Genomic DNA, 55736 nt, shown 5'->3' on the forward strand with positions numbered 1-55736 from the left:
CAGTCTGTGATGTTTTTTGAAGACGGGGGCCGGTGACGGATGCAGCCCGGAGCAGGCCCTCCTGTCCTTTATGAATAGCTTAGTGTGTGCGGGCATCAAAATAGCATCAAAGATGCATCATTTTTGCATCATGTTACGGGAAAGGCGGCAAGAGGAAAAAGAAGGGTGTCCCCCAGAGTCTAAAATGCGTGTATTCCTCACTGAATTGCGGGAAAACCCTATTTCTTGCAGCAATGGATGGCGGTAAAATGTAACTGTTCAGTAAATGGCATACCAGTGATCCATCCAGCCGGGGAAAACCATGGCGGCACCAACTTTTTTTATCTACACCCCTGCCAGGATGGATGGGGATGAGAGAAAAGGAGAGATTATGAAAGTAGACAGAGTGGCAAGCGTACCAATCGTACTGCACGATCCTTATTTCAGTATCTGGTCGGGAACGGATAAGCTCTATGAATCCGATACCGTGCATTGGTGCGGAAAGAGGCAGAGGATCCGAGGTTACCTGACGGTTGACGGGGAAACCTTCTGTTTTATGGGGGACAGGGAATTCCATCAGGTCATTTTGCAGACAGGGCTTGAGATTACGGCGACGGGCACGGCTTATACCTTTGAAAATGACAAAATAAAGCTGAGGGCTGTCTTTACATCCCCGCTTTTATTGGAGGATCCGGTTCTGGTATCCAGGCCGTGTACCTATGTGGACTTTGATGTGGTAAGGAAGGCGGAGACGGCCGATGTGACCATCGATTTACAGCTTTCTGCGGATCTGGTGCGTTATACGCCGGGCGCGGTAGTGGGAGGGGCTTATCGGACGGACAGCTTTTCCTATGCGGTTATGGGAAAGGCGGATCAGAAGCCGCTGGGAAACAGCGGCGATAACATTACCATTGACTGGGGATATGCGTATCTGGCGGTTCAGGATGCCTATTCCCGGGTAGGTTTTGACCGGGGAGGGGAACAGTTGACGGCTTCCGTTAAGCTGGGGACGCAGTACGGACACGGGGAACTGGTGGTGGCATATGACGATCTGCTGTCTGTTAATTATTTCGGGGAATGGAAAAAAGCCTACTGGACCGAAACCTATGACACGATTCTGGATGCCATCGGGGCCAGCTTCGCGGATAAGGAACGGGTGCAGCAGCAATGCGCGGGGCAGGATGCCCGGCTGGAAGAACAGGCGTCTGCCATCGGAGGGCAGGATTATGCGCTGCTTTGCTGCCTGAGCTACCGGCATTCCCTTGCGGCCCATAAGCTGATCACAGATAAGGAGGGAAATCTGATATTCCTTTCCAAGGAAAACGATTCCAACGGCTGTCTGGGCACCGTTGATATCACCTATCCGTCAGCGCCGCTGTATCTGCTTTACAATACGGAATATGTAAAGGGAATGCTGCGTCCGGTATTTACGTTTGCCGCCTGCGATGTGTGGGAGTTTGACTTCGCCCCTCATGATGTCGGGCGTTATCCGTATGCCACGGGCCAGGTATACGGGCTGGACGGGGAAAAGAGCGGTACCGCGTATGACGGAAGCAACGGCTGTGTGTTCCCGTTCTTTTATCAGTATCCTGCAGGCAGCGGAATTTATGATCTCAGATACCAGATGCCGGTGGAGGAATGCGGCAATATGCTGATACTTACTGCGGCGGTATGCAAACAGGATGGTACGCCGGACTTCGCGGCGCCTTATTTTGAGGTGCTGAAGAAATGGTGTGAATATCTGCTGGCTTATGGGGCGGATCCGGGAGAACAGCTGTGTACCGATGACTTTGCGGGGCATCTGGCCCACAATGTGAATCTGTCCGCCAAGGCCATTATGGGGATTGAGGCGTTTGCCCTGCTGGCAGGCTGGCTGGGACAGGAAGAAATGGCGGAAGAATACCACAGGAAGGCTGTAAGAATGGCGCAGGACTGGGAAGAACGCGGGAATGCCGGGGATCATATGGCATTGTCGTTCGGTGCCGGGGATACCTGGAGCCTGAAGTATAATATGGTATGGGATAAATTCTTCGGAAGCGGCCTGTTCCGGGAGGAAGTTTTTCAAAAGGAAATCGACTATTATCGTAAGAAACAAAATACGTACGGGGTACCGCTGGATTCCAGAAAGAATTATACCAAAAGCGACTGGATTCTCTGGTGTGCCGCAATGGCGGAGGACAGGGAAAAGGCGGATGCGCTAATCGCCCCTGTGGCGGCCTATGTGAAAGAAACGCCGTCCCGGGTGCCTTTTTCCGACTGGTATGACACCGTTTCCGGGGAATACTGTCATTTTATTGCACGGAGTGTGCAAGGCGGTATCTTTATGCCTATGCTGATGCATAAATGACGGCCGCCCCGCCCCCGCTTACAGGAGATTGATTTTAAAATACGTGTGGTACGGTGTGTTGTGTGCCGCATACATAGGAACGAATGGGAGGTCGTCATACCAGAGTACGGGTATGCCGGCCTTTTTTTTCATGACAAAGGCATCCTCCGTGACAGGAGGCAGGTTCAGGGTAATCCAGTCTGTCCCGGGATGCAGGGCCGCCATTACAAGAGGGCCGTACATCAGGCTGGCTGCCGGCAGCCCTTCCAGGGGATCGGGCGTATAGCACAGGTGGAGACGGCAGGGCATATGTACCGTAATACGGTCGCCTCCGGCAAAATCACCCTCCAGAAGGGCATAGCCGCCGGATTGTCCGGTCAGGGAGTCCGCGCCGCAGAAGGTATCGTACAGGGGAGTTGCTTCTGCCGTACGAACAAAGGGCTGCGGGATATCATTGACACAGATGCAAAAGTCCTCCCGGCACCAGAAGGGAATGCGGAAGAAAAGCTTCAGACGGGCATTCCTGTCGGGTATGAACACACTGAAGGAGGAGGGAAAATCTGTTTTCTGGGTCAGTGTGATCCCTTTTTCCTCCCAGTACAGGGAGGAAGACAGGTAAAGCTGGATATACAGGCTGCCGTCGGCCCCCGCATGGTATATGTGCTCGGTATAACGGACATGGTTCTCCATGCCGGTGCCGTGGCAGCAGGTAAAATCATCATAGTCATTGCTGTATTCCCTTACGGCACCGGGGCCTATGGGCAGCATATACGTAACGCCGTGGTGGGCGTCCGGCCGGACGATCGGGTTCTGGCTGGCCGCGATCTGGTTATAAAGGGTCCTTTCGTAATAATCCATAAGCCGGCTGTCCTGCGGATCATAAAAGGAAAGCATACCGGTGAGCTTGAGCATGTTGTAGGCGGCGCAGGTTTCACAGTTTCGGCTGCCCTCAATGTTGCCTGCCAGGATATCCGGCTCTTTGAAATTCTCCCCTCTGCCCACGCCGCCGGTGGAATAGGCATAATGGGAGGTCACAAGCTCCCAGAAATTCCTGGCGGTTTGGTAATAATGGGGTTCTCTGGTGGTGATGAATTCCTGCAGGGCGCCGATCATCTGGGGGATATGCTGATTGGCATGCAGCCCGGAGATGGTGTCAAGCCCCCGGGCAAGTCCGTCAAAGACCGGGGTATTGTCAAACATGGCCGCAGCCTCCCGGAATTCTGTCTTCCCGGTTATCTGGTACAGGCGGGCCAGGGATTCGTTCATGCCGCCGTATTCTCCGGCGATATACATACTCCACATCTTATCCCGCTGCTGCGGGGCGGTGGCAGAAAGCCGCCTGTAAACCCAGAGGCCGATCCCTTCCGCACAATCCAGGGCGGTCCGGCTGTCCAGCTGCAGATAGCAGTCCAGCAGACCGGCCAGCAGCTTGTGCAGGGTATAATAGGGCGCCCAGATAGTGGCATAGGGGGTGAACTGCTCCAGCAGCGCAAACGGATCCGGGGGATAGGCCCCCAGATAGCCTTCGCCCCATTCGGCCGGGTTACGGCTCCAAAGGGACTGGGCGGCGTCGGCAGGCGTGCAGGCGGTGGCAAACGCCGCGGGATCGCCGGCGGACAACAGCTGCAGCCTGCGTAATTCCGTTATCATATATTCCGCCTTCTGTTTCCAGTAATCCTCATGCGTGGAGGCGCAGGCATAAGCCAGGGCGGAGAGAAAATGGCCGGTGGAATGGCCGCGCAGCAGTCCGGAAGGCTCTTCCCAGCCTCCCGGAGGCCGGGCGGACAGGGTGTCCTGCCCGAAGGTCCGGCGGAAATGGTAAAGCATGCGGTCGCAGTCCAACAGCTGCAGGTAATCCAGGCAGCGCTTCTGGTTGCCGCCAAAAAGAGACGAATCCAGCAGGGTGATTTCCCGGAGACGGACAGCTTTGGCGCGCGGAAGGGGAATTCCGGCAGCCGGACGGCCGCCTTTTTGGGGAAAACGGATGCGCAGCGGCTTTTCCTGGCCGTAAACCGGATACAGGGTGAGCGTAAATCCCCGTTCCCCTTTTGCCATGCCCAGCCCGGCTTCCAGAAAGAGCGTAACGGACAGCGGTTCTTTTTCCGGCCGGATAACCTTTCCAGCGGAGGATATATGGGCCGGATCGCCGCTTCTCCAGGTAAAACGGGAGCCGTTTGCCCCGCCTGTTGGCAGGGAAAGGTCTCCGGCAACGTGGCCCGGGAAAGGGAGGGTAACCGCATCCAGATCCTCCCGGAGCCGTTCCGCATCCGACGGCAGGGCAGGGACAAGAAAGGAAATGGTTTTTTCCAGCCTGCTGTCCCGGTAGGAAGCGGTAACCTGTAAACGGCCCGTCTGATCCGGACTGCCGGCCGCGGGCCGGATCAGACGCAGATCGCCGGTAATGCTATCCGGGGTCAGGCTTCTAAAACGGAAACCGGCTCCCAGGGATCCGGCAGTGGGCAGGACGGGAAGTTCTGTCATCCGGTCGGAAAAAAGACGGCAGAGCGCTTCCATTTCCAGTTCGAGGCGGGTCGGATCCGAAATGCGGAACAGGGAAAAAAGCTCTTTGCTGTCCAGAACACGGGAAAACACACGGATATCGGTAACGGACATGGATACCGCATTCTGCGACAGCGATCCGAAACCAAAAAAGCAGTCCGTACAGCCCGCCAGAGCCTCCGCATTCATACGCCGGTGGCTGGCTTCGGCGGCAGGGCTGCCGTCCACATAGAAGGAAAGGGCGGACGGCAGCCGGGTATCAAAGGTAACAGCCGCATGAAACCAGGTGTTTTTACGCATGGGAACCCATTCGGCAAGAGCCGCCTCCTGGCTTCGCCCGCCGGTGGTGGCTCCCGGGGACAGGAGGATGGAATCCGGATCATCGGGGCAGGGCTGTGCGGACAGGTAAAAGCAGCTGTCTTTCCCGAAAGAAAAGAGGGCGCCGTACCCGGCAAGCTCCTTCACCTTTATATAAAAGCTGACGGTAATGCCGCCGCCCTGCCGGATACAGCCGTCGGGCAGCTGCAGATAACCGCCCCGGGAGCCGCCGGTAAGCGTTAGGATCGGCAGGGAATGGCCGAAAACCGTTTCCTGTTCCAGAAAAGCGCCTCCTCTGTCCTGCCCCCGTATGACCCCTGCAAAACCGCTGCCGGAAACATCCGGCACGATGGTTCCGGATATATCCTTCATATCGTAATGCAGGGACGGCGGGGCGTGAAGTGTCTGATGCACGGTCATAATCTTTCTCCTCCTTATAATTGCCGGAAAATTACATCTTGATTATAAAAGCGGGGAAGAAGGAAAAGCAATGTACTTGTTGCACAAAAATTAATCGATTAACTTATATAAAATCACATATTGACTAATTGATTAAAAGTTAGTTATAATCAAAAATAATTAAAACATACGAATAAAAGTAATTAATCAGCAATAATATAGGAATAAATTTAATGTTGAAAAATCAAGCTCTGTTATGCCATACGATAATATGGCATTTCTTTAAAACTTTTAGTTATTCGATTAACTAACCACGAATAGCAGGATACGGCGGAGGATAATATGGCTACATTAAAGGATGTTGCAAAGAGGGCAGGGGTATCGACAGCTACGGTTTCCTACGTGCTCAATGATAAGCTGGATAAGGTCAGCCCTGAGGTGGCGGAGCGGATCCGGGAAGTCATGAAGGAGCTGGATTATCAGCCGAACATGATGGCGAGGGCGCTGCGTTCCAGGAAAACCAATATAATAGGGGTTCTCTCCGAGGATGTCACGACATTTCAGGTGAGCAGTGTCCTGAAGGGGATCAACCAGGCGGCGGATGAAATGAAATACCAGATTATTCTGGGAGATCTGGCGCTCAGCGATAAGATCTGGAACGGGCGCATCCAGGATTATACCCAGGTGGTCAACTACCGGGAGGAAATCCGGGAAAAGCTGAATATCTTCCGGGCGGCGGGCGTCAGCGGCGTCATCTATGTGGGTATGCATAACCGGGATGTGAGCAATCTGCTGAACACCGATATGCCTTTGGTATATGCGTATTGTTATACAAAGGAAGAGGGGGATATTACCGTAGACTGTGACAACCAGGTGATCTCCAGGGAATTGACGGAAAAAATGGCGCAGAAAGGGCACCGGCGGATTGGCCTGATCAGCGGGCCGGTGGATTCCGTTCCCACCTACCGCCGTATGATGGGGTATCAGGAAGCGCTGATGCAGCAGGGAATCCCGTTCGATCCCGCCCTGATCACGTATGGCAACTGGAGCGACGGAAGCGGCTACACGGCATGTATGCAGCTGCTGGCGCTGGAAAATCCCCCCACCGCCATCTACTGCATGAATGACTGGATGGCCCTCGGTGCCATGCAGGCGCTGAAGGAACGAAGCCTGGCAATACCGGGGCAAATAGAAATCGCCGGCTTTGATGACATTGATTTGTGCCGGTTTGTGGAGCCGCAGCTGACAAGCGTGGAGTTACCTATGACGGAAATCGGCAGGGAGGCGGCCCAGATTGTGGTGGATCTCATTGGCGGCAGGGAAATAACCAACAAGCACAGGGAGCTGTCCTGCTGTCTGAAGGAGAGAGAAAGCTTCCGGAGCCGTTCGGAGGCAGACAAGGGTTAACCGGCCCGTCTGCGGTTCTTAAGACAATAGGAAAATGGAGGAAGAGAAAATGCATGGAAAGAAATGGATGGCGCTGACACTTTGTACGGTCCTGACGGCCGGCCTGCTCACGGGCTGCGGCGGAGGCAAAGGGCAGCCTTCCGCATCTGCGGATCTGTCGAACGCACAGCTGGAGGGCGAAGAAAACGAATGGGGCTGGGTGGTGCCTGAAGAAACGCTGGTCCTGGATGTATACGGCGGCGAAGGGGACCAGGAAAAGCTGATGAAGGACGAATACGGCGGAAAAGCCAAGCTTGACACCTGGATGAAGGATAACCTGAATGTACAGGTCAACTGGCAGTTCTACAGCACGGCCATGGATGAAAAACTGAATCTGATGCTGGCAAACGGTGATTATCCGGCTGTTATCACCAACATGACGGATGAAATGGCGGATAAATTCATCGCCCAGGGGAAGGCGCTGGATTTGACCGAGGCGCTTGAAATGTATGGGGACAACATCACACGCCGGTACGGGAATTACCTGAATATGTTAAAGAGCGAGGACGGCCGTATCTATAAGCTTGCCAATCTCTATGGCTACAATCCCAACGTGGCAGGTTATGATTTCGGTATCCGTTATGATTATTGGAAGGAGCTTGGCGAAGACAAGATGTATTCCACGCCGGAGGGGTACTATGAGGCGCTGCAAAAAGTCCTTGCCAACCATCCTGTGAATGCCAACGGTCAGACTACCTATGCAGCCTCCAGTACGGATAAAGGGCAGAATTTCCTGAAAAGCATGCTGGCAGCCTACGGGTTTGTCAATGAATATAAGCACGACGAGGCGTCAGGTACCTTCACACATTGGCTGAATACGGAGGAAGGGCTTGCAATCGCCAAGTTCGTGAACAAGATGTATACGGAAGGTATGATTGACCCGGATTTCCTGAGCACGGATTATGAAACCCTGATGACGAAAATGCAGTCGGAGCAGATCCTTGGGAACTTCGGAACCTGGTGGTACGGATGGACCGGCGGCCATCAGTATTGGGCAACCCAGGATCCCGACAATTTTACCGTGGAAAAAAGGTTTGCCAATGTATCCGTCCATGCGGAGGATGTGGCAATGGAAGATACCACCCTGCTGACCGCCAATTTCCTGGGAAGCTACCGCTGTATCATTACCGATAAATGTAAGGATTTGGGTATGGTAATGCGTTACCTGAACTGGGAAAACAGCGAAATAGGCAACTTTATCATGGGCTGGGGTGCCCCGGATGAAGACAATGTCTGGAAAATAGACGAGGACGGAACCTGGCTGATGGATGATGCTATCCTTAACGTGGACACCAAGGAAACCACGTTCCATACCGTAAGGGAAAGCCAGAACGGCGGCGGTACCTATATGATCGCTTTGAACGGACAGTGGCTGCGCACCGACGATACCCAGAATTTTGACAATATCGATCCCCGGGTGGACCGAGTATCGGTATATGATTACTGGCCCGTGAATGAGGACGGAACCTTTTCCGATGAAGGAATCCGTTTAAGCTGGGGGTATTACAATGCCCAGGCGAAGGATATTTCCATGTATAATGTGACCTATGATCCCAATGCGGAAATCACCATTACGAAACAGACCATAAAAGATATGCTGGAAACGGAGTGGGCCCGTATGATTACCGCGGCTTCGGCGGAGGAATGCGAGCAGATCTTTATGGAAGCAAGAGAAAAATGCAACGGCCTGGGGCTGGAAGAACTGACCGAATATGTGAAGTCCCAGTACGAAGCCAATGTCACCAGGTTTGAAGGACAGGAAGGCTGACGGGCTGCGGTTCCGGCCGGACCGTTATGCTGACGGAATAACGCACATGGGAGGCGGCATGGTACGCTGCCTCCCATCTTTGTCCTTAAAATAAGGAAATTGCTGCCAAATAACACGTATTTTTGAATATACGGGGAGGGAAGCCCGATGAAAAATAAGAAGAATAAAAGTCCCAATAAGAACCGGATCCCGGCAAAAGAAGTGATAAAATCCTTCCGTACACAAAAACAGATGTGGATTATCTGTGCAGGCGCTCTTCTGTGGGTGCTTATTTTCTGCTATATTCCCATGATGGGAAATATCATTGCCTTTTTTGATTATATACCGGGCAGAAGCCTTTTCGAATGTGATTTCATAGGCTTCAAAAACTGGATAGATTTTTTCAGCCTTCCCGACATGTGGAGGGTTTTCCGCAATACGCTGGTGATCAGCGGGCTGTCCATGACAATCGGGTTTGTGATGCCTATTATTTTTGCCCTTTTGCTGAACGAAATCCATCATACCTTGTTTAAGAAAGTCATCCAGACGATTTCCTATCTGCCGTATTTTATCTCCTGGGTGGTAGTGGCAAGTATTTTGTTCACCCTGCTGGGAACGGAGGGAAATATCAATTCCCTTTTGATGCATTTCGGATGGATTCAAAAACCGATTTCTTTCCTGAACGAAAAGAACTATTTCTGGGGGATCCTCACCAGTGCGAATATCTGGAAGGATCTGGGCTGGTCGGCTATCATTTATATATCGGCCATAGCGGGCGTGGATCAGGAGCTGTATCAGGCGGGGGCTGTGGACGGCCTGGGACGGTTCGGCAAGGTATGGCATATCACGCTGCCGGGGATCGCACCCACCATTATTCTGCTTTTCATCATGAATATCGGGAATATCCTGAATGCGGGCTTTGAACAGCAGCTGCTCATCGGAAATCCGCTGACCAAAGAGGTGTATGAAAACATCGATACCTATGTATACCGCTACGGGGTGCAGATCGGAAGATATTCCTTTGCCACCGCGGTGGGCCTTATGAAATCGGTGATTGGTTTTGCGCTGGTAATGATAGCAAATAAGATTTCCGCCAAAGTGACGGATATGAGACTGTTTTAGGGAAGGGGCGACAGGATTATGAAAACGAACCGAATCAAAACGAGTACGGCGTCCAAAATCTTTGATGTATGCAATGTGCTGTTTATGCTGCTGTTTGCTTTTGTTATGATATATCCGTTCTGGAACCAACTGGTTATCTCCTTCAACGAAGGATCGGATACGGTTAAGGGAGGGTTATCATTCTGGCCCCGGGCGTTTACGCTGGATAATTATACCTACATATTCAAACGCAGCAGCATCGGAAAAGGCGCTGTGGTATCCGTGCTGAGGGCCGGCGCAGGTACGGCGCTTACCATTTTCTTTACGGGGCTTTTAGCCTATGTGACAACGATCCGTCATTTCGTGGGACGGAATTTTATGCGGCTTGTATTTGTCATCACTATGTATTTCGGCGGCGGCCTGATCCCCACCTATCTGCTGTACACCCAGCTGGGGCTGACGGAAACCTTCACCGTATACTGGCTGCCCACACTGTTCAGCGCTTATTATATGATCCTTATCGCTTCCTTCATCCAGGGCCTTCCGGATTCCCTTGCGGAAAGCGCCCGTCTGGACGGGGCCAGCGAGCTGATGATTTATTTTAAGGTTATCCTGCCTCTGTGCAAGCCGGTAATCGCAGCGATTGCCGTCATGCTTGCGGTCGGCCACTGGAATTCCTGGTTTGATGTCATGCTTTATAATTCCAGCGGCAAATGGGATACCCTGCAGGTATATCTGCGTAAGATACTGCTGGAATCGGAACAGGCGTCAAGGCTTCTGAGCGAACAAAAGCAGTACGCTTTCATGAAGAATCTGACAACGTCCTCCATCAGGGCGGCAACGACTATGATTGTGACGATTCCAATCGTCTGTATTTACCCTTTTTTACAAAAATATTTTGTCGGCGGCATCACAATCGGTGCGGTGAAAGGATGACAGTATGGGAAAACAATATGATCTGGCAAACGGTATCTGCCGTTTTCAGGTAAAGGACGGAATCCTTTATTCCGCCGGTGCGGTCAGGGATGGAAGGCGGACCGAATACATCAATGAAAAACAGGGCTTTGGGAAGCTGGGCCTGACTTATGTGGCGGACGGGAAAAGAACCGCCTGGAAACCGCTGTCTTCCGGGACGCTTAAGGAGGAAGGGGTGAAAAGAAGAGGCAGGGATTTGTATTACCGCTGCTGTACGGAAAACGAATGTCTGTCGGTTTCCGTGGATTATTGCCTCCGGGGAAATACCCTGCACCAGGAGCTGACTGTGGAGAATCGGACGGAATTCCCCATAGAGCTGGAGGATTTCGGAATCACCTTTGCCTGTCATACGGATTTCGGATGGGGGAAGGACGCGTCAGGGGAAGTGATCGGCCATTATTTTATTGCGGAGCATGGTTCCCATGCCACTTATTACCGCTGTGACGGAAACGGGCCTGTGCTGACGGTGCTTCCTGCCGGGGACAGCCGGTGGATTTACTACGACTGTCCGGAGCATGCACACAGGCAGGTCCAGGAAAAGGATACGGTTACCGTGTATCCGCTCAATGGCTTTGCGGGCAGGACGGCGGAAGAAAAAGGAGCCAGGCTTCGGATCCCCTGCAGCGGCTATACGCTGATGGGGAAAGAACGCTGGAAAACGGCCTGTGATTTCTTTTTTGCCCGGGATTATGCGGACTGTGGCAGACAACTTGCGGAGAGAGGGCAGGTGCAGGCGGAAAGCATTCCCGGTTACACGGTGCCCCGGGACCTTTCGGTATCCCTGTGCCTGTCCTGCATGCAGGAGCCTGAGGTAACGGCGGACTGCGGCGATGTGAATATCCGGCTGCTGCGCCGGGAGGAGGGGCGGTATTTTTATACCCTGGATTTTTCCGGTCTGGGAGAACGGGATATCTGCATTTCCTGCAAGGGGCGCAGGACGCATCTGTATTATTTCATCACGGAGCCGATCCGTACCCTGCTGGAAAAAAGGGCCTCTTTTCTGACCAGACATCAGGTACGGGAGGCGGACAAATGGTACCGGGGGCTGTTTGCGGAATGGAACAATGAAACGGGGGTGGAGCTGACCCCGGATAATTATGACCGGATCCGGGGCTGGCGCATTTATGAGGTGAGCTGTGACGATCCGGGCCTTTCCAAACCGGCCTTCCTGTCCTCCAAGCAGACGGTGGCCCCGGTCCAGGAGCAGGTGGATGCGCTGGAGGACTATATCCGTTATTTTGTCTGGGGCGGGCTGCAGCAGACGGAGGAGGAGCCGTATCCCTATGGCATCTACGGAATACCGGACTGGCATACCCTGCGCAATTCCCCGGATCCGGGAAATAAGGGCAGGACGCACCTGTGGCGGATTTATGATTATCCCCATATCGCGCTCCTGTATTATAATATGTATGAAACAGCCAGGCTGTATCCTCATATTACGACCAGGCTTCCGGGAAAAACCTATCTGCTCAGGGCCTACAGGACGGCGCTGGCTATGTTTCAGGTGCCGGAGGAGCTGGACGGCTGGTCCGCTTATAAGACCGGACTCTATAATGAGCTGGTCATTCCCCGCATTGCAAAAGCGCTGGACAGGGAAGGCTGTACGTTTGAGGCGGGCCGCCTCGCCGGCCATTGGGAGCGCAAGGCGGCCTGGTTTGCCCAGGAATGCAGGGATATCTTCGGATCGGAATATCCCTTTGATACCACCGGCTTTGAATCCACCCACATCCTGGCGAAGGAAGCGCTCCGCCTGGCCTCCTTTGAACGAAGCGGCGATCCCTTCCGGAAAGAGATATCTTATGAAAAAGCGGCGGCTTTCATGGAAAACCAGATCGCCTGCAACGTGGCCTGCCGCGGGCTGCTGGAGCCGGCCTATTTCTGGTACGGAAGCGATTACCGGGGCAACAACATGCATTACACCCTCAGCTATATGTCCCAGATGGGCGGCTGGGCGCTGCTGGATTACGCCTGCTACCACGCACAGGATCCCTTTGGGATTCTGCGGTTAGCCTATGGTTCTTTGCTAAGTTCCTGGGCGCTTTTAAACAGCGGGGATGAAGAAAGCAATTACGGCTGGTGGTTCCCGGGAAAAGAGAACGACGGCTGTGCCTGCGGGGGCTTTGAGCCGCTGTACGGCCATAAAACCTGGCTGGAGCAGCCCTGTATGGGAGGTGCCTGGTATTATTCCTGTGAGATCGATCTGGGTTTTTGCGGCGGCATCCGCGGCGCGGCTGCGGTGCTTGCGGAGGATCCCCTTTTCGGCATGACAGCCTACGGCGCGGCGCTGACAAAGCAGGAGGACGGGTATCTGCTGGACTGCAGGGATGGTGTGGGCAGGCGTTTCCATTTCCTGGGAAAGGACGGAAAAGTCCATGTGGAGCTGGAGGGACTGCGGCTGGCGGATACCGGCAGCATTCTGTTCGCAGGGAACGGAGAACGGATCACACTGCGGTTTTGTGAGGAAAACGCCGGAGGAAACATAACGATACGGACGGAAGCTATGGGGGATTACCGGACGGAAGAAAGCGGTGAGACGATCCGGGAATATGAACCGTGGACAGGGCGTCCCGGGAACGGACAGCTCACATTGATACGGGTTGGGGGAAACGGGTAAAAAGAGTGACGTTCAGACTTGTCTGAACTGTAGTAAAAAGCGCGCCTTCAGGCGCGCGGACGGGAGAGGATATGGACAGGACATTTCACAGCGGAAACCGGAAAAGGCTTTATGAAAAGATGAAGGAAAATTCCCTTCTCGTTCTTTTTTCAGGGACGCAGGTCAGAAAGACAAACGATGAAGATTACCCGTTTTATACGGATCGCAATTTTCTGTATCTGACCGGTCTGGACAGCAGGGAGTTTGTGCTGGCGGCCAGGAAGGATGCGGGGGGAAAGGTGGAGGAATGTGTGTTTATCCTGCCTCCGGATCCCCTGCAGGAGCGGTGGACGGGAGAACGCCTGAAGCCGGAACAGGTGGCGGAGCTGTCGGGGATCACGGATATCCGGGAGAACGGACAGTTTGCGCAGCAGATGCATGCCTGGGCGGTGAGCGGGGATTATGCGTATCTGTACCTGGATTTATTCAGGGTATCCCCCACGGACAGGGATAGCCCGGCACAGCGGCTTGCGGCAGCCGTGAGGGAGGAATACCCATATTTAAGGATGGAAAATGCGAACATCCTCATCCGCAGCCTGCGCACGATCAAGCAGCCCTGTGAAATAGCGGCCATGCGGGAAGCGGAAAAAATCACAAGAGACGGGATTGTAGCCATGATGAAGGCATCCCGGCCGGGGATGTATGAATACCAGTATAAAGCGGAATTCGATTACGCGCTGGGACAGCACGGCCCCCAGGGACCGGCTTTCCCCTCCATTATTTCCGCAGGCAGGAATAATTTCTGCATCCATTATTACCAGTACAAAGGGCAGGCACTGGATGGGGACATGATGCTCAACGACGTGGGAGCCTGGTATGACAACCTGATGAACGATGTTTCCAGAGGCTGGCCCTGCAACGGAAAATTCGGGGAAAAGCAGCGGCTTCTGTACGAGTGCGCGTTACGGACTTCGGACTATATGTTTGCTGTCATCGGGCCTGGCATGAAGATGGCGGATGTGGACAAAACGATCCGGGCTTATAATGCAAAGATGCTCAAGGAAGCGGGTGTCCTTTCCCGTACGGAGGATATCGGTACATATATGTGGCACGGGGGAGCGCATCATGTGGGCTATGATGTACATGATACCGTGGATTTTGCCGTGGAGGAAACGGCGCCCGGGATGGTTTTCTGCGTGGATATTGGCATTTACCATGAGGAATGGGGCATAGGCTTCCGGCTGGAGGACAACTGCCTGGTGACGGAAAACGGCTGTGAGAACCTTTCCGCCGTCACCCCCCGTACGGTGGAGGCTATCGAGGAAACCATGAAAAAGGGGCTGGTGAGCGTGGCCGGAGTCTTGTAAAGACGGGGCGCATTTTGCTTCGCAAAACAAGTCGGCAGCGTTTTTGGCTGGATGGAGTACTGGGAGGAATGATATGAATCGGATAATCCTGGGGATTATGGCGGCAGGTGTCGTGCTGGGCGGTGTTGACAGGATGTTCGGAAGCCCGAAGGGGTATGGAAAGAAATTTGAGGAGGGCTTTTTTTTCCTGGGCCCGACTGCGCTTTCCATGGCAGGGATGATCTGCCTGACGCCGGTGCTGGCACAGACGCTGGGAAAAGGGATCATCCCTGTTTTTGGTCTGCTCGGAGTGGATCCGGCCGTGTTCGGAGGAATGCTGGCTATCGATATGGGCGGCTATCAGCTGGCCTGCAGCCTGGCCCGTGACCCTCTTATGGGGCAGTATGCAGGGATCGTTATCTCGGCAGTATTCGGCTGTACGGTGGTGTTCACCGTTCCGGTGGGGATGGAGCTGGTGACGGCGGAGGATAAGCCGCTTTTTGCGGAAGGGATTATGATTGGTCTTATGGTGATGCCGGTTTCGCTTCTGACGGGAGGCCTGGCCTGCGGCCTGCCGGTTCTGCGCATTCTGCATCAGAATCTTCCGATTCTGCTGTTTTCCCTCCTGCTGCTCATCGGTCTGAAAAAGGCTCCGGCGATTATGATAAAGGGCTTCACCCTTTTTGCCTCCGGGATCCAGATCCTCATTACTGCCGGGCTGGTGCTTGCCGCGGTGGCTTCCCTGACCGGGTCCACTCTCCTTCCCGGCATGACGCCTCTGGAGGATGCGCTGTCTGTGGTGGCATCCATCGGCATTGTCATGCTGGGCAGCCTCCCGATGGCGGAGCTTCTGACCCGCATCCTGCACAGGCCCCTTTTGTGGCTGGGAAAAAAATGCGGCATGAACAGCATGAGCATAGCCGGCTTCCTGATAGGAATTGTCAGCGCCATACCGGCAATCACTATGCTGAAGCATATGGACAGAAGAGGGAAGGTGGTCAATGCGGCATTCCTTGTCAGCGCCGCTTCCATGCTTGCGGCACACCTGGGATTTACGGTGAGCGAAGCGCCCGATATGCTTCCCGCCCTGTTTCTTGCCAAGCTGTCGGGCGCATTTGTATCGATTCCGGCGGCCCTGTTTTTTACGGGGAAGAAAAAAGGGACGGCAAACAAGACGGAAGTGTGATACGATACAGGTAAGGAAAAAAGTAAGAAGGACGGGAGGACGGAATGGAACGGATAGAGACAGAACGGCTGCTTATAAGAGAGTGGCAGAAATCGGACGCGCCCGGGCTGTTTGCAATCTGCCAGGACCCGCAGCTGCGGCGGAGCGGTATCGGTTTCTATACCTCCGTTGAGGAGTGCGGGGAGATACTGGATATATGGATAAAGAATAAGGAAATGAAGGCTGTCTGCAGAAAAGAGGATTCTTTACTGATCGGCATAATCGGATTAAACGATATGGGCCGGTATGAAGGATATAAAGAACTGGAATATGCCATAGCGGCAGAATACAGGAACCGGGGGTATGCATCGGAAGCGGTCAGAGGTATGCTGGACTGCGGCTTTCGTATACTTGGTTTATCGGTAATCTCGGCATGGGTCCATTCCTCCAATCCTATAAGTGCCCATGTGCTGGAAACATGCGGCTTTACTTTGGAGGGCAGGCTGCGCAGACATGCCCGTGACAAAGGGGATACTCTGTGCTATTCCATACTAAGAGAGGAATATGGGAACCTGTGACAAGAAAGGGTGAAAATACCGGAAGGGAAAAGGCCCGGGTTGGTGTATGATAGGGAAGGAGGTGAGCCGTGCTATGGACAGGAAAAAACTCGTGAATGAAAGCATTGACTATATTATGGAACATTTAGAGGAGGATTTATCGCTTGATGCGGTTGCGGATCACTTTTATATATCAAAATACCATTTCAGCCGGATATTCAAGGAAGAAACCGGCGAATCCGTTTATGCGTTCCTAAAACGCTGTAAGATTGACCAAAGTGCAGTAGACATGAAAATAAATCCGGACAAAGCGATTACGGATATTGGTTTGGATTACGGCTATAGTTCTTCCAATTACAGCTCCGTATTCAAAAAACACCACGCTGCGTCCCCCACGGCGTTCCGGCAGTCCATACCCACTCAATGCACGTCTGTTCCCTTTGCCCCGGAGCGGATTGTTTCTTTTAAAACGGCTGAGGAATATGCTTCCCGAATCGAAATCCGGGAATTTGATGATCTTTTTGTGCTATATGAGCGCTATATCGGAACATATGCAGATTTGGAAAAAAACTGGTACCGGTTTCTGGATAAATACAAAGCGTACATAAATGAGAAAACAATCCTGGCAGAGCGCTTTTTCCACGATCCGGCTGTCACCGGTCCGACACAATGTATCTGTGATATTTGTATGACGGTCGAACAGGGCTGCGGTTTGGAGCCTGTTATGCGGATAAAAGGCGGCAGATGGATTGTGTACCGTTTCGACGGGGAAATCAAAGATATCTATGAAACCTTACAGGGGATTTTTACTGTCTGGCTGCCTCACAGCGGATATCGCATGTCACGGCGGTATGGAATAAACAGGTATCGCCGTATTGACCGGGATAACCATACGGTTACAATGGATTTATGTATCCCCATCCAATAACAGCAAGAATTCAGAAGCCGGCGGGATGGCTTTCTTTCTATAATAGAGAAGGGTTAATACAGAAGGTTCCGGCAAAACCTGTGCGTTCCTTATATTTATTGCCCGCAGGAAGAACGGCCGACGTAGTACCAGAAGGATAAAAGGATGGGAGAAAAACGATGTTTGATATTAGAAAAATCCAGGAAAATGTAATTTATAAATCCGTGGAAGCGGAAAGCAGCGCAGATATAGCAAGAGAGGTTGTATACGGTAAGGATCAGTCTGCTGCAAAGGAAAGCGATCCGGCGTGGGTGGCATCTGCAATGCACCGCCTGGAAAACCGGTTTGACTGCGATACGGTAAAGAAGATACGCATGAACTGCCAATGCGGGTACGGAATGGAAGAAAAACTGGCTCTTGTTAAGGAACTTAAGGCAGCAGCATCAAATATCGAAGAATTTGCGGATACAGAGAAAGCAAAGTCGGCCGGGCTATTCTGCAAAGACGGGGAGCTTTTTTTACAGTTTTCTTTTTGTCCCTGCCCCATGCTGGCGGATGTGGAACAATTGGAGACAAATACATGGTGCCAGTGTACGGCCGGCTACAGCAAAGTCCTTTTCGAAAAGGCGTTTGCCTGCAAAGCCGATGTAAAGCTGCTGAAAAGTATAAAGATGGGGAATGACCGATGCCTGATGAAAATTAGCCTTCATGACCCGTTATGGAAGTAAATAAGAGGACGGTAAAGAGTCAGACAGGTAACGGTTCAGACCTGTCTGAAGGTTACACAGATGCCCGCTTGTGATGTGTAAAAGACTATCTGCCGCAGCCCGACGATATCAACTTTGTAATTGCTTTGTATTTTCACATTTTCATAATTTCAATCAAATATCTAACTCAATATTTCTGTCCGGATCGGACAACAATTTCAAAGAAACAGATTCATAGGAATAGATGAAAACTTAATATGCCATATACGGGATTTTTATAATACTACATAGGAAGAATAGAAAATACCAATGGAGAGAATGATTGCCCGATTGGCCGTATATAATTATTATTTAATGCAGATAGCACATAATGCGAAGAAAGTTACAGACTATATCTTAGGAAATAATTAATAAAATTGTTATCAAAAAATAATACATTGCTAATATAGACCCAATATAATTTAAGAGGAAAAGGTAAAGGAAAAGGAGAGCCATGCTGTGAACGAAAAAATACTGGTTGTTGATGATGAGAAAGAGATTGCGGATTTGATTGAACTATACCTTCAAAATGAAGATATGGATGTATATAAATTTTATTCTGGTGAAGATGCTCTTGTTTGTATCAATAGTATGGAATTCGACCTGGCTATTTTGGATATTATGCTTCCGGATATAAGCGGCCTTTCTTTATGTCAGACTATACGAAATAAGGAATACACATATCCGGTACTCTTTCTTACCGCAAAGGATGGAGAGATAGACAAGCTTACCGGATTTACACTCGGGGCAGATGATTATATTACCAAGCCTTTTCTTCCGCTTGAGTTGATGGCGAGAGTAAAAGCCCAGCTGCGCAGATATAAGAAATATAATGTGAATTCCGTTATTTCGGGATCAGAGAAAATTTTTAAATATGCCGGGCTGGTCATGAATCTGAAAACCTATGAATGCCAGCTTGATGGAAAAAGTCTGTCACTTACTCCTACGGAATTTTCGATCTTAAGGATTCTTTTAGAGAATATGGGCAGCGTAATTCGGTCGGAGGATTTATTTCATGAAGTTTGGCAGGAAGAATATTATACCAAGAGCAATAATACGATTACCGTGCATATTCGCCATCTCCGTGAAAAAATGAAAGATACTGGTGAAAACCCTAGATATATAAAAACCGTATGGGGGATTGGGTATAAAATTGAAAAGATTTAGAAAATATTCAAAGCTTAGCCTTGTTACGTTTATAAGAGGTGGATGGATTACAGTGGGAGCAGTCGCGGCCGTATTTTTCCTGCGTCTGCTGACCAGGGGACATTTGGCGGATGCTATTGTCAGATGGATTGCGCGGAGTTTTTCTATAAGTGAAAAGGAAGCGGATCTCGTATATTTCAGAGCAGTAACAAATAATATGCAGTATCTTCTTACAATTGTAATTATTATTTTTGTGTTTTTGCTGTTCCGTATGCTTTTATATTCCTATAAAAAATATTTTGATGAAGTAGTATCGGGGATTGATAAGCTCATGGAGGATGGAGGGGTGATTTCCTTGTCTCCGGAATTAGAAACGGTAGAACATAAATTAATTTATGTTAAACAGACGCTTGAAGCAAGAGAAGTTGAAATCAGAAGAGCAGAGCAGCAAAAGAACGATCTTGTCGTATATCTGGCTCACGACATAAAGACCCCTTTGACCTCTGTAATCGGATATTTGAGTCTTTTGGATGAAAACCCTGATATGCCCGACGGGAAAAAATCGAAATATATACACACCGCATGGGAAAAAGCTAACCGTCTTAAAACACTGGTTAATGAATTTTTTGAGATTATCCGCAGTCATTCGGATCAGGCTCCACTTCAAAAGACCAAAATTGACCTTTATTATATGCTTGTACAGATCGCAGAGGAATTGTATCCACAGCTGAAGGCCTGTAACAAACATATTGAAAATCATGTGGAGGAGGAGATATCTGTTTATGGTGATTCTGAAAAGTTAGCCAGAGTATTTAATAATATTCTGAAAAACGCCATATCATACAGTGCTGAAAATAGTATTATATCGGTATCGGCAAGGGAATTTCCAGATAAGACGGTCATTGCATTTGAGAACAGCGGGGAGATACCGGAGGATAAGCTGTGCCTGATTTTTGATAAATTTTATCGTTTAAATCGTGCAAGACAAAGTGAAACCGGAGGATCCGGCCTGGGACTTGCTATTGCAAAAGATATTGTATCCTTACATGGCGGTCAGATAAGGGCTGAGAGCAGCAACGGGCATACATCTTTTATCATTGAGATTCCATCAAAAAGCTCCTGAAGAATGATAACCTTCTAAATTTTCAATCAGCGGTACAAAAGGGCATTGTGGGAAAAGCCAGTTAAAAAATAACGTGGTATGATGTGAGCATCATAGGGATGAGCCAAGCATTGGTTTGCTCATAGCTGTGAACATCAAATATAGGAGGTGCCGCAATGCACGCATGGGAAGCAATCGAACAATCCTTGACTTATATCGAGGAACACCTGACAGGAGAAATCTCGACGGAGGAGCTGGCAAACACCGTCGGTTTGTCTCCATTCTATTTTCAGCGCTTGTTCAAGCGGCTGGTAAATAAACCGGTTCAGGAATATGTAAAACTCCGTCGTCTGGCAACAGTGATCGAGAATCTGAAAAGTACGGAACAGAAGATTCTTGACATTGCCCTGGACTATGGATTTTCAAGTCACGCGAATTTTACGCGGGCTTTCAAGGAAACGTATGGGATCACACCCGAAGACTACAGGGGAAATTTACCAATGCTCAACACATTCGAAAAACCGGAAGTTGCTATGAATTACGTTTTGATAGACGAAGGGGTTCCGCTGGTGACAGGAAATATCGTCTTGGAAATCCAGAGAACGATGTTGGAAAAACCGGAAATTTACCTTGGTCTGGAAACGGAAGTCCGCATTTCTGAACAAATTCCGGTTGGTGAAAGCACAGGTGCGGATGTGCCGGGACAGCTTTGGAAACGCTATCACATGGAGAAGGCTTCAATCGCCGCCAATTTAAATACTACTGTAGAAATGGGAATGTCCCATACGGAAGATACGGCACAAAATCTTTTCACTTATTTTGCAGGTGGCCTTGTTCAAACTATTCCGGATCGGCTTCAGAATGGTTTTGTTAAGAAAGAACTCTCGGCGGGAGAATACCTTGTTTGCAGAGTCGAAGCAGAAAATTTTGAGGATTTGGTAACGGTTGCTTTGGATCAGGCCGGCAAATATTTATTTGGTATATGGCTGCCCCGCCACAATTTAACCACGGAGCCTTTCTCCGCAGAAAAGTATTATCGTGACTCAGAGGGTATGGCTTGTATGGAAATTTGGGTCAAGCCCCTGCCGCTGAAAAAGAAAAGCTAAGAATGACAAAAATGGTTGCCTTTTATGTGGCAGACGGATTGTGCTGATTTTATAAGAAAATCCAATAACTATGTCTTAATGATTTCTTAGGAAAATATTTGCCGTTTATTAGAAAAACTCTTATACGAAATTAAAACATTGCCCTTTCCTCAGTGGTATTCTGAAAATGCCTGAAGGAACGGGCAATTTTTATGAAAGGGGAATGGAAAAATGGGAAACTGTGATTGCCCGTTGCGCTGTATGCAAAGACGCAGACTGCGTAGGAAAGTGTTTGCTCTTTTTGTCTGGCAGCTAACGCCGGAGGGGCTTATCAGGAATAGCAGGAGGTAAAATATTGAAAAAAAACATAATACGACATAGCTTTACAGCCCTGGGTTTGGCAATCCTGCTTATGGGTGCAACAGCCTGCGGAAAGCAGGCCGATACCGAAGAGAACGATACATCCTACGTTGCCGCTTACTTTGCTGTCCCTGATGCAGTAACAGGTATTTCAAGGCTTCTGATAAAAGATGATACAGCTTATATATGCTGTATAGAGGAAAACGGTGCCTCTTATCTGGCATCTATGGCAGCAGACGGCGGGGATTTTCAAAAGCAGCCGATAGAAGTGGATGACTCCGTCTCGCTTCTTGACTTTGCATTTGATTCAACAGGCAATATATGGACGATTTGCACAGATCATGCAGGCAGTTATCGTCTTAACAAATTTGATGAAAGCGGGAAGGCCGTACAATCCGTTGCTTTGACGGAGATACTGGAGCCTTCTGCCATTTCCGGGGCCGTCCGAAATTTGTTTCTGAGTATAGATGCAGAGGGAAATATCTGCATAGCAGAAAAAAGCGGAAGTACATCAGCATATCTGTTTGACAGCAGCGGACAGTTTTTGTTTTCTCTTCATAACGAGGGAAATCTTTTGACTACAATAACGACAGCAGAAGGACAGATTGGCGTTTGCGTAGGACGGATGGATTATAATCTGCTCACTGTGGATATGAAAAGCAGGGACTGGAATAAGGACACGATTAATCTGGGAACAACAGCGGGGCTGTACGGAGGGACCGACAGTAATTTTTATCGTTTTGATTCCTCCAGTCTGTATCGCTATTCTGCAGGGGTACAGGAAGGCAAGCATGTTTTCAACTGGTCAGATATGGGACTTGGCACATCGGATATTCATTTGGGTGAGCTTTCCGATGGACGCTTGATGGTCTTAGCGGCTTCCCCCGATCAGACGGGGACATTTTCGTATGAGATGGCAGTCCTCTCTCAGGGGGAGGATGAACGCACCGTCCTCAGTATGGTGAGTTTATCGGCAGGTCCGGGGGTCGTTCAGGCCGTTTCTGACTTTAATAAAACAAACAGTAAGTATAAAGTTGAACTGACGGAATATTTTCCGTATGAGCAAAACGTGTCCGATGAAGAATGGAACAACGCTGTTATAAACCTTAACACACGGATTATTTCAGGCGATATGCCGGACATTTTGGATATGAGTGATTTATCGGTTCCGGTTTATCACAAGAAAGGGCTGCTGGAAGATCTTTATCCGTATATGGAGAAGGATCCGGACATCCATATGGACGATTATTTTGAAAATGTTTTTCAAGCGATAAGCATTGACGGGAAATTGCCTTATATTACGGACGGGGCGGGGATATCGACAATGTTGGCTGATGCAGACATCATAAGCGGCAGTACCGGATGGACGCTTCCGAATCTGGAGGAGGTCCTGAACACTTACGGGGCAGATTCCATAAGCAATCTGTCAGGTGCATTTTTTCTCAAAGTCATGCTTCGGGCGGACGACAGCTTTGTGGACTGGACTTCAGGAAAATGTTCTTTTGATTCCCCTGCGTTCATAAAATTGCTGGAATTAGCCGGAGAAATCCAGAATAAAAGCCAAAACAGCGCCGGCGAAGAGTTAAGTGACACCTATGCGGCGGCTTATCAGGCGGTACTCAGTATTTACCATATTACCCAATATAGAGACTATTATCATGGGAATTTGGAAGTGCTCGGTCTTCCAGGCGGCAGCGGCGGGTACCAAGCGCTCATACCCGAAGTAAGGATAGGAATATCTTCGGCCAGTCAGAAGAAAGAGGGGGCATGGGAATTTGTCAGGACATTACTGTCAGAGGAACACCAGAAGTCATGCACTATGCTTCCTATCCATAAGGGGGCCTTTGAAACGGTAATGCAGGCTGCAATTGACGGAAAATCCACATGGAAATGGCTTTATGAAAAGGGAAAGGCAACAAAAGAGGATGCAGAGCTTACAAAAATGCTTTTAAGCAGCGCAGATTATGTGGCGAATGGCAACCAGATTCTGGAAAATCTGGTATTAACCGAAGCGCAGGAATATTTTTCAGGAGCAAGCAGCGCGCAGGAAGCGGCCGAAAAAATGCAAAACCGCGTCACTCTTTATATCAATGAACAAATGTGAAAATAGGAAAGATAGAAAGGACTTAGAACGATGAAGAAATTTGTTATGAAAAAAAATGTGATTGGACTTTGTGCAATTATTTGTGCCGGAGGGCTTTTATTTACCGGATGTGCAGGTACAGAAGTAAAAACAGGTACAGAGGTAAAAACAGGTACAGAGGTGAAAACAGATGCAGAGGTGAAAACAGATGCAGAAAAAAGGGAAGTATCCAATACTCAAGACAGTAATGCTGCAAATCATCCAGCTGCGGCGGATGAGAAGAAGGAAGATACATTTGTTGATGGGAATGATTTGATGAATTCTGCCGACTTGTATGGTCCGGCCAGCGGGTGTACGGATACAGGCTGCACGATTAATCCCGATTCTTTTGCATCTGTAGATGATGATGGTTCTGTTTCTTCCAGGGGAGAGGGCAGCACAAATGTTGTTTATACAGAAGAAACCGTATTTCAAAAGGGAACGATAAAATCGGATGGGAGCAGCTATTCTCTTGAGGACAGCGATAAAGATAAGCCGAAGGATAATGATTATATATTATGCTTCGGGAAACAGCAGGAAGATGGTACTTATCTGGCAGACAGAATCATTGTAATTACATTTAATTATAATTAACCTGATAGGAGACAGTACAGTTATGCGCTTATCTATCAAAGAAAAAATGAATAGGATTATTGCACAGCAAAAAGCCATGCTCGCTTCCGGTGAGAAATACAGACCTCTCATAGAAAATCGAGTGCAGCGCATAGCTGTACGTCTTATGGTTATTTTTTTTACAGTGGTTTTTATCTGTACAATGATATCACATGTTTCCCATTCCATTACGACTGCCAGTGTATCTGTTACTGCCATGACAAGCGGAGCACTGACGAAGAGAGCCGAAGCGGAGGGAACGATTCAGGCGGCAGCGGACAAAAGGATTCCTCTGCCGGAGGGGCTGAAAGTGGTGGAAGTCAATGCAGAAAAGGGGAGCCGTGTAAATGAGGGGGAGGCGCTGCTTGCATTTGATATTCCTTCCCTGGAAGAGCAGCTGAAAAAATTGGAATATGAAATCCATATCCTTACTCTAAAAATTCAACTTTCTGAAAGCGGGAGCGGAAATGATGTGATTACGGCACAGCATGCTCTTGAGGATGCCCAAAAGGCGTATGAGCGTTTAGCTGCTAAATATAATCGGACGGACGCAAGATGGAAGGAAGATTATACAAAACGGGAAGAGGAGCTTACAGATGCTGAGAACAAAGAGGACAGAACAATTGCTGTAACAAGGCAGGAGCTGATTGAGAGAGCGGAAGCAGTTGTTAAGGAAGCAGAAGAAAATCTGGAAAATGTGAAAGAAGCAGCAGAGAGTGCAATCTATGCAGCAGAGAAGGAGCTTGACGATGCCTCGGAAACTCTGGATGCCTCAAAGAACGCTTATCAGCAGGCATTGGAGAGATACAAGCAGGCGGAGAGTGATCTTAATGATGCACAGCAGACAGTCAGTGACATTGAGAATGAGATTGCAGGACAGGACCCTGATGACAGCAACGATTATACAGAAGCGTTAAATGAAGCAAAAAAAGTTCTTTCCATGGCCCAGGAGGCATTTGAAAGGGCCAAAAAAGATCTTTCTGAAGCAGAATATAAAACGTCATCCTATGATAGTGCCTCTGAAAACCTGAATGCCGTTAAGGAACGCTGGAAAAATAAAACGGACAGAGCAGCAGCCGCTCTTAATGATGCAAAAGCTGTGCTTACAGAAGCGGAACAACGTACTGATTTTTCAAACGAAGCTGCAGTCATCGAAGCGCAGGAAGCTATTGAGGCTGCGAAGGGGGCATTGAACAATTCCCAACGCGAATTTGAGGATAATCAATATCTGGGAGAGGAAGAACTTTATACGGCACAAAGAGCGATTGAAGCAGCACAAATCGCACTGGAAAATGCACAGAGGCAGGCGGCAGTGTCACAGAAAGAGGGCGAAATCACAAGACTTACCTGCGAGTTTGAATTGGCGGAAAAAGAAAAATTACGGAATATGCTGCAGGATATTTTAGACAACAAAGGGTATTTTCCTTCCCCGGCCTCCGGAACGGTATTAAGTACTATGGAAAAAGGCTCTAAAACGGAAGCAGATGAGGGGATGGTCATACTTTCCTGTGATGACAGAGGTTTTATTTTTGAAGGAGTCCTTGATATAGAGTCTGCACAGCACTTTTCAGCAGGAGACAAGGGAGAACTTCATTACATACTGGATGGAAGTACACAAAAGGCGGAGGCGGAAATTCAATCGATCCGTACATCTGATGAAGAAAATACAGTTATCGTAACTGCAATTCTGCCCGAGGGGAGTTATCCTGCCGGCGTACCTGCGCAAATTTCCCTGAACAAAAAAAGCGGGAATTATGACAGCTGTCTGCCCATTACAGCGCTTAGAAGCGATTCCGGCGGTGATCATGTTTTTGTGCTGCGCAAACAAAATTCAGTGATGGGAACGGAGTGGGTCACTTCAAGGATCGATATTACAATTAAGGACAGAGACAGCCAGATGATGAGCATTGAGAGTATGCTTACCTATTCGGATCAGGTAATAACAGGATCGGATAAGACGATATCGGAAGGGGACAGGGTTCGCATTGAAAACTAACAAGATTGTTCATAACCGGGCACTGGTGACATCCGCATTGCTGGCAGTTTTCTTTTGGTGTACCGCATGCTCTTACTATAATACGGCTGTAAGCCTTTGTTCAAGTGTGGGCATTAAGTGGGAAAACGGCGGTGTCAGTCCAATCGCCCTCAGCAGGCAGCAGGCCTGCGCAAAGCAGGATGGTGCATCGGAACAACCGGAAGTTACCTTGTGGCAGACACATTCGGATCAGGAGGTTAGGAACGAACATAAGAAAAGCATGACTGCGGATACCGTTGTTGTTTTTGGAGATTGCAGAGATATTACTTCAGCAATCATGCTTCAGGGTGCTTTTCCGGCCAGAACAGACTGGTCAGGGTGTGCGGTTAGTTCAGGTCTGGCATTCTCTCTTTGGGGAAGCGTTGATGTTTGCGGACTGCCGATAGAGATGGAAGGCGGAATGTTTTATGTCCGCGGCGTATTTGAGGAGGAAGAACCACGATTATATCATCAGGCACGGAATGAGTCGAAAGAACTCCTTTCTAATATGCAGCTGACATTTTCCGGGACGGGAACCCGGGAAAAGGCAGAGAGATATCTTGTGACTGCAGATTTCCCGGGTGGGATGATTCTGGAGCAGCCGCTGCTGGAATGGGCACTTACCATGCTGTTCAGGCTTCCGGCCGTTGTCCTTTTCGTTGGTATCGTTGTCCGTATCCTAAGGCGCGGAAAGAAGCTTTGGCATTATCCGGTATTGTTTCTTTTATATCTGCCCTCTGTTCTCGTTTTGTCTGCAGGATTATTTATTTGTATGGATCTGCCGGAAATTCCTGCCGGATTCATTCCCACGAGGTGGTCCGACTTTGCTTTTTGGAGTAATCTTGCTGCGGGGTATCGGAAGAATCTGTTCGCATGGATGTCGGTATCCTCCAACTTTCGGGATGCAAAGCTTGTGTTTGCCGCGTTTCTGACAGTGCTGCTTTCCATAGGCGCTTCTGTTTTTATCGCAATAGCGGCACATTTGGGATCGATACATACGTTCAGACGTATGATTCTGGGATGTGGGGGGTATACGCTGCTGCTTTGCCTTTTGTCCCTCCTTATGGCACCGAACCGCAATATGACATTTTGTAAAGCCATGTATCTGATGCCCTGCTTGTGGCTTTGTGCAGATTTTATGTTTTACCGGCAGGAGAAGAGGCTTACCTTTGTTCCTGATGAAAGGAAGGATTCAGATGATAAGAAAATTGCAGCACAGATGGAAAGCCAGGAAAAAACGGGATGATTTTGTGCCCCTGAGAGAACGTATCGTGCCATGGTTGTTTTTGGCACCTAGCCTGCTTTTTGTAAACATCATGGTATGGATTCCCCTTCTGGATGTCCTGCGGCGGTCATTTTTTGAGGCTGCCAGTGACCGGTTTGTGGGTTTTCAAAATTACCTGGCGGTATTTGGCAATAAGGCGTTTCAGCTTGCAGCAGGAAATACGGTAAAATTTGTTATGATATGTATCCCGCTTTTGCTGTTTATCTCTCTGGCAGTTTCCCTGCTGCTGACCGCTTTTAGGGAAAGGCTCGGTATTTTTAAAACATCGTTTCTTGTACCTATGGCAATCCCTGTGGCCTCAATCGTCCTTTTGTGGCGTGTGGTCTTTCATAAAAACGGGCTTCTCAATGCCTTTTGTGAGCTTATGGGTATGGCACCGGTTGATTGGATGGAAAGTAAAGCCGCTTTTGGGGTACTGGTTTTTGCTTATCTGTGGAAAAACTTCGGGTATGATATGGTACTGTGGCTTTCAGGACTCGGTGCCATCAATCCGGCGTTATATGAGGCGGCACAGATGGATGGCGCAGGAAGCGTCCGGCGATTTGTTAAGATTACATTTCCCAATCTTGTGCCTGTGTTATTTACGATTACCGTGCTGTCAATGCTGAATTCCTTTAAGGTGTTCAGGGAGGCTTATTTAATTGCCGGAAGCTATCCGGATGACAGTATTTATATGCTCCAGCATCTGTTCAATAACTGGTACAGCAATCTGGATGTGGATAAAATGTGTGCGGGAGCCGTAATGATGGCGCTTTTTGTGTTCCTTTTAATTTTAATGCTTGAGAAAATGATGAACCGGGGTAATAATACATGAAAAAATGGCTGATTGGGTTTGTTCTTATTTTTATCGCCCTCTTTGTCTGGATGCCTCTTTGGATGCTCTTATCCGGCACTTTTATGGGAAGTGCGGAACTTTCTGAAAATCTTGCTCCGGTCCTGGAAGGAGGCGAAGGGAATGCTGTATGGCCTGTGATTGCGCAGTATCCGACTTTACAGGCCTATGTGGAGCTGCTGCTGGACACGCCGCAGTTTTTTACGGTATTCTGGAATTCCTGCAGGCAGGTTATACCTATTGTACTTGGGCATGTCTTTTTAGGTGCTCCTGCAGCATGGGCTTTTGCGAAATTTCAATTCCGGGGGAAAAAGATACTCTATACCTTATATATTGTCCTGATGTTGATGCCTTTTCAGGTAACCATGGTTTCCAGTTATCTGGTACTGAATAAATTGAAACTAATCGACACGGTCTGGGCCGTCATTCTGCCGGGCGCAGCATCTACCTTTCCCGTTTTCATCATGACCCGTTTTTTTATGGCGATACCGGAGGAGGTTATGGAGGCGGCAGCTGTGGACGGCGCTTCCCCTCTTCAGATATTTTTGCGGTTTGGCATTCCGTTAGGTGCATCGGGGATTCTTTCGGCAGTGGTATTGGGTTTTTTGGAATACTGGAATGCAATGGAAGCGCCGCAGGCATTTTTAAAAAACCAGGAGCTTTGGCCGCTTTCTCTGTATATGGCAAATATCACTGCCGACAATGCAGGAGTATCGCTGATTGCATCACTGCTTACTCTGATGCCTCCTCTTTTGATTTTTCTGTTCGGACAAACGTATCTCGAACAGGGAATTATATCTTCCGGAATGAAGGATTGAGGGAACGGTTAACGCAGAACGGAACGGTTACGGATTGAAATGGAAAAGGAACAATTATGGTAAAAGAAGTTTTGGCAGGAGAACTGCAAATGCAAAAAGTAAATAAATGGTATCCGGGCAATGTTCACGCTGTTATCGATATGAATATGGAGATAAAGCAGGGGGAATTTATTGTTTTTGTCGGCCCTTCCGGATGCGGAAAAACAACATTGCTGCGCATGATCGCAGGTCTTGAGAGTATTACGGATGGAGAGATGATTATGGGTGGCAGAGTCATGAACAAGATCCCTCCAAAGAACCGGGATATTGCCATGGTATTCCAGAACTATGCTCTTTATCCCAATATGAAAGTAAAAGATAACATTGCGTTTCCCCTTAAAATGCGGCATACCGGAAAACAGGAAACCAAAAGCATGGTGGCGGAGGTCGCGCAAAAGCTGGAGTTGGATACTTTACTGGAAAGGAAACCGGGTGCTCTTTCCGGAGGGCAGCGTCAGCGAGTGGCCCTGGCACGTTCTATGGTAAGAAAACCGAAGCTTTTTCTTATGGATGAACCGTTGGCAAATCTGGATGCCAGGCTTCGGACAGAAATGCGCAGAGAAATCATAACCCTGCAGCGGGAACTGGGTGTTACAACGATTTATGTTACCCATGACCAGACAGAGGCGATGACGATGGGAACACGTATCGCTGTCATAAATGAAGGGGTCCTTCAGCAGTTTGGCACGCCGCAGGAGGTATACAGGAATCCCTCCAATTTATTCGTTGCAGGATTTATTGGCTCTCCCAATATGAACCTGTGGAATACGGAGCTTGTTACAGAACAGGGGCATTGCTTTCTTACCCTGGGAGCGGCAAGGATTCCTGTGGATAAAAGGAAGCTGCCTTCAGATTCTGAACAAGGCGGAATAACGGCGGGCATCCGTCCGGAGCACATAAAGCCTGCCGCCCCGGAGGATCCTGGTGCAATACGGATGGAAATCCATATTGTGGAAAATACCGGACGGGAAGTGGCGGTTTTTCTAACTGCTCCCGGAATGGCAAGACTTACCATGGTAACGGGGGCTGATTTTCCCGGCCGGCCTGGCCAGCCGATATATGTCCGTCTGCTGTCTGAAAAAATTCATCTGTTCCATAGGGAAACAGGACGGGCATTCTGAAGAGGGGAAGAGGCCTTCCTTTCTCCATTTCATCCCCCTCTTCTCAATCCTCGTCAGGAAGCACATTCTGTTTCAGGCTGTGATAAGCCATTGCGATATAAAGCAGGTAAATAGATAAAAACAGGCCAAGAGTGATTCCCAGAATACCCAGAAGCTGCCCCGGCCCGGTAACGACACCCGGATCAAAGGCACTTCCGAGAGCCAGGATAAAAGGGATGCCGATTAGCAGCGGCGGTAAAGCTGGCATGGTATAAAAAAGGATAAACTGCCTGCGCAGGGTCTGTTTCATCTCCTCCCGATCCATTCCCAGCTTGTGCAGCAGTGCAAACTGCCGCCGGTAACGTGCCGTCTCACTGAGCTGCTGGATGGTCAGGATGGTGGCGGACACCATGGTGAGCACCAACGCCAGATAAAAGAGCGGAAAGACCGTGATAGCGTAGGATGAGGCGTTTTCATTTTCCACCGCTGTTTTACAGAAAATCGTATCGTAGCCATCGATACCTTCGTCTTTTACATCCCGTAAGTCACTTATCCGGGTATAGTCCTCCATACGCATGGGTTCCGCCGTCATTGCGGCATATACGCTGTGGCTGACCGGAAGGGATGCGGCGGCGTCATCGGGAATAACAAGAATAAAACCCCGGCCGTTGCCGTCCCACAAAGACTGGGTGAAATTTTCCGTGCGGATGCCTCCCGGGAGCAGAGTCCGGCCGCCGATGGTAAGCGGTTCCGTGTAGCTTTCCATGCTTTTTTCCAGATAGGCCATGCAGTGAATCAGATATCGGCCCGGCTCCAGGGTTACCGGGGAATAGCCCAGCATAGCCCGCAGCGCGCGGTAATCGCTTTCTTTCATCAGCGTGTCGTAACCGAAGGACTCCCAATAACGTTCGTTTGCTATGACATAATTGGTTACCTGCATGGTTTCACCCCGGTAAATATTATATTGCCGGGATTCCCGGATCGGCACATGGGAGTCAATATAGGCAAGGTAGTCGTCAAAACGGTTCTCGTCCCTTCCGGTAGAAGCAATATACAGATCAAAGCTGGTAGTCTGTTCATTCCTGCTCTGAAGCAGGGTATGAAACAGCATCCCGGTACCTTCCGAGATGAGGGTTGCAGTAAAAAGCAGGGCGATTGTCGCCATTACCACGCCCATTGTGGCCAGCTTGGCAGACAGCGTGCGGAAAATAAGCAGCACATGCCCGCTGTATTTTTTTTCCGGCCGCTTGTCAAAGTATGCGGGGACACCGGAGGAAAAGCTGATAAAAAAGCCGTATAAAAACATAATGAGGAAGGCGGCTCCCAGAATACCCAGCGCCAGATTACGCAGGATCAGCAGAATCGTTCCGGCCAGGCCGAAAAGAAGGGAGAAAATAAAGATTTTCCGCCGGATCCGGCTTTTTTTAATCACCTCTTCTTCGTTTTGGTGATCAAAGTAAATCAGGTCGTGGATTTTCATGGTGCGGATACGCTGTCTGCTGCGCAGGAGGGCAAACAGATAGACCATGGAAAAATAAATAACAGTCAGTCCCACAGCCTGGAAGGAAAAAGAAAAGCGGAAGGTATAGGGGGCCCGGAACAGTGCCAGCAGAACCGCCCGCAGAGCCTGGAAAAGAAGGTTCCCCAGAAGCGTTCCCAATACCAGTGCAATTCCGCCTACGATGAGGTTTTCCATAAAAAACATTCTGGCTACCTGTCTGTTTTCCAGGCCGGTCAGAATATAGGTGCCCAGTTCCCGGCCGCGCCGTACCAGCATGAAGCTGATGGTATACTGCACCAGCCAGCCGATAATACAGACGACCACGATGCTGGTCAGCACAATCACCAGGGGCATACTTTCCATCATGCTTGACAGCGTGCGGATTTCCTCAGAAAATACCAGGCCGTTAAACGCGTAAATCAGGGCGGCAGCCATGACGATGGTGACAAAATAAACCAGGTAATCACGGGCCTGCCGTTTGGCGTTGCGCAGGGAGAGTTTAGATAACGTCACTGATATCACCTCCCAGCAAAGCAAGGACATCCAGAATCTCGTGATAAAAGACCGTCCGTGTCCGCCCGGCCCGGATCAGCTCATTGAACAGCCGTCCGTCCTTTAAAAACAGTACCCTGGAGGCGTAGCTTGCGCTGTAGGCATCGTGGGTGACCATAAGGATGGTGGCGTTCATATCCCGGTTCATCCGTGTCATGATTTCCAAAAGGTTTTTGGAGGATTTGGAGTCCAGGGCGCCGGTAGGTTCGTCGGCAAGAATCAGAGATTGCCCCGCTACCATGGCACGGGCGCAGGCGGCCCGCTGCTTTTGCCCGCCGGAAACCTGATAGGGGAATTTCCCGAGGGAATCTTCGATTCCCAGCTTCCCGGCCACATCGGATACCATTTTCCGGACTGTTTGGGAATCCGCGTGGTTGATGGTGAGGGCAAGGCCGATGTTTTCTTCCAGGGTCAGGGTATCAAGAAGGTTAAAATCCTGAAACACAAAACCCAGCCGTTCCCTGCGGAAGCGGGCCAGTTCATTGGGGGGGATTTCCGTAATATTCACCCCGTCCAGCAGGATGCTGCCGGCGCTTGCGGTATCAATGGTGGAGATACAGTTGAGCAGGGTGGTCTTTCCGCTGCCCGAAGCGCCCATTATGGCAATGAATTCCCCGTCCTCCACCTCAAAGCTGATCCGGTCCAGCGCCTTTGTCACATTGTTTCTGCTTCCATAATATTTTTCTATGTTTTCTATGTGCAGCATATGTTGTCTCCCTTCGTTACAGCTATCTTTGCCTAAGGATACCTCAAACGAAGGCCTGGCGGTATCGAATTCCTATTACTTTTTCTTACATTTTTGTAAGCTTGTTACGGTCCATGGCCTCTCTGGAAGGAAACGTAAGGGTTACGCAGGTGCCGCGCCCCTCCTCGGAGGCAAGCTGCAGATCAATTTCCATAAAGCCGGCCAGCCGGCGGCCAAGATACAGCCCCATACCGGTGGAGCCGCCGCGGGAACGGCCGTTGCTTCCGGTAAATCCCCGCTCAAAAACCCGGGGCAGTTCATGGGAGGGGATGCCGATCCCGTTGTCGCGGACGGCCAGCTGTATCTGCCGGCCGAGCTGTCTGGCGGACAAGGTGATGACGGGAGTCTCGCTGCGGTAGCGGATCGCATTCTGCAGAAGCTGCCCTAAAATGAAGCATACCCATTTCCCGTCGGTATACACGGTATGTGCCAGGTTATCAGTCTCAATACGCATACCGCTCTGAATAAGAAGCGTCTGGTGATGCGCTATCGCCTGATCAACGATTTCAGAAAGCGCTGTCTGGCAGATTAAAAAATCGTTTTCCGGACTTTCCGCCCGGGCATAGAAGAGCACCCGTTCCGCATGGTTGTCGATCTCGGCAAGCTCCCGGGCGAGCCGGGAACGGATTTGGGGATCGGCGCCCCGGCAGATGAGCTGGGCGGCTGTGATGGGGGTTTTGATTTCATGGACCCAGCTTTCGATATATTCCCGGTAATCCCGCTGGGCGGACCGGGCATCCGATACGGCTTCTATCATGGCTTTTCCTGAACGGCGCATCAGCTGGAAAAATCTGCGTTCGTATGCATTCCGGGGCTTCGGCACACATTCACAGAAGAGATATTTTTGGTCCAGACCGTTCATGACAGCTTCCAATTCTTCCAGATGGGAGCGGCATTTCAGATAATCCGATACCTGCAGGAGGAAAAACAGCAGGCCCCAGGTGATAAGCAGAATCGCCAGTATACCCGGCTGCGTTCCTGTTACCCGCAGAAAAAAAGCCATGACGGCCATGGACACCAGCAGGAAAAGAAAGCGCCCCAGCCGGTCGGACAGAAATTCCCTTATCTTCATATCTGATACCCCATTCCGCGCCGGGTTTTAATGTAGCCGGGAAAGCCCAGTTCCTCCAGCTTTGTCCGGAGCCTTGTCATGTTGACGCTCAGTGTGTTGTCATCAATGTAAATCTGGCTGTTCCACAGGGTTTCTATCAAATCGCTGCGGGAAATGATCTCTCCGGGATGGGTCATGAGATGCGCCAGGATTTTGATTTCATTTCGTGTCAGCTCCGCTGTCCTCCCCCCGGAGGAAACCACGCCTTTTGCCAGATGGAGGCTGAGTCCGTTCGCGGTGAGCACATCAGGCTCCTGCAACCCGCCGCTCCGGCGCAGAACGGCTTTGATATGGGCCAGAAGGACAGGTATGTTGTACGGTTTTGTGATATAATCATCACCGCCCAGGCTCAGGGCGCGCAGCTCGTCCATGGCAGTGCTGCGGCTTGTGACGAAGATAACCGGCACGGCGGTTTTGCTGCGGATATCCGCACACAGGGAGAAACCGTCCCGTCCGGGCAGCCCGAGGTCAAGGAGAACCAGATCGGGAGTATTGCCCGCGATCTGTTCCGGTATTCCGGTAAAATCCTGGATCACAATTGTCCGGTAGCCTTCATTATTCAGCAGGAATGCCAGTTCCTCCCGTACATCCGGTTCATCTTCTATAATCATGATTTTCTGCATAAAACACCGCCTTTGTTTTCTTTGCCTGTAACGATTCCGTACCTCCACCGTTACCTTTGCTTTTCATATTAGCACAGGCGGCTGACGGGATCAATGCAGGGATACGGCAGGTCAGCGACTTTGGGCAATTTCTATTAAGACATACCGTCACCGGACGTGCTACAATAAGAATAAAAATAAAAAGGAAAGAGGCAATTAGCTATGAGTAAGGATTCACTTGTTACAAGTGTGCTGCGCTACATCAGAGATCACCTCCATGAAGAACTGACACTGGAAAAAATGGCAGAAGAACTCAATTACTCCAGATTCTATATGGCCAGGACGTTTGCGGAACGCACCGGCTGTACTCTATATCAATATATCCGGGGACGGCGGCTTACCTTAGCCGCAGAAAAACTGGTAAATACGGCCGGGCCTATCGTGGAAATCGCGTATGAAGCCGGTTATGGTTCCCAGCAGGCGTTTACGCTGGCTTTTCATAAGATGTATGGGTGTACGCCCCAGGAGTACCGGATACAGGGGGTTTTTGTCCCGAAGCAGGCGGAAATATCCCTGTGCGGCGGTTTCCGTGCCGGCAGCAGTACAATAGACAGCAGGAGGATGGCGGCATGAGCATGACAGTACCTTATGTGGTAGAAAAAACGGGGAATGGGGAAAGAAGCTATGATATCTTTTCAAGGCTTTTATCCGACCGTATCATTTTTCTGGGAAGGGAAGTGGATGACGTTTCCGCAGAACTGATTGTGGCACAGATGTTATTCCTGGAAGCGCAGGACCCGGAGAAAGACATCCAGCTGTATATCAACAGCCCCGGCGGATCCGTCACGGCCGGCTTTGCGATTTATGATACCATGCAATATATCTCCTGTGATGTATCCACAGTCTGTGTGGGGATAGCGGCCAGCTTCGGCGCCTTTCTTCTGGCAGGCGGCACAAAGGGAAAACGGATGGCTCTGCCCCATGCGGAAATCATGATCCATCAGACGGCGGTGAGAGGAAACGGCATACAGGGACAGGCCAGTGATATCCGCATCCTGTCGGATCACATACAGCGTTCCAATCAGAAGCTGAACCGGATTCTGGCTGAAAATACGGGAAAAACAGTGGAAGAAATCGAAGCGGATACGGATCGGGATCATTATATGACCGCAGAGGAGGCGCTGCAATATGGGCTGATCGATGAGATTTTTGAGGGAAGGAAGCAACATAGGAAAAACTTCTGACAGCGGCGGTAAAAAGGCCGGAGACAGCAAAAAGGGAGGAAACCGCACGGCGGTTTCCTCCCTTTGATCAGGATTCCTTCACAAGAATATCGGTTATTTCCGCAATGTAAAGCAGATGATACCCGCCGCCGGTTCCGTCCGCGTGGTTTTCACCGCCATACCATTTCTCCGTAAATACGTGATCCCCAAGGAAATCCTCCTCCTTCAGAGGGGTGACGCAGAGCTTCCTGCATAGAAGGGCCATGCGGCATTCCTCATAATAAGGGACTTCTCCGGCATGGGCCACGGTAAGCCCGGCTTCCTTTACTTTATCCTGGTCACGGCCGGATACGGTGCCGCAGTATCCCAGCATCTTCCGGAAGCTATTGTCAAACACGGTGAGAGAAAATACATCGGAGGAATCCAGGAATTCCCTGGTAAAACGCTCCGGGCGCACTGCGCACATCACCACCGGTTTCTGCCACAGTATCCCTGCTGTAGCCCATGCCACCGTCATGGGATTGACACGTCCTTCCTTTTCGGCGGACATGAGAAACCAGTCTTTACTGATTAAGGTAAATATATTTTCTGTCAGATCGGCAGGTTTGATAGAATGAAATGTCATGATTCAGACTCCTTTATTCAATGGTATACTTTCCGGTTCTGTAACGTTTCTGTGCCTTTACAGCGATCCTGTATCCAGGTATTCCAGCAACGCTTCCCGTGTGAGTCCTTCAATTCCCAGATCCCGGAGGGAATGCCCTTTTTCCCAGCAGTCGTAGCCCAGAAGGGCGGAACCGATAGTGATCATGGAATCAATAACCGGCACGGACACGCCCATGGCCCGGGCCAGTTTTGCCCAGGGAGCCAGGCCGTAAGGGATATCCTCTGCGTAATAGCGGTTTTTAGTGTCGGCAGGTCCTTTGATTTTGGCAAAATTAGGATCGCTGGCGATGGCTTCTCCGATATCATCCGTTACAACCGAGCCGCCCACGCCGTGGGCGACGATGTCACTTGCGTAGCCAAAGCTGTCCAGCAGGGCGATACGTTCTTTATCAATGGCTTCCGTAGTGCGGGCAACGCAGGGGGTAAAGCCCTCCGTATAGAAATAGAACTCCCCTTTTGCATATTCAATACGCCCTGCGTTCAGGATACAGCCCGGAACATGAATAATGGGATTCAGACTGGAAAGCCCGCAGGCGATTACGCTTTCCACCGCTTCCAGGGAAGGGTAGAAGGGACGGAGCTTCTCCACGGTTTCCCGGGTTTTGCAGGCAGGCATCACGCCGATTTTCAGGGGATTGAACAGGCTCATGATCAAAGTGTTTCCGGGGCCCTGCAGACGGGTGGCGTAGGGCAGGGTATTCGTTTCCGCCACCACCACGTCTTCTATACCTCTTTTTCTGAATTCCTTCCAGAAAATAAGGCTGTCGAAGGTCCCGGGCAGCACAACCACCGTCTGGCCGGGCTTTACCAGTTCTGCGAGCTGTACGGCGTAAACGTCATGGGCGAAGGCGGGAACCGCCACAAAAATAAACGCAACGTCAGCAACGGCTTCGCGCAGATCGGTAGTCACCATATCGATTCGTACGGTGGCGTTCCCGGCAGCCCCTGCCATGGTGATTTCATGGGTTTCAAAGACCTTGCGGAGATTTCCGGCGAAACGTGCATCCTCATACATATGTACGCAGAAGCCGCGGTTGGTCAGATCCGCCGCCGCCGCATGTCCCCCGTTTCCTCCTCCTAATACAGCAACTTTTATAGCCATATACACACATCCTTTCCTGTAACTGTAACTGCTGTTTTTTACTGTATTCATTGTAACGCTTGCATCCGGTAAATGTATCATATAAAATGGCTATCAGGATATATAAAAAGAATATGACTGCTAAAGGCATTTGTTCTTTCTGTGCAGGGAGGCAGAAATGAATCTTCAACAATTAAAATATGTACTGGCTATCTATAAAGAAGGCTCTATCACCAAAGCATCTCATGCATTGTTCTGCGCGCAGCCGAATGTGAGCAGCGCCCTGAAGAGCCTGGAAAGCGAACTCCATATACGGATATTTGACCGCACGCCCAACGGTGTGGAGCTTACCCCGCAGGGAGAAGCCTTTATTTCCTATGCGGCCAATATCATGGCGCAGGTGGAGATGCTGGAGACTATCGGCAGGGAACCGGAGGAACTTCCCGCATCCCTTGGGATATCCGTTTCCCGGGCCTCCTACTGTACACAGGCGCTTTCTCTGTGGATGAATCGGGAAATCCGCCCGGAACAGCCGCTTTCCCTGCATTTTTGTGAAACCAATACCGAGAAGGTAATCGATCAGGTGTTCCGGGCGGAAAGCGATTTGGGCGTTATCCGTATCCCTGCATTTTATGAAAGCTATTACGGGCAGCTTCTGGCTAATAAAAACCTGTGTTATACTGAGCTGATGCGTTTTCAAATGCTGTTGGTCATGCGCCGGGATCATCCGCTGGCGGAAGAGGCGGATATTACGCCCGATAGGCTCAGACCCTATACGGAGGTGGTACACGGCGATCACCGCAACCCTTCCATGACCATGGCCCGTATCGATCCGCTTTTGCATGAAACGCCGTCACGCAGGATCTATGTCTATGACAGAGGCAGCCAGATCGACCTTCTTAAAACACTGCCGGGAGCCTATATGTGGGCGTCGCCTATTCCGGAGGATATCCTGGAGGAGGCGGGGATGCTTGTCCGTTCCAGTTCCATGGCCAGGGTCTATAACCTGGATTTGCTCATACGCAGGAAAAACAGCCCCGAAACGCCTCTGGCAAAAAGCTTTGCCGCATATTTGAAGGAATATGCCGACAAACTCGCCAAAGGGCGGGAACGCATGACCTCCCGGTAATGTGTTCCCGCCCTTTTTTTCAGATAGATGACCCTTCTCCTAAGCCGGAGGAAAGCGCATAAGCTGTTCCAGCGATTCGGCCGGCATGGGCCGGTAATAGTAAAAGCCCTGGGCCAGGCAGCATCCCATCCGCAGAAGCTCCCGCGCCTGCTCCTGGGTTTCCACACCCTCGCAGATGACGGACATTCCAAGCGCCCTGACCATATTCACCAGATTCTCGATTACGATCTGCTCCCGCTTGCCCTGAAGCCCGTCGCCCACAAAGCTGCGATCCAGCTTGAGAACATCGGCCCGGAGCCGCTGAAGCTGGCCGAGAGAGGAATACCCGGAACCGAAATCGTCGATGGCGATTTGAAAGCCCAGCCGCTTCAGCTGCGTTAGAACAGGGGCAATGCTGTCGGGCACGCTGGCTATGGCGCTTTCTGTGATCTCCACCTCCAGCAGCGCGCGGGGAACCTGATATTGATCCGCAATCGCCGCGATCTGCTCCGCAAAACCCGGACGGCCGAAATGCAGACGGGAAAAATTGCAGGAGACGGCGGATACGGGCAGCTCCCGATCCAGCCAGCTGCGGATGGTCCGGCATACGGATTCAAATAAGAAAAGATCAACCTGGACGATAAGCCCCTTTTTCTCAAAAAAAGGGATAAAAGAGCCGGGCATCAGCAGGCCGTGTTCGGGATGGTTCCACCGGACAAGGGCTTCGCTGCCGATGATAGCTCCGGTTTCCATGTTCACCTTCGGCTGGTAATAGGCTACAAATTCCCGCTGCTCCAGCGCTGCGGACAGGCGGCCCTCCAGCTCCTGGTCGAGCAGGGCCTTCTGCCTCATTTTTTCATCGTATAATACAATCCCTCCGGCAGTTGCATCCTTGGCGCTGTGTCTGGCGTAATTTGCCAGATCCAGCATCTGCTGGAGATCGTGGTTCTCGTCGGCCTCCACCCGGTAAGCGCCGAAGGACAGTCCGATTTCATAGGGAATCACGCCTTTTTCCCTGCGCCACTGGTTCAGCCTGTTTCCGAGCTGGTTCAGGCGGGATGCCAGTTTATCCCAGTCCCCGCATTCCAGAAGCAGTACAAAATTGTCCGCCGATAGACGGGCGCAGCATTCCCGGCTGTCCATGGACTGCTGCAGAAGCAGCCCGAAAGCGCGGAGGACGCGATCTCCCTCTTCAAAGCCGAAATTATCGTTGATCAGCTTGAAACGGTCGATATCACAATAGAGAACCGCATAAGGCGTTTCCCCCTTTTCCCGGAGCAGTTCACCGGAACGGATATAAAAGCGGTTCAGGTTATTAAGCCCTGTCAGCTCATCTTTGAAAAGCAGATTCTGAATCCGCCGGTTTTTCCTGGAATTTGTAAACAGGTTAATACACAATAGAAGGATAACGCTTCCCAGCACGGCGGTCACCAGCCCTGTCACCAGCCAGATATGCTGCCGGACGAAGGCGTCCACGCTGATCGGCCTGGAAATCGTGGAATTCCTGGTCAGCAAATCATCCACCTGTTCACTGGCCATATACTGGATATATTTATCCAATATGGTAAAAAGGCGGGAATCGGCGGATTTGGATACCCCGATGCACAGATCACTGGGATACTGGGTCAGGGTGGTGGCATTGAGCTTATCGTATCCGGGATCGCTGAGTAAATAATTGGCGGCATGGGTATTGGTGTAGGTGGCCTGGGCCTTGCCTTCCAGCACAGCGTCAAAGCACTCCTCCAGCGATGAAAAATAGAGGACCGTGCATGTCGGATTATTCCGGGCAACCCGTTCGGATAACTGGTAGCCCTCCGGCAGAGCCAGCGTTTTCACGACCCCTCCGTCACTGCCGGTGATTAACACGCCGGGCGCATTCAGGTAATACAGAGTGGTGTTCATTTGATTCCGTTCGTCCCAGAGATAATCCCCGTCAACCACGCTGAGTACATCGGTATCGCCCCGCTTCAGCGCTTCCAGCGATTCCGCCGCGGTGCGGGCTTCAAAGGTAAAGACAAGTCCGCTTCCCTGGGAAATCAGGCTGAAAATATCAGCCGCCACCCCGCCGAAGCTTCCGTCAGGCCTGCGGTAAGCCAGCGGTGCGAAGGAAGGATCATAGGAGACCCGGATCGGCTCCGCCGTGCGGATATATTCCCGTTCTTCCTTGGTAAGCACAGGCTTCTGATTGGCGCTGGGAGCCAGATATTTATCATACAGATCCATCTGGTAGCCGGGATTGCGCAGAAGGATATCGTTAATGGCCCGGTTTATCCGGGCGAGCAGCTCCGGTTTCTTCCTGGAAACGGCGATATACAGCGGGTTGGGGGCAAACTGGGCCACACTGCGGAAGATGCTGCCGCGGCCCAGATGGGTGATAGCCACGCCGTCCAGCTCCCCTTCCTCCAGCGCTGTGAGCAGCGCGTCGGTTTCGTCATAATCCACGATATCCAGCTCTACGTCATGCTCCCCGCAGTAACGCTTAAAGTTTTCCCCGTCCTCGCCGCCGCGGATGATTCCTACCCGCATTCCCTGAAACGCGTCAAAATCTTCATAATCATAACGGGTATCATCCATTCGCACATTCAGAGTGGTGTAGATATTACACATGGGCTGATCCGTAAAAAACATCTGATCCATACGTTCCTCTGTCCGGTAAACCGAAGGAAGAATGTCGATTTCACCATCAATTAAAAGCTGAAGCGCATTCTGCCAGCTCTGTGTATCAACCACTTCATAGCGCAGGCCGCTCAGCTTGGAAATTTCCTGGAGAAATTCAAAATTATAGCCCTCGTATTCCCCCTGGGCATTGTAATACATATAATCGCCGTCTTCATAGTAGCCCACACGGACAGGCGGCGTTTCTTCCGCTGAAACAGGCAAAGGCAGCGGACAAAGCAGAAGCAGGATAAAAAAAGAAAATGCCCGGATAAGGGCCTTTGTTGCAGGTGACATGCTATTGATTCTCCCAATATGGCGGCGTTCTGTTCCCTCAGACTCTGTATCCATAATAACACTGCGGTGAAAGTAAAGCAACGCAAAACCTTTTCGGAGATGTTTTATATACAGGCTGTTGGTAACAGTTCAGACAAGTCTGAACTGTTACCGCTGTTGTCCCTTCCCGGCCGTTTGACGGCATGAGGGTGTTCCGGGAGGATTTGATTGCGGCCGGGAGGGACAGGGGGTATAATGCAGAAAGAAACTGTTTTATGCCCTTTGGTATCGGGCCGGAAATGATAGAGGGGATTTGCCGGAATGGATGATAAAAAAGAACAGGACACCACCGATGTGCAAAAGGAAACGTCTGTGGAGAAGAGGAAAACGAATCGGGCGGGCAGGATAACAGGTACAGTGTTGCTGGTTTTTGCAGGGGCAGTGCTGGGGAGCGGGGCTGTGCTTTACCGGAAAGTGGTGCTTCCGAGGGGGCTGAGCTGGCTGTTTCCGTGGATGGAGCCGGCGGTCATTGCGGGCGTGCTTCTGGCGGCGGCGCTGCTTCTGGTATTATGGCTGCCGGTTGGGAAAAAAGCGAAGGGGCTTCTGGCAGGCTGCGGGCTTCTGACTGCGGTGCTGGCGGTAGTCTGCGTTACGCTGCTCCTCCCGGAAACGGTCAGCGTACGGAAATCCCCGGATGAAAAGAATACCCTTGTGATAGTGGAAGACAGGGAGAACCATACGCTGGCTGTTGCCCGGATATATTATGGATTTTGGAAACGGGAGAAGGATATGCTGCCGTTTCAGAGGCTGGAAGCGCTGAAATACCAGTGGCTGGAGAATGATGTCTGTGCAGTAACCGGGAGGGATGGGGACGGAGTTCTTCATCAGTATCTGGCAACTTATGGAGAGCGGGGAGATGGGATTTCCTATAGGGATCCTCTGGCTGCCATGAGCGGCAGCTGGGAAGCGGAAGTTGACGGCGGGAAATGGCGTCTGCAAATAGGCGGTATGGCGCAGCTGGAAACGCCGGAGGGCCTGCAGACTTTTGACAGCAGCGACTGCGAACGATATGGGACTATTGCTGTGACCCTCGGGAAAGGAACCGGTGTACAGTGGAGTCTGGTTATGAATCAGGACTGCCGGCTGAATGACGGAAGAATCGCACAGGGAGGGACTCTGACCCTTTGTGCGGCAGATATGGGGGAAACGAAGCCTGTTATATTTAGCAGTACGGATGAACGGGAAGCATGGAACGGAAGTGAGAGCGCTTCGGAAGGGGAAAGAGAGAACGAAATCTGGGTAAAGCTGAAGCAGTATCTTTGGGGAAACAGCCGGGAAAAACAGAATACGGAAGAAGCCATTGTTAAAGAAATGTATTTCCTGGCGGAAAACAATCCATCCGGAGAAGGGTATGCCCCGAAGCAGGACGGGATCTTTTTTGTGGCGGCAGCGGACACGGAGGAATGCTGGAATGTACGGAATATCCTGAAGGAGTTTACAAAGACTTACCGGGTAAACGGGTATGATTGTGCGGTTCAGATGAATTCTATACAGTGTCTGGCAGGCTATCAGGAGGACGGCATGTATGAGGTGCATACCACAGAATTTATCGCCGCCCCGGGGATTGCCGGCCAGGTGGCGGAGGGAAGCCGGGTGGAAATGAAATATACGTTCCGGATGGTGAAAACTGCGCTGGGATACTATGTGTACCGTACCTTCGGAACAGACGATGTCTGGGGGCCGGAGGGGGAGCCTGGGGAAATATATGTATTGTCGGATAACAAAGAATATTCGTATTTCCTGAGCGGGGAATATGATACGGCGGACCGATACGGATTTGCCAAAGCGCCGGAGGAAGGGATGCGGGAGCTGTACAAGGAAATGCTGGAGGGACGGTATCCGGCTGCTGTGGAAACCACCTATGAGGAGTCCCCTGCCATGCGGCTGGACGGCCAGGCATCTCTGTATCTGCTGTATGACGGAATCACGGAGGATTGTCTGCATTACCGTTACCGCATGGTGCAGTCACAGACGCCGGAACTGCAGCCGGACAGCAGGCTGCAGACAAAGGAAGTCTATCAGGCCGTCATCAAGAGAGGAATGACCGGCATTGCTGCAGTGGGGGAAACGGCGGAGAACGCACAGACGGCGGAACTCCCATTAAACAGCGGCGGGGATACATCGGATCCGGGGAAAAGGCGAAGCGGGCCGAGAGAAGGGGAAGTACGCTGGGACAGCTATAACGGGGATTTCGCCAGGGAAATGGTGCTTAAGGAGCAGGGGATCACCTTCCGTATGGTGGTGCTGGATGCAGCACTGGGAAGCCGGTTTTACGGGCTGGCGAAAAGCTATGACGGCGGGAAAACCTGGTATAAGGTGGGAACGGATCCTTTTAATTCCCAGACGGGAATGGATATTGATTTTACCTTTTTGGATGAGGACTTTGGCTTTGCCGCCCTTGCGCACAACGGAGGCGACAGCGCACAGCTGTATGTGACGGAGGACGGGGGATTTTCCTACAGCCCGGCGGACATGGAAGAGAAGCTGGTGACCCTGGAAGGGGGAGGGACCTTCGCCCCCTATGATTATCCCCGCATGCCCTATTGGGAAAACGGCGTTCTCTATGTACTCTGCGGCCAGGGAGCCGACGGCGATTATGACGGAGGGGATGCATGGGCGCTGGCAAGATACCGGTCGGAGGATCGGGGGAAAAGCTTTCAGTTTGATGAAATGGTACCTGGGACAGGGAAGTCGTAAGAGAATTCTCTATGCATAACCAGCCGCCCGTCAGATACAGCCGGAAAGCCCTTATTCCCAGGGATTGTTGTTTGGTTTCCTATAGGATTTCCTCTATCAGCGCGCTCATCTGCTCCGGCGTTTTCCGGGGAACCTCCGCACACCAGATCAGAGTGAGCTTCCAGAAACCGGCCAGACGGAAATGGAACATATACAAGTATTTTTCCATTTCCGCCGGCGGCGGGTTCCATTCGGTTTCCGGGGGGATATGGTTTATTTTTACCGCCACATCGCGGATGAGTTCGGGCATATCGTCCTCAATGAAGTATAGCAGATGCTGCTTCTGTAAAAGAAGCAGCATATCGATGTGATTTTCCCAGAACGCAAAATAGGATTGGGAAATTCCTTTCAGATCCTCTGCATGGTTTTTCCGCAGCGTATCAGCAAAATCATCCATGAGCAGGGATATGGTATATCTCATCACCTCATCCTTAGTCTGGAAATAGCGGTAAAACGTTCTGCGGCCGATATAAGCCTTCTGGGCGATTTGGCTTATTGTTATATCATGATATGCTTTTTGCTCCAGCAGCCCGGACAGTGCGTTGCTGATACACTGTCCGGACTGCTTTTCTTTGCGCGTAACAAAAGCCTGTGTTTTGCGGCATCCATTATCCGGGCTGCCGTAAGGGCAGGTATCCGCCGTTTTATCCATCTTTTTTCCTTTCATACATTTCTTTCTGCAAGGAATGAATCCAATGCGGAAAGGTAATCTTCACAACTGAGCAGCATAGCCAGATGTCCGCCTTTCAGGTCGGGCACAATAACAGGATCGGGCATCAGCCGGATCAGGGCGTCCTTCAGGCTGTTACAGAATATCTGATCGTCCCGGGAAAAGAAAAGCAGCACTTCGTTCCGGAACGGTTCAAAATCTTCCGGCCGGTGAGTACCGAATTCGGTGATCAGGTCTCCCAGCAGGGTATCCATATGGGCCAGATATGCATGGGACAGCTCCCCCTTCAACAAATCGAAAATACCGCTGCACAGTTCCGCCGCCTTTTTGTCGGCAATCGTGCGCCTGCACATCCATTTAAAAAGCGGAAACAGCAGAAACATGGGCAAATAGGTATCCATCCGCAGGCTTTTCCTGGTTTTATCCGGGTTAATCATGTGTACGAGATTCTGTATCCCTTCAAAGTCAAGGTCATTGGATAAAGAGCAGGTGCCCGACAGGATCATGCCCTTTATGAGCCGGGGATGGCGTCTTGCGGTTACCTGGGCCAGAAGCCCTCCGTAGGACTGGCCCACCAGGTAGATGTTCCGGGCGCCGATCTGTTCAAATAACTCCGCCATAGCATCCGCAAGGGAGGCGTTGGTGGGAAAATCCATGGGATAAGTAAAAGAAATAAAGCTGTAATTGGGCAGAAGGGATTCATACATGTAAAAAAAGCTGTCTCCAAGCCCGGTACCGCCCGCCAGAAATACCAGGGTGACGTCCGGGGCCAAACGTCGGCTGTTCCTATAATACCGGTAGGTAAACGTGCCGTGCTTCAAATAGGCGGTGCGTAAGGGTACCGCTTTCGTAAACTGCATATAATTCTCTTTCAGGGTCATCACAGGGGCCTCCTTCTGTCAGACGCTGATTAGCCTTGGCTAACCGGCCTGTAAAATAAAAGCTCGCAGGGCGGGGATCCCGCTGTCCGGAACAGACCCTGGAGTTAAGATGAGTACAGTATATTACGCCCGCGGCTTCTTTGCAAGGAGACCGCAGAAAAGCGGCACATATTTTTGTTTTTGTGCCATTGCGGATCACATTCGTATTTGCGTATAAGACGGTGATATCTTATGGGTATTAAAGAAAACGCGTATCATCTTTCGGTGCGATTGCCGAAGCCATACGCTGTTTGAGGGAGGAGGCCGGGGGCTTCCCCTTGGGCGGAAGGAGGCCTATATCCTGGAGATGGCAGTAAAATCCGGCGGTCTGTCAAAGCGGCAGCGTTTTCCCATCCGGGAGGAATGCGCCGGGCTTTTGGCAGCGCGGAAGGAGGCGGAGCATCCCCGGGTACAGGGAATAACCTGTTCTCTCCGGACGGTCCAATGACGCGGGGGATGTTCGTCACCGCACTGGGGCGGCAAGCTGTTCCGCCCTGACGCTCCTGTGACACGGGAACAGATGGCGGTTATCATCGCAGACTACGCCGGACAGATGGGTTATTCCCTTCCCACACCGCTTACGGCTGTCACCTATGCGGACAACGATAAAAGCAGCGCATGGGCGGCAAAGGAAATCGCCGTCATGCAGCGGGCCGGAATTAGCAAAGGCAGGGACGGGAATCGTTTCGACCCGCAGGAAAACGCCACCCGCGCCGAAGCATCGGCAATGCTGCGCCGGTTTATAGAAGTGGTAATTGACCCGGCCACGGCCAACGGCTGGGCAAAGAACGATTCCGGTCATTTACTCTGCTTTCAGGGCGGTAAGGCTCTCGCCGGCTGGAGGGAAATCGGCGGCTTTTCTGCATATCGCCTGGAAAGAAGCATCTGTGGAAAGATGGGTACTGGCGCTTAACAGGAAATACAGACGGCACTGTCATTTATTCTGCCTTGACAGGAGGATCTGCTTATAATAAGGTTAGACTATATTTTTCTTATTTTCCTCTTTCGGAGGCCGGAGAAAGGACGTATTGGTGTGCGTTCATCAGTCTGTTTCCGGGCAGTTGTCCAGGGTGTCCACATACAACGTGGCATCCAGCTGCAGTTCTTCCTTCAGCCGTTGCTTTACTTCTTTCAAAGTATGGAATGTCTCCGGGGAATGAGGAGAACCGGAAAAACGTACTTTGATGAATGCCAGTTTTTCCTCCGGCCCGTAATCATGCAGGTTGATCTCTGCGGTCTCTTCAAAAATGGTATATTCCGACAGGATCTTACGGATTTGCCGCTCGGTTTCCGGAGTGGCGCCTTCCCCGATAAGCAGAACCAGATTTTCCCCAAAGGAGGAAATGCCGGACCAAAGGATGGAGAGTGCCACCAGAATTCCCAGAATACCGTCGAGCGGAAGGCGGGTGAAAGGGATCAGCAGGATACCGGCCAACGTCACAGCAGTTACAAGGGAATCTGAAAGATTGTCGTTTCGCACGGCCCTCAGCGCAGCGGAAGCTGCTGTCCGGTTGATACGGTTTACGTACCAGGCCATGGCAAGCTTGATCCCGATGCCCAGGATCAGAGGCAGCAGGATAGCCGGGGAAACCAGGACGACGGACGGTCGGAGCAGCCGGCCAAGGGAGGATTTTCCAACGGACACTGCAGTCAGCAGTATCAGGATGGAAATCAGAAAACCGCATACATATTCCATGCGTCCATGACCATAAGGGTGTGCCCGATCCTTTTCCCTTGCGGACAAGGTAAAGCCGGCTATGGTCAAAAGAGAGGAACCGCAGTCGGTAAGATTATTCAGGGCATCCGCGGTTATGGCAATACTGTTGCTGAAATAACCCGCGGTAAGCTTTATCAGGACCAGCAGCAGATTCCCGCAGAGTCCCAGCCAGCCGGTTCTGCGTCCGAGGGCGTCACGGCCGGTATTTTTATTTAAGACAGGATAAGTTTGTTCCATATGATGTTATCTCCTTTGCTGATAATACAGGGGTTCCGGAAGGCGGGTACTGTTGCCGTAACTGCTGACCGGAAAAAACGCTAGGTACCTTGTAAAATATAACGTATCACTTTATGAACAAAATGTCAAGGTACCTAACTAAAAAGAAAAAAGGACAGGGATGTGTACGAGATGCGGGAAGAAGAAATGGCAGGAATAAAGAAGGAGTCTTTTCGGTTATTTTATGGGGGAGGGGAACTATGGATTGAGCATCTGGACGGAATTCATGAGGCAACGGATGCGGCTATCCTGAAACTGCGGGAAGATTATGCAAGGCTTAAACGGCCGTCAATGCCCGGAGCCGTAGCTGTCAATCTGGAAGGAACCCGTGTGAACGCCCCGCTTATAACGGAAATTGCCCGGCTATTTATGAGCGGGGAGAAGAGGATTACGAGAGTTGCCTTTGTAGGAGTGGGAAGAGCGGAAAAGAAGGCGTTGAAAAAGGCCCTCTCGAAAAGCGGGTTTGTCATAGCCTTTAGGGAAGATTTTGAAAAAGCAAAGGAATGGCTGTTATCCGGCGGCAGCTGATCGTTCGGTATCTATGGAAAGCGGTCTTGCAATCCGGAAATAATATGCGAAGGAGAGCAGGGAAGAGGCCTTTTGCCTTTCCGGGTGTTAACAACTTATTTACATGGATCCGTTATCATAGAAAAAAAGGAACAAAGGCGGTAATCCTATGGCAAGAATACTGGTGGTAGAAGACGATAAACGTCTGAATATATTAATATGCAGCAATTTGAGCCTGGTAGGCCATTCCTGCGAAAGTCTGTACGACGGTCCGGCTGTATATGAAAGGCTCTGTGAGCGGCAATATGATCTGATAATCCTGGATGTAATGCTTCCGGGGATGGACGGCTTTGAAGTGCTGGACAGCCTGGAGGATCCCCATCCGCCCGTTATCTTCCTCACTGCGAAATCCGATCTGAAGGACCGGGTAAAGGGGCTGCGCCTGGGGGCGGAGGATTACATTGTCAAGCCATTTGAACTCCTGGAGCTGCAGGCCCGTGTGGATGTGGTTCTGCGCAGGTTCCATAAAACGGAAAAGATCTTCCTTATCGGGGATGTAAAGGTTGATTTTGAGGCACGGGCGGTCTATAAAGGCGGCAGACCTGTGGACTGTGCACCCAAGGAATTTGATTTGCTGGAAATCCTCATCCGCAATAGGAATATCGCGTTGTCCCGGGACAAGCTGAAGGAGCTGGTCTGGGGATACGAATATGCGGGGGAAACACGGACGGTGGATGTGCATATCCAGCGGATCAGAAGCAAACTGGGGCTGGAGGATTATATCAGGACCGTATATAAAATCGGGTACCGATTGGAGATTTCCAATGAAAATTAGGACATTTACAGTGACGTTTCTCCTTTTTCTCACCGTTTTTTTTACCAGCCTTACGCTCATTTCCGCCCTCTTTTTCCGGATGCAGGTGGAAACCGCCATGGAGCGGGGAGGAAACGAACATTATCTGATATCCTCCTCCATGGGGAAGGAACTGAAAAGCCTGATGGAAAGAGGGGCAAAAAAAGAAGAGGTGATACAATATCTGTTTACTTATTATTCGGAGCATTATGCCAGACAAAAGGGATATCTTGAAATATTTCAGGGAAACGAAATGCTCTGCAGCAGCTTCCCCTTTCCCTGGAAGGGAAAGCTGTATTCGGATAACGGGGAAAATGACAGAACGGCGGTCCTGAAACGTCTGGACGGAAAAGAGTATATTATTGTGACCGGTTATTTTCCCCATACAAAGCAGGAATATAAAATCCAGTATATTTCAGATATTACCTCCATGATAGGGATGTGGGAAAAGCTGCGCAACACGCTGCTGGTGATTGGAACAGGCTTTTCCGCATTGGCGGGGGTGCTGCTTCTGCTTCTTCTTAATCTCACCTTCCGGCCTTTTTCCCAGGTGGTGGCAGCCTCCAGGGAAATCGCCGGGGGCAATTATGAAAAAAGGATACCGGTGCCCGGTAACCGGGAACTGGCCGTGATGGCGGACAGCTTCAACGATATGGCCCAAAAGGTACAAGAGGCCGTGACAAAGCTTTCCCGGGACGCCAGACAAAAACAGCAGTTCATAGATAATTTTTCCCATGAAATACGTACCCCTCTCACCTCCGTCTGCGGCTTTGCGGAATATATGCAGAAATCCGTATTAAGTGAAGAAGAACGGATAACCATGGCAGGATATATCATTGAGGACAGCCGGTATATCCTGAATATTGCGGATCGGCTTCTGACACTGGCAACCCTGACCAACGGCTCCTGTGAAAAGAAAAAATGCTTCATACGGGAACTGTTTGACGGAGTGGGAAAGCTGCTTCACAAGAGGCTGGAGGAGAAAAAAATCCGGCTTTTATGGGAAGACGACTGCGGCTGTCTGTATGGAGATGAGGATCTGCTGCAGAGCCTTCTTGTAAACCTTACCAATAATGCCGCAGATGCCTGCAGCTGCGGCAGCACTGTCCGCTGGCATGCATACCGGGAAGGGGATAAAGCGATCCTTTCCGTATCGGATCAGGGGAAGGGGATCCCGGCAGACCAGCTGGATAAGATAAGAGAACCTTTTTACCGGGTGGATCCGTCCCGGAACAGGGAGTCTGGAAACGCGGGCCTGGGACTTGCCATATGCCGCCAGATTGCGGAATGCCACGGCGCGGAAATGATATTTGAGTCAAAGGTTCAGGTCGGGACTACCGTTAAAGTAATATTTACATTGCCGTAACAACTTATTGACCGTTTCTTGCAAACGCTGTTTTATACTGCGTTTATCAGAAGGGACAAAAAGCATAAAACGTAACCACGAGGTACAAAACGGCTATGTCCCCTCTTAAAAACAGAAAGGAGTTTTTACGGATGAGAGAGAAAAAGCGCAGGAAAAAAGGAATTTACAGAGGGCTGCTTGCGGGAGGGCTTGCGTTATGCCTGTTTGGAGGAGGCTTTGCAGCCGTTAACCGCTATGTATTTGCGGCCGCCCATGACAAGCCGGTAAAGCTGCAGGCATCCTGGCAGGAACCGGCAGCCGCGGCGCCTCAGGCAGTGGGGTATACGAAAGCAGACTATAAAGTGCAGGTGGATCCGATGTATCATGCCTCCAATTCCAACGCTGTTTCGGCGGAGGAAGCAGCGGAAATCGGTGCCCGTTATCTATGGGAGGTGTTCGGTGTTGATTTGAAAGGCTGTACGCTATATATGTATTATTTCATGGATCCTTCCCGGGCAATCGGTTATTGGTACGGGGATGTGATTACCGAAGGCGGAGACAGGCACAAAGCGCCCTATCGATTCGGTATCGAGGCGGTTTCCGGTGAACCGGAATCCATTATTCGCCAGGATTTCCCGGCGGAAGGCAAGGAAACCATTCTTTTCAAGGAAGAGAAAATAGAGGAATACTATCGTGCCAACAGCGACGAATACAACGAACTTGCCAAAACCTACGCCCGAAAACTGCTGTCCGTAGAACCGGTAAAAGCCGAATTCCTGACAACAGGAGCGCTGTTGGCACCGGGATATGATTACGAAATGCCGGAGGGTGCGGTTATGACCATGGAACCGGAGGAAAAGACTGCCGATCCGGATGTTATCCTGGTTCCCTGGGGAGAAGAAATACCGGCTTCCTATGTTTATATAACGATTCTGGTTACGGATGCGGGCGGCAATCAGGTGCAGGTGGAAATCGACCGGTCGGACAAATCCCTGGTATCCCTGTCGAAACAGTATAAGGGGGTGGATTATGATCCGAATAGTGTGGGATAACCGGCCGTGCGGGTAAGAATAATTTTTCTAATGCGACAGCCAGGTGTCACATTAGATATGTTATAATTCTCCTAAAAAAGGAGAAAAAGAATGGACAGATGGCTCTATGTAGTATTTCTTGAAAAAAACAAAACGTACAACAAGGTTACCAAAGCGGTAATTGAACGGCATGTAGCAAACTTAAAGTGCCTGGATGACAAGGGTTTTCTGGAGCTGTGCGGAGTATTTAAAGGCTATACCGGCGTTGCCGGTATGTATATTATCAGGGCAAAAAGCTATGAGGAGGCCGAAAGCCTTTGTAAGCTGGAACCCCTTGTCCTGGAGGGATACGCCACATATAAACTGAAAGCATTGCAAGTGGCTGACAGAGAAAATAACTATTTACTGCCTTTCTGAGAAGAACAAAAAAATCCTCCCCGTTGGAAAGCAAGACTGCGGCAACGTTGATTTCTAACAGGGAGGATTTATTTCTGTTCGGAAGCTGTTAAAGATCCGACTTCACTGGCACATCCTTATTTATAGTTCTTCTTACCGATCGGATAGCCGGTTTGAAATACTTCGGCCAGAAACAACGGGCATTTGGATTGGCAGATTCATAACTGACATGGATATGAGATTTCCCTTTTACACGGCAAAAGTTAAATGCTTGTTCTAACAGGACGGTTCCTATGCCTTTTCCCCGGTAATCCGGGTGAATAAAGGCACCAATTGTTTTTATATATGCACTGTCAGGAGTAGTCAGACGCTCAAAGTGATAATCTTGATGGATGGAAAAACTCATTACACCGATAATTTTACCGGCATCCCATGCAAGCAGGACATAGTCCTGAATAAGTAAGTTCATAATTTCATCTTTTGTGAATTTGCCACGTTTTAGAAATATGGGACTTTCAGCATAATAAGCGTTTGTTGTGTCAGCAAATTCCAGCAGACTATCCGCATCGTTTACGGAAGCAAACGATATTCTGTAATTTGTTTTTGCACTGTGGGGCGCTAACCCGGACGATTGGCAGGCATCTATTACATAGGATCCAAACCCTAAATCATATAAGCTGTTTTTCAAAATTTCATCATCGAAATATGTCATCCACATATGATTCAATCGGTTATCAGATACCCATTTCTCAGCAGCATAACCGTACATTCCTTCATAGATTCTGTCCTCATTATGTAAGGAAGCTGCATGACCGGCAGCAGGCAGAAATGCAGTTCTTTCGTTGTGAAAATCAAAATACAACCATGCCATGAAACCGATAACCGTATCGTTTTTTATTGCAGCTATTACGTTTCCTTTATTTATCTGCTCTTTTAAATAAGTTTCGATTATTTTGTCTCCGCCATCCGTAAAATCCGGAAAGGATGGGCAATGGCAATAATGGGTAAACTGTGCTTTCCAAAGGTTGACTGCGTCAGGTATATTTTCGGTTTTCATAGAAGATATTTTAATCATTATGAAATTCTCCTGTTAAAAACTTTTATTTATTGGTATATGCTTTGTAACGTGTATAATATTCTATGCTTTATCAGTCGGTGAACTATAGAGGATGCGGCACTCCTTGTGTATGATCCAATCGCTGCCGTTTATTTTGCAGGGAAGCTTCATCCCCCATAATAGGAAGTAGTGCCGGTGACTCCATCAAGCGCACCAGGGGTTAGGATACAAACCATAAACCCCTCATCTCCCCATTTTTTTCTGTTTTCATGATAAATGCCATAGTTACAAGACGGTTCAAATCCAAATCTGCCATAAACAGCAGGATTGCCACCCAGGAATACAGCACCATATCCCAATTCTCTTGCTTTATTTAAAGCATAATTTACAAGTTCTCTCATAATACCATGCATTCTATATTTAGGTAAAACCGCAGTCTGGGAAAGCGTTAACTGCGTATTTCGGTCCGAGCCTGTTACAATATCAGTTTCATGAAGCGCGACTTCACCAACAACCGTTTTGTTTTCCGCTAGTGCCACAAGAGAAAGTTCCGGTATAAAAGTTTTTTTCTTTCGTTCTTCTATAAAATGTTCCATCATAAATGAGCCTGTAGCTGTGCCGTAATTTTCGGAAAATGCCTTATAAATTAATTGGTTGACAACTTCATATTCCGCCTTTATTTCCGGTCTTATAATAATAGTTAATCCTGATGATGTTTTTAGAATCATAAATTTATTTCCCCTGAACACATATAATTAGAAGTGCCACGTTGTGAGAATATCTGAATTTATTTTACAATATTTTAGCAAGCATTACCACTGCTTTGAATGGTATTCGATACTAAAATCTGCTGTGGGCTGGGGAAACTTCCCTTTTCCCCTTTTTGTATGTAATGCCGTTCTGCCAATTATACCCTGTTACCGGCGCTTTCCAGGCTTATACCCCGGAAAGCGAACAAACCTATATATTTTTTTACCAGAAATCCTCCGTTTCCGCCAGAATATCCCCGGTGGGCAGAAGCGTTGCCTCATATATATTCCGGCCCGTCTTTTTCAGGTAATGCCGGATCAGGGCGTATCCGCAGGCATATCCGGCACAGTAGGGCATTCCCACAGGAATACCGCCCTGCAGGGCTATAATATCGTCGCCGTACAGATACGAGGACAATACCGGAAAGTCCTTTTCATGTAAATGGGCTTTAATTGCTGGTTTAATGGTGTTCTGTAATACCTCAGCGGGGGTGTTTTTTACCCATATACCTATGTTATATTCTCCGAACAGATATGCCGCAAAGTTTTCCGCAAGACCTTCGGATACCAGCATATCGGCCAGGGTAACGGCGGGACTCCACTGCATAAACTGCCATCTGACATTATGGTTTGTTTCATGGGCCAAAGCCACCGGCAGCATTTGCAGGGAGTGTTCCCTGGGAATAATCGTGCCGAAAATATAGCCGGGAATACCGCCGTCCCCGCAGTAATCGCCGGTCATCCGGGACATGGGATTACCGGGATCGTTAAGAAGAACGGTAAATAAATAATCCTGTACCGGAAGCCGGATGCCATGCCCCTCAAAGCCGTTGAGTGATGTACGGATACTGTTTTCGCAGGCGTTCCAGAAAGCGTTGCTGCTGATTTTATCGATTTCCGGCAGAAGCGCCTCCGTAATCCCGGACGGTGCATAACCTCCGTTCATGCGGCTTACCGACACCACATCGCAGCCGCCGTCCTCCGCCTGCAACGGTATTCCGATACAATTCCATTTGTAAGCGAAGGGTTTCATAAGCTCATAACGGTAGATCGTTTCTTTATCTTTCTCAGATGCTGCCGCCATCCGGCGGTACAGCACATCGGAGCGGATCGCTTTTATATTCATAATCAAATCCTCATTTCCTTCATTTTTAGATAGGGTTCGAACCACAGGCATAGCTTACACTATGACGCCGCGTCAAAGTCAATACCAGCCGCTGGATATAGCCTAAAATGTATTAGTTAATTCTTATTTCACCCTTTAAATTCGTGTTTGATGA

Annotated in this window: 46 protein-coding genes and 1 pseudogene; 33 read left to right on the plus strand and 14 right to left on the minus strand. The window is 50.0% G+C overall.

Annotated elements, in window-relative coordinates; translation table 11 throughout:
* The first annotated feature begins 370 nt into the window (after nucleotides 1–370).
* On the plus strand, nucleotides 371–2326 hold the full coding sequence (locus tag DXA36_RS15590) for a glutaminase domain-containing protein (protein WP_118680492.1): 1956 nt from the start codon (nucleotides 371–373) through the stop codon (nucleotides 2324–2326).
* 18 nt (nucleotides 2327–2344) lie between these two features.
* Here DXA36_RS15590 and DXA36_RS15595 read toward each other — a convergent pair whose 3' ends face one another.
* Nucleotides 2345–5542, minus strand: coding sequence for a beta-L-arabinofuranosidase domain-containing protein (locus DXA36_RS15595; protein WP_118680442.1), 3198 nt, complete (start codon nucleotides 5540–5542; stop codon nucleotides 2345–2347).
* 321 nt (nucleotides 5543–5863) lie between these two features.
* Between DXA36_RS15595 and DXA36_RS15600 the strand changes: the two genes are divergently transcribed.
* The 20 genes from DXA36_RS15600 (at nucleotide 5864) to DXA36_RS15695 (ending at nucleotide 30640) form a co-directional block, all read left to right on the plus strand.
* The gene (locus tag DXA36_RS15600; protein ID WP_118680443.1) at nucleotides 5864–6928 is read left to right on the plus strand and encodes a LacI family DNA-binding transcriptional regulator; all 1065 of its coding nucleotides are present in this window, start codon (nucleotides 5864–5866) and stop codon (nucleotides 6926–6928) included.
* A 49-nt stretch (nucleotides 6929–6977) separates the two neighbouring features.
* Entirely contained in the window at nucleotides 6978–8735 is a 1758-nt protein-coding gene (locus tag DXA36_RS15605) for a hypothetical protein (RefSeq protein WP_118680444.1), read from the plus strand.
* A gap of 147 nt (nucleotides 8736–8882) precedes the next feature.
* Complete coding sequence (locus DXA36_RS15610) at nucleotides 8883–9836, plus strand: ABC transporter permease (RefSeq protein WP_118680445.1); 954 nt, start codon at nucleotides 8883–8885, stop codon at nucleotides 9834–9836.
* A gap of 18 nt (nucleotides 9837–9854) precedes the next feature.
* Nucleotides 9855–10751 carry a carbohydrate ABC transporter permease gene (locus DXA36_RS15615; protein ID WP_118680446.1) on the plus strand — a complete coding sequence of 299 codons (897 nt, stop codon included), beginning with the start codon at nucleotides 9855–9857 and terminating at the stop codon, nucleotides 10749–10751.
* Nucleotides 10752–10755: 4 nt separating this feature from the next.
* Complete coding sequence (locus DXA36_RS15620) at nucleotides 10756–13404, plus strand: DUF5695 domain-containing protein (protein ID WP_118680447.1); 2649 nt, start codon at nucleotides 10756–10758, stop codon at nucleotides 13402–13404.
* Nucleotides 13405–13475: 71 nt separating this feature from the next.
* The gene (locus tag DXA36_RS15625) at nucleotides 13476–14750 is read left to right on the plus strand and encodes an aminopeptidase P N-terminal domain-containing protein (protein WP_118680448.1); all 1275 of its coding nucleotides are present in this window, start codon (nucleotides 13476–13478) and stop codon (nucleotides 14748–14750) included.
* Between the two features lie 73 nt (nucleotides 14751–14823).
* Nucleotides 14824–15915: an ethanolamine utilization protein EutH gene (locus tag DXA36_RS15630; RefSeq protein WP_118680449.1), complete on the plus strand. Its 1092-nt coding sequence runs from the start codon at nucleotides 14824–14826 to the stop codon at nucleotides 15913–15915.
* Between the two features lie 44 nt (nucleotides 15916–15959).
* The gene (locus tag DXA36_RS15635; protein ID WP_118680450.1) at nucleotides 15960–16472 is read left to right on the plus strand and encodes a GNAT family N-acetyltransferase; all 513 of its coding nucleotides are present in this window, start codon (nucleotides 15960–15962) and stop codon (nucleotides 16470–16472) included.
* A 73-nt stretch (nucleotides 16473–16545) separates the two neighbouring features.
* Entirely contained in the window at nucleotides 16546–17379 is an 834-nt protein-coding gene (locus DXA36_RS15640; protein WP_118680493.1) for an AraC family transcriptional regulator, read from the plus strand.
* 158 nt (nucleotides 17380–17537) lie between these two features.
* Complete coding sequence (locus tag DXA36_RS15645) at nucleotides 17538–18086, plus strand: DUF6144 family protein (protein ID WP_118680451.1); 549 nt, start codon at nucleotides 17538–17540, stop codon at nucleotides 18084–18086.
* Between the two features lie 477 nt (nucleotides 18087–18563).
* Complete coding sequence (vanR, locus tag DXA36_RS15650) at nucleotides 18564–19271, plus strand: VanR-ABDEGLN family response regulator transcription factor (protein ID WP_118680452.1); 708 nt, start codon at nucleotides 18564–18566, stop codon at nucleotides 19269–19271.
* Entirely contained in the window at nucleotides 19258–20373 is a 1116-nt protein-coding gene (locus DXA36_RS15655; RefSeq protein ID WP_118680453.1) for a sensor histidine kinase, read from the plus strand. The genes vanR and DXA36_RS15655 overlap by 14 nt, the downstream gene beginning before the upstream one ends.
* Nucleotides 20374–20528: 155 nt before the next feature.
* Nucleotides 20529–21458: a helix-turn-helix domain-containing protein gene (locus DXA36_RS15660; protein WP_118680454.1), complete on the plus strand. Its 930-nt coding sequence runs from the start codon at nucleotides 20529–20531 to the stop codon at nucleotides 21456–21458.
* 391 nt (nucleotides 21459–21849) lie between these two features.
* Nucleotides 21850–23901, plus strand: coding sequence for an extracellular solute-binding protein (locus DXA36_RS15665; RefSeq protein WP_118680494.1), 2052 nt, complete (start codon nucleotides 21850–21852; stop codon nucleotides 23899–23901).
* A 30-nt stretch (nucleotides 23902–23931) separates the two neighbouring features.
* Complete coding sequence (locus DXA36_RS15670; protein WP_118680455.1) at nucleotides 23932–24513, plus strand: hypothetical protein; 582 nt, start codon at nucleotides 23932–23934, stop codon at nucleotides 24511–24513.
* Nucleotides 24514–24535: 22 nt separating this feature from the next.
* On the plus strand, nucleotides 24536–26527 hold the full coding sequence (locus tag DXA36_RS15675) for a hypothetical protein (RefSeq protein WP_118680456.1): 1992 nt from the start codon (nucleotides 24536–24538) through the stop codon (nucleotides 26525–26527).
* A complete protein-coding gene (locus DXA36_RS15680; protein ID WP_118680457.1) occupies nucleotides 26517–27791 on the plus strand; it encodes a hypothetical protein in 1275 nt (424 codons plus the stop codon). The genes DXA36_RS15675 and DXA36_RS15680 overlap by 11 nt, the downstream gene beginning before the upstream one ends.
* Entirely contained in the window at nucleotides 27742–28644 is a 903-nt protein-coding gene (locus DXA36_RS15685) for a carbohydrate ABC transporter permease (protein ID WP_118680458.1), read from the plus strand. Before DXA36_RS15680 ends, DXA36_RS15685 begins: the two co-directional genes overlap by 50 nt.
* Nucleotides 28641–29480, plus strand: a complete 840-nt coding sequence (locus tag DXA36_RS15690; protein ID WP_118680459.1) for a carbohydrate ABC transporter permease — start codon at nucleotides 28641–28643, stop codon at nucleotides 29478–29480. Before DXA36_RS15685 ends, DXA36_RS15690 begins: the two co-directional genes overlap by 4 nt.
* 56 nt (nucleotides 29481–29536) lie before the next feature.
* Nucleotides 29537–30640: an ABC transporter ATP-binding protein gene (locus DXA36_RS15695; protein ID WP_118680460.1), complete on the plus strand. Its 1104-nt coding sequence runs from the start codon at nucleotides 29537–29539 to the stop codon at nucleotides 30638–30640.
* 43 nt (nucleotides 30641–30683) lie between these two features.
* Here DXA36_RS15695 and DXA36_RS15700 read toward each other — a convergent pair whose 3' ends face one another.
* The 4 genes from DXA36_RS15700 to DXA36_RS15715 all read right to left on the minus strand — a co-directional run bounded on the left by DXA36_RS15700 (nucleotide 30684) and on the right by DXA36_RS15715 (nucleotide 35151).
* Nucleotides 30684–32633: an ABC transporter permease gene (locus DXA36_RS15700; protein ID WP_118680461.1), complete on the minus strand. Its 1950-nt coding sequence runs from the start codon at nucleotides 32631–32633 to the stop codon at nucleotides 30684–30686.
* Nucleotides 32620–33378 carry an ABC transporter ATP-binding protein gene (locus tag DXA36_RS15705; protein ID WP_118680462.1) on the minus strand — a complete coding sequence of 253 codons (759 nt, stop codon included), beginning with the start codon at nucleotides 33376–33378 and terminating at the stop codon, nucleotides 32620–32622. The genes DXA36_RS15700 and DXA36_RS15705 overlap by 14 nt, the downstream gene beginning before the upstream one ends.
* 85 nt (nucleotides 33379–33463) lie before the next feature.
* Nucleotides 33464–34489 carry a sensor histidine kinase gene (locus tag DXA36_RS15710; RefSeq protein WP_118680463.1) on the minus strand — a complete coding sequence of 342 codons (1026 nt, stop codon included), beginning with the start codon at nucleotides 34487–34489 and terminating at the stop codon, nucleotides 33464–33466.
* Nucleotides 34486–35151, minus strand: coding sequence for a response regulator transcription factor (locus tag DXA36_RS15715; RefSeq protein ID WP_118680464.1), 666 nt, complete (start codon nucleotides 35149–35151; stop codon nucleotides 34486–34488). Before DXA36_RS15715 ends, DXA36_RS15710 begins: the two co-directional genes overlap by 4 nt.
* Before the next feature lie 201 nt (nucleotides 35152–35352).
* Here DXA36_RS15715 and DXA36_RS15720 point away from each other — a divergent pair, with 201 nt between their 5' ends.
* Together DXA36_RS15720 and DXA36_RS15725 are read left to right on the plus strand one after the other, a co-directional pair.
* Nucleotides 35353–35763, plus strand: coding sequence for a helix-turn-helix transcriptional regulator (locus DXA36_RS15720; protein WP_118680465.1), 411 nt, complete (start codon nucleotides 35353–35355; stop codon nucleotides 35761–35763).
* Nucleotides 35760–36374 carry an ATP-dependent Clp protease proteolytic subunit gene (locus DXA36_RS15725; protein WP_118680466.1) on the plus strand — a complete coding sequence of 205 codons (615 nt, stop codon included), beginning with the start codon at nucleotides 35760–35762 and terminating at the stop codon, nucleotides 36372–36374. Before DXA36_RS15720 ends, DXA36_RS15725 begins: the two co-directional genes overlap by 4 nt.
* Nucleotides 36375–36441: 67 nt before the next feature.
* Here DXA36_RS15725 and DXA36_RS15730 read toward each other — a convergent pair whose 3' ends face one another.
* Both DXA36_RS15730 and DXA36_RS15735 read right to left on the minus strand, forming a co-directional pair.
* Nucleotides 36442–36978 (minus strand): flavin reductase family protein, encoded by a 537-nt coding sequence (locus tag DXA36_RS15730; protein WP_118680467.1) that lies wholly within the window; start codon nucleotides 36976–36978, stop codon nucleotides 36442–36444.
* A 57-nt stretch (nucleotides 36979–37035) separates the two neighbouring features.
* Entirely contained in the window at nucleotides 37036–38121 is a 1086-nt protein-coding gene (locus tag DXA36_RS15735; RefSeq protein ID WP_118680495.1) for an NAD/NADP octopine/nopaline dehydrogenase family protein, read from the minus strand.
* Nucleotides 38122–38278: 157 nt separating this feature from the next.
* Here DXA36_RS15735 and DXA36_RS15740 point away from each other — a divergent pair, with 157 nt between their 5' ends.
* The gene (locus DXA36_RS15740; protein ID WP_118680468.1) at nucleotides 38279–39229 is read left to right on the plus strand and encodes a LysR family transcriptional regulator; all 951 of its coding nucleotides are present in this window, start codon (nucleotides 38279–38281) and stop codon (nucleotides 39227–39229) included.
* Between the two features lie 39 nt (nucleotides 39230–39268).
* Here DXA36_RS15740 and DXA36_RS15745 read toward each other — a convergent pair whose 3' ends face one another.
* On the minus strand, nucleotides 39269–42160 hold the full coding sequence (locus tag DXA36_RS15745; RefSeq protein WP_118680469.1) for an EAL domain-containing protein: 2892 nt from the start codon (nucleotides 42158–42160) through the stop codon (nucleotides 39269–39271).
* Nucleotides 42161–42460: 300 nt separating this feature from the next.
* Here DXA36_RS15745 and DXA36_RS15750 point away from each other — a divergent pair, with 300 nt between their 5' ends.
* Nucleotides 42461–44896, plus strand: coding sequence for a WD40/YVTN/BNR-like repeat-containing protein (locus DXA36_RS15750; protein ID WP_118680470.1), 2436 nt, complete (start codon nucleotides 42461–42463; stop codon nucleotides 44894–44896).
* A 79-nt stretch (nucleotides 44897–44975) separates the two neighbouring features.
* On the opposite strand, the gene DXA36_RS15755 is transcribed toward DXA36_RS15750, so the two are convergent.
* Nucleotides 44976–45602 (minus strand): TetR/AcrR family transcriptional regulator, encoded by a 627-nt coding sequence (locus tag DXA36_RS15755; protein ID WP_118680471.1) that lies wholly within the window; start codon nucleotides 45600–45602, stop codon nucleotides 44976–44978.
* Nucleotides 45599–46486: an alpha/beta hydrolase gene (locus DXA36_RS15760; protein ID WP_118680472.1), complete on the minus strand. Its 888-nt coding sequence runs from the start codon at nucleotides 46484–46486 to the stop codon at nucleotides 45599–45601. The genes DXA36_RS15755 and DXA36_RS15760 overlap by 4 nt, the downstream gene beginning before the upstream one ends.
* 346 nt (nucleotides 46487–46832) lie before the next feature.
* Between DXA36_RS15760 and DXA36_RS32950 the strand changes: the two genes are divergently transcribed.
* The 3 genes and pseudogenes from DXA36_RS32950 (at nucleotide 46833) to DXA36_RS15765 (ending at nucleotide 47438) form a co-directional block, all read left to right on the plus strand.
* Nucleotides 46833–46973, plus strand: coding sequence for a hypothetical protein (locus DXA36_RS32950; protein WP_182479098.1), 141 nt, complete (start codon nucleotides 46833–46835; stop codon nucleotides 46971–46973).
* Nucleotides 46974–47000: 27 nt separating this feature from the next.
* Nucleotides 47001–47051 (plus strand): annotated as a pseudogene (locus tag DXA36_RS33870) (S-layer homology domain-containing protein); the annotation flags it as partial.
* Between the two features lie 27 nt (nucleotides 47052–47078).
* Nucleotides 47079–47438: an S-layer homology domain-containing protein gene (locus DXA36_RS15765; RefSeq protein WP_279221550.1), complete on the plus strand. Its 360-nt coding sequence runs from the start codon at nucleotides 47079–47081 to the stop codon at nucleotides 47436–47438.
* Nucleotides 47439–47567: 129 nt separating this feature from the next.
* Here the strand turns inward: DXA36_RS15765 and DXA36_RS15770 are convergent, their stop codons facing one another.
* Complete coding sequence (locus tag DXA36_RS15770; RefSeq protein WP_118680474.1) at nucleotides 47568–48479, minus strand: cation diffusion facilitator family transporter; 912 nt, start codon at nucleotides 48477–48479, stop codon at nucleotides 47568–47570.
* Nucleotides 48480–48665: 186 nt separating this feature from the next.
* On the opposite strand from DXA36_RS15770, the gene DXA36_RS15775 reads away from it, so the two are divergent.
* From DXA36_RS15775 to DXA36_RS15795, 5 genes are all read left to right on the plus strand, one after another.
* The gene (locus DXA36_RS15775) at nucleotides 48666–49046 is read left to right on the plus strand and encodes a hypothetical protein (protein ID WP_147366607.1); all 381 of its coding nucleotides are present in this window, start codon (nucleotides 48666–48668) and stop codon (nucleotides 49044–49046) included.
* Between the two features lie 148 nt (nucleotides 49047–49194).
* Nucleotides 49195–49860: a response regulator transcription factor gene (locus DXA36_RS15780; protein WP_118680476.1), complete on the plus strand. Its 666-nt coding sequence runs from the start codon at nucleotides 49195–49197 to the stop codon at nucleotides 49858–49860.
* Nucleotides 49850–51244: a sensor histidine kinase gene (locus DXA36_RS15785; RefSeq protein WP_182479099.1), complete on the plus strand. Its 1395-nt coding sequence runs from the start codon at nucleotides 49850–49852 to the stop codon at nucleotides 51242–51244. Before DXA36_RS15780 ends, DXA36_RS15785 begins: the two co-directional genes overlap by 11 nt.
* Nucleotides 51245–51375: 131 nt before the next feature.
* On the plus strand, nucleotides 51376–52275 hold the full coding sequence (locus DXA36_RS15790) for a hypothetical protein (protein ID WP_118680478.1): 900 nt from the start codon (nucleotides 51376–51378) through the stop codon (nucleotides 52273–52275).
* A gap of 90 nt (nucleotides 52276–52365) precedes the next feature.
* The gene (locus DXA36_RS15795; RefSeq protein ID WP_118680479.1) at nucleotides 52366–52671 is read left to right on the plus strand and encodes a YciI family protein; all 306 of its coding nucleotides are present in this window, start codon (nucleotides 52366–52368) and stop codon (nucleotides 52669–52671) included.
* A gap of 88 nt (nucleotides 52672–52759) precedes the next feature.
* On the opposite strand, the gene DXA36_RS15800 is transcribed toward DXA36_RS15795, so the two are convergent.
* The 3 genes from DXA36_RS15800 to DXA36_RS15810 form a co-directional block, all read right to left on the minus strand.
* The gene (locus DXA36_RS15800) at nucleotides 52760–53725 is read right to left on the minus strand and encodes a GNAT family N-acetyltransferase (RefSeq protein WP_118680480.1); all 966 of its coding nucleotides are present in this window, start codon (nucleotides 53723–53725) and stop codon (nucleotides 52760–52762) included.
* A 149-nt stretch (nucleotides 53726–53874) separates the two neighbouring features.
* A complete protein-coding gene (locus tag DXA36_RS15805; RefSeq protein ID WP_118680481.1) occupies nucleotides 53875–54435 on the minus strand; it encodes a GNAT family N-acetyltransferase in 561 nt (186 codons plus the stop codon).
* A 244-nt stretch (nucleotides 54436–54679) separates the two neighbouring features.
* Entirely contained in the window at nucleotides 54680–55582 is a 903-nt protein-coding gene (locus DXA36_RS15810; RefSeq protein WP_118680482.1) for a DUF2268 domain-containing protein, read from the minus strand.
* Nucleotides 55583–55736: the final 154 nt, after the last annotated feature.

The organism is Eisenbergiella sp. OF01-20 (genome assembly GCF_003478085.1).
Lineage (GTDB): Bacteria > Bacillota > Clostridia > Lachnospirales > Lachnospiraceae > Eisenbergiella.

Bases quoted from the DNA above. Each gene is read 5' to 3' on its own strand.
- DXA36_RS15600 (WP_118680443.1), top strand. From the start codon at position 5,864: ATGGCTACATTAAAGGATGTTGCAAAGAGGGCAGGGGTATCGACAGCT.
- DXA36_RS15675 (WP_118680456.1), top strand. From the start codon at position 24,536: ATGCGCTTATCTATCAAAGAAAAAATGAATAGGATTATTGCACAGCAA.
- DXA36_RS15765 (WP_279221550.1), top strand. From the start codon at position 47,079: ATGGGTTATTCCCTTCCCACACCGCTTACGGCTGTCACCTATGCGGAC.
- DXA36_RS15740 (WP_118680468.1), top strand. From the start codon at position 38,279: ATGAATCTTCAACAATTAAAATATGTACTGGCTATCTATAAAGAAGGC.
- DXA36_RS15780 (WP_118680476.1), top strand. From the start codon at position 49,195: ATGGCAAGAATACTGGTGGTAGAAGACGATAAACGTCTGAATATATTA.
- DXA36_RS15645 (WP_118680451.1), top strand. From the start codon at position 17,538: ATGTTTGATATTAGAAAAATCCAGGAAAATGTAATTTATAAATCCGTG.
- DXA36_RS15610 (WP_118680445.1), top strand. From the start codon at position 8,883: ATGAAAAATAAGAAGAATAAAAGTCCCAATAAGAACCGGATCCCGGCA.
- DXA36_RS15810 (WP_118680482.1), bottom strand. From the start codon at position 55,582: ATGAATATAAAAGCGATCCGCTCCGATGTGCTGTACCGCCGGATGGCG.
- DXA36_RS15590 (WP_118680492.1), top strand. From the start codon at position 371: ATGAAAGTAGACAGAGTGGCAAGCGTACCAATCGTACTGCACGATCCT.
- DXA36_RS15640 (WP_118680493.1), top strand. From the start codon at position 16,546: ATGGACAGGAAAAAACTCGTGAATGAAAGCATTGACTATATTATGGAA.
- DXA36_RS15660 (WP_118680454.1), top strand. From the start codon at position 20,529: ATGCACGCATGGGAAGCAATCGAACAATCCTTGACTTATATCGAGGAA.
- DXA36_RS15620 (WP_118680447.1), top strand. From the start codon at position 10,756: ATGGGAAAACAATATGATCTGGCAAACGGTATCTGCCGTTTTCAGGTA.
- DXA36_RS15730 (WP_118680467.1), bottom strand. From the start codon at position 36,978: ATGACATTTCATTCTATCAAACCTGCCGATCTGACAGAAAATATATTT.
- DXA36_RS15710 (WP_118680463.1), bottom strand. From the start codon at position 34,489: ATGAAGATAAGGGAATTTCTGTCCGACCGGCTGGGGCGCTTTCTTTTC.
- DXA36_RS15605 (WP_118680444.1), top strand. From the start codon at position 6,978: ATGCATGGAAAGAAATGGATGGCGCTGACACTTTGTACGGTCCTGACG.
- DXA36_RS15685 (WP_118680458.1), top strand. From the start codon at position 27,742: ATGATAAGAAAATTGCAGCACAGATGGAAAGCCAGGAAAAAACGGGAT.
- DXA36_RS15635 (WP_118680450.1), top strand. From the start codon at position 15,960: ATGGAACGGATAGAGACAGAACGGCTGCTTATAAGAGAGTGGCAGAAA.
- DXA36_RS15665 (WP_118680494.1), top strand. From the start codon at position 21,850: ATGGGTGCAACAGCCTGCGGAAAGCAGGCCGATACCGAAGAGAACGAT.
- DXA36_RS15735 (WP_118680495.1), bottom strand. From the start codon at position 38,121: ATGGCTATAAAAGTTGCTGTATTAGGAGGAGGAAACGGGGGACATGCG.
- DXA36_RS15795 (WP_118680479.1), top strand. From the start codon at position 52,366: ATGGACAGATGGCTCTATGTAGTATTTCTTGAAAAAAACAAAACGTAC.
- DXA36_RS15805 (WP_118680481.1), bottom strand. From the start codon at position 54,435: ATGATTCTAAAAACATCATCAGGATTAACTATTATTATAAGACCGGAA.
- DXA36_RS15725 (WP_118680466.1), top strand. From the start codon at position 35,760: ATGAGCATGACAGTACCTTATGTGGTAGAAAAAACGGGGAATGGGGAA.
- DXA36_RS15745 (WP_118680469.1), bottom strand. From the start codon at position 42,160: ATGTCACCTGCAACAAAGGCCCTTATCCGGGCATTTTCTTTTTTTATC.
- DXA36_RS15785 (WP_182479099.1), top strand. From the start codon at position 49,850: ATGAAAATTAGGACATTTACAGTGACGTTTCTCCTTTTTCTCACCGTT.
- DXA36_RS15790 (WP_118680478.1), top strand. From the start codon at position 51,376: ATGAGAGAGAAAAAGCGCAGGAAAAAAGGAATTTACAGAGGGCTGCTT.
- DXA36_RS15775 (WP_147366607.1), top strand. From the start codon at position 48,666: ATGGCAGGAATAAAGAAGGAGTCTTTTCGGTTATTTTATGGGGGAGGG.
- DXA36_RS15705 (WP_118680462.1), bottom strand. From the start codon at position 33,378: ATGCTGCACATAGAAAACATAGAAAAATATTATGGAAGCAGAAACAAT.
- DXA36_RS15695 (WP_118680460.1), top strand. From the start codon at position 29,537: ATGGTAAAAGAAGTTTTGGCAGGAGAACTGCAAATGCAAAAAGTAAAT.
- DXA36_RS15755 (WP_118680471.1), bottom strand. From the start codon at position 45,602: ATGAAAGGAAAAAAGATGGATAAAACGGCGGATACCTGCCCTTACGGC.
- DXA36_RS15625 (WP_118680448.1), top strand. From the start codon at position 13,476: ATGGACAGGACATTTCACAGCGGAAACCGGAAAAGGCTTTATGAAAAG.
- DXA36_RS15615 (WP_118680446.1), top strand. From the start codon at position 9,855: ATGAAAACGAACCGAATCAAAACGAGTACGGCGTCCAAAATCTTTGAT.
- DXA36_RS15760 (WP_118680472.1), bottom strand. From the start codon at position 46,486: ATGACCCTGAAAGAGAATTATATGCAGTTTACGAAAGCGGTACCCTTA.
- DXA36_RS15715 (WP_118680464.1), bottom strand. From the start codon at position 35,151: ATGCAGAAAATCATGATTATAGAAGATGAACCGGATGTACGGGAGGAA.
- DXA36_RS15690 (WP_118680459.1), top strand. From the start codon at position 28,641: ATGAAAAAATGGCTGATTGGGTTTGTTCTTATTTTTATCGCCCTCTTT.
- DXA36_RS15595 (WP_118680442.1), bottom strand. From the start codon at position 5,542: ATGACCGTGCATCAGACACTTCACGCCCCGCCGTCCCTGCATTACGAT.
- DXA36_RS15630 (WP_118680449.1), top strand. From the start codon at position 14,824: ATGAATCGGATAATCCTGGGGATTATGGCGGCAGGTGTCGTGCTGGGC.
- DXA36_RS15750 (WP_118680470.1), top strand. From the start codon at position 42,461: ATGGATGATAAAAAAGAACAGGACACCACCGATGTGCAAAAGGAAACG.
- DXA36_RS15800 (WP_118680480.1), bottom strand. From the start codon at position 53,725: ATGATTAAAATATCTTCTATGAAAACCGAAAATATACCTGACGCAGTC.
- DXA36_RS15720 (WP_118680465.1), top strand. From the start codon at position 35,353: ATGAGTAAGGATTCACTTGTTACAAGTGTGCTGCGCTACATCAGAGAT.
- DXA36_RS15670 (WP_118680455.1), top strand. From the start codon at position 23,932: ATGAAGAAATTTGTTATGAAAAAAAATGTGATTGGACTTTGTGCAATT.
- DXA36_RS15770 (WP_118680474.1), bottom strand. From the start codon at position 48,479: ATGGAACAAACTTATCCTGTCTTAAATAAAAATACCGGCCGTGACGCC.
- DXA36_RS32950 (WP_182479098.1), top strand. From the start codon at position 46,833: ATGGCAGTAAAATCCGGCGGTCTGTCAAAGCGGCAGCGTTTTCCCATC.